At 60.8% G+C, this 57,671-nt stretch carries 46 protein-coding genes and 1 pseudogene (1 of these 47 running past the window's edge); 27 read left to right on the top strand and 20 right to left on the bottom strand.

Annotated features, from left to right (window positions below):
- Together PEP31012_RS21815 and PEP31012_RS21810 are read left to right on the top strand one after the other, a co-directional pair.
- A protein-coding gene (locus PEP31012_RS21815) for an efflux RND transporter permease subunit (RefSeq protein WP_150591361.1) crosses the window boundary here: on the top strand, positions 1–935 show its final stretch. It extends 2,197 nt beyond the left edge of the window; 935 of the gene's 3,132 nt are visible here — the last part of the coding sequence; its start codon lies beyond the left edge, outside the window; the stop codon is at positions 933–935.
- A 35-nt stretch (positions 936–970) separates the two neighbouring features.
- On the top strand, positions 971–1,777 hold the full coding sequence (locus PEP31012_RS21810; RefSeq protein ID WP_150591360.1) for an oxidoreductase: 807 nt from the start codon (positions 971–973) through the stop codon (positions 1,775–1,777).
- A 303-nt stretch (positions 1,778–2,080) separates the two neighbouring features.
- On the opposite strand, the gene PEP31012_RS21805 is transcribed toward PEP31012_RS21810, so the two are convergent.
- Positions 2,081–2,932, bottom strand: a complete 852-nt coding sequence (locus PEP31012_RS21805) for a LysR substrate-binding domain-containing protein (protein WP_174978356.1) — start codon at positions 2,930–2,932, stop codon at positions 2,081–2,083.
- A 122-nt stretch (positions 2,933–3,054) separates the two neighbouring features.
- Here PEP31012_RS21805 and PEP31012_RS21800 point away from each other — a divergent pair, with 122 nt between their 5' ends.
- The 3 genes from PEP31012_RS21800 (at position 3,055) to PEP31012_RS21790 (ending at position 7,077) form a co-directional block, all read left to right on the top strand.
- Positions 3,055–3,918, top strand: a complete 864-nt coding sequence (locus PEP31012_RS21800; RefSeq protein ID WP_150591358.1) for an alpha/beta fold hydrolase — start codon at positions 3,055–3,057, stop codon at positions 3,916–3,918.
- Positions 3,919–4,556: 638 nt separating this feature from the next.
- The gene (locus PEP31012_RS21795) at positions 4,557–5,888 is read left to right on the top strand and encodes a Rieske 2Fe-2S domain-containing protein (RefSeq protein WP_150591357.1); all 1,332 of its coding nucleotides are present in this window, start codon (positions 4,557–4,559) and stop codon (positions 5,886–5,888) included.
- A 16-nt stretch (positions 5,889–5,904) separates the two neighbouring features.
- Positions 5,905–7,077 carry a Gfo/Idh/MocA family protein gene (locus tag PEP31012_RS21790; protein ID WP_150591356.1) on the top strand — a complete coding sequence of 391 codons (1,173 nt, stop codon included), beginning with the start codon at positions 5,905–5,907 and terminating at the stop codon, positions 7,075–7,077.
- Between the two features lie 168 nt (positions 7,078–7,245).
- Here PEP31012_RS21790 and nadC read toward each other — a convergent pair whose 3' ends face one another.
- The 4 genes from nadC to PEP31012_RS21770 all read right to left on the bottom strand — a co-directional run bounded on the left by nadC (position 7,246) and on the right by PEP31012_RS21770 (position 11,422).
- Entirely contained in the window at positions 7,246–8,091 is an 846-nt protein-coding gene (nadC, locus tag PEP31012_RS21785; RefSeq protein WP_150591355.1) for a carboxylating nicotinate-nucleotide diphosphorylase, read from the bottom strand.
- Between the two features lie 131 nt (positions 8,092–8,222).
- Positions 8,223–8,813 (bottom strand): MarR family winged helix-turn-helix transcriptional regulator, encoded by a 591-nt coding sequence (locus PEP31012_RS21780; RefSeq protein WP_150591354.1) that lies wholly within the window; start codon positions 8,811–8,813, stop codon positions 8,223–8,225.
- 228 nt (positions 8,814–9,041) lie between these two features.
- Entirely contained in the window at positions 9,042–10,034 is a 993-nt protein-coding gene (locus tag PEP31012_RS21775; protein WP_150591353.1) for a PhnD/SsuA/transferrin family substrate-binding protein, read from the bottom strand.
- Positions 10,035–10,087: 53 nt separating this feature from the next.
- Entirely contained in the window at positions 10,088–11,422 is a 1,335-nt protein-coding gene (locus PEP31012_RS21770) for an MFS transporter (protein WP_150591352.1), read from the bottom strand.
- Between the two features lie 238 nt (positions 11,423–11,660).
- On the opposite strand from PEP31012_RS21770, the gene PEP31012_RS21765 reads away from it, so the two are divergent.
- Positions 11,661–12,626, top strand: a complete 966-nt coding sequence (locus PEP31012_RS21765) for a PDR/VanB family oxidoreductase (protein ID WP_150591351.1) — start codon at positions 11,661–11,663, stop codon at positions 12,624–12,626.
- Between the two features lie 134 nt (positions 12,627–12,760).
- On the opposite strand, the gene PEP31012_RS21760 is transcribed toward PEP31012_RS21765, so the two are convergent.
- Positions 12,761–13,678 (bottom strand): LysR family transcriptional regulator, encoded by a 918-nt coding sequence (locus PEP31012_RS21760; RefSeq protein ID WP_150591350.1) that lies wholly within the window; start codon positions 13,676–13,678, stop codon positions 12,761–12,763.
- A gap of 159 nt (positions 13,679–13,837) precedes the next feature.
- Between PEP31012_RS21760 and PEP31012_RS21755 the strand changes: the two genes are divergently transcribed.
- Together PEP31012_RS21755 and PEP31012_RS21750 are read left to right on the top strand one after the other, a co-directional pair.
- Complete coding sequence (locus PEP31012_RS21755) at positions 13,838–14,602, top strand: SDR family NAD(P)-dependent oxidoreductase (protein ID WP_150591349.1); 765 nt, start codon at positions 13,838–13,840, stop codon at positions 14,600–14,602.
- A 35-nt stretch (positions 14,603–14,637) separates the two neighbouring features.
- A complete protein-coding gene (locus tag PEP31012_RS21750) occupies positions 14,638–15,378 on the top strand; it encodes a pirin family protein (protein WP_343039915.1) in 741 nt (246 codons plus the stop codon).
- Between the two features lie 269 nt (positions 15,379–15,647).
- Here the strand turns inward: PEP31012_RS21750 and PEP31012_RS21745 are convergent, their stop codons facing one another.
- The 8 genes from PEP31012_RS21745 to PEP31012_RS21710 all read right to left on the bottom strand — a co-directional run bounded on the left by PEP31012_RS21745 (position 15,648) and on the right by PEP31012_RS21710 (position 29,621).
- Entirely contained in the window at positions 15,648–17,258 is a 1,611-nt protein-coding gene (locus PEP31012_RS21745) for a type I restriction-modification system subunit M (protein WP_150591347.1), read from the bottom strand.
- A complete protein-coding gene (locus PEP31012_RS21740; protein WP_150591346.1) occupies positions 17,255–18,355 on the bottom strand; it encodes an AAA family ATPase in 1,101 nt (366 codons plus the stop codon). Before PEP31012_RS21740 ends, PEP31012_RS21745 begins: the two co-directional genes overlap by 4 nt.
- The gene (locus PEP31012_RS21735; RefSeq protein ID WP_150591345.1) at positions 18,352–19,692 is read right to left on the bottom strand and encodes a restriction endonuclease subunit S domain-containing protein; all 1,341 of its coding nucleotides are present in this window, start codon (positions 19,690–19,692) and stop codon (positions 18,352–18,354) included. Before PEP31012_RS21735 ends, PEP31012_RS21740 begins: the two co-directional genes overlap by 4 nt.
- Positions 19,682–22,654: a type I restriction endonuclease subunit R gene (locus PEP31012_RS21730; protein WP_150591344.1), complete on the bottom strand. Its 2,973-nt coding sequence runs from the start codon at positions 22,652–22,654 to the stop codon at positions 19,682–19,684. The genes PEP31012_RS21735 and PEP31012_RS21730 overlap by 11 nt, the downstream gene beginning before the upstream one ends.
- 909 nt (positions 22,655–23,563) lie before the next feature.
- Entirely contained in the window at positions 23,564–26,041 is a 2,478-nt protein-coding gene (gyrB, locus tag PEP31012_RS21725; RefSeq protein ID WP_150591343.1) for a DNA topoisomerase (ATP-hydrolyzing) subunit B, read from the bottom strand.
- A 178-nt stretch (positions 26,042–26,219) separates the two neighbouring features.
- Positions 26,220–27,326 carry a DNA polymerase III subunit beta gene (gene dnaN / locus PEP31012_RS21720; protein WP_150591342.1) on the bottom strand — a complete coding sequence of 369 codons (1,107 nt, stop codon included), beginning with the start codon at positions 27,324–27,326 and terminating at the stop codon, positions 26,220–26,222.
- A 240-nt stretch (positions 27,327–27,566) separates the two neighbouring features.
- Positions 27,567–29,093, bottom strand: a complete 1,527-nt coding sequence (gene dnaA, locus PEP31012_RS21715) for a chromosomal replication initiator protein DnaA (protein ID WP_150591341.1) — start codon at positions 29,091–29,093, stop codon at positions 27,567–27,569.
- Between the two features lie 162 nt (positions 29,094–29,255).
- Entirely contained in the window at positions 29,256–29,621 is a 366-nt protein-coding gene (locus PEP31012_RS21710) for a hypothetical protein (RefSeq protein ID WP_150591340.1), read from the bottom strand.
- Positions 29,622–29,911: 290 nt separating this feature from the next.
- Between PEP31012_RS21710 and rpmH the strand changes: the two genes are divergently transcribed.
- The 5 genes from rpmH (at position 29,912) to mnmE (ending at position 34,181) form a co-directional block, all read left to right on the top strand.
- Positions 29,912–30,046: a 50S ribosomal protein L34 gene (gene rpmH, locus PEP31012_RS21705; RefSeq protein WP_010806664.1), complete on the top strand. Its 135-nt coding sequence runs from the start codon at positions 29,912–29,914 to the stop codon at positions 30,044–30,046.
- Positions 30,047–30,107: 61 nt separating this feature from the next.
- Entirely contained in the window at positions 30,108–30,614 is a 507-nt protein-coding gene (gene rnpA, locus PEP31012_RS21700; RefSeq protein WP_150591339.1) for a ribonuclease P protein component, read from the top strand.
- 14 nt (positions 30,615–30,628) lie between these two features.
- A complete protein-coding gene (gene yidD / locus PEP31012_RS21695) occupies positions 30,629–30,988 on the top strand; it encodes a membrane protein insertion efficiency factor YidD (RefSeq protein ID WP_150591338.1) in 360 nt (119 codons plus the stop codon).
- Positions 30,989–31,012: 24 nt separating this feature from the next.
- Entirely contained in the window at positions 31,013–32,677 is a 1,665-nt protein-coding gene (gene yidC / locus PEP31012_RS21690; protein WP_150591337.1) for a membrane protein insertase YidC, read from the top strand.
- Between the two features lie 109 nt (positions 32,678–32,786).
- Positions 32,787–34,181 carry a tRNA uridine-5-carboxymethylaminomethyl(34) synthesis GTPase MnmE gene (gene mnmE / locus PEP31012_RS21685; RefSeq protein WP_150591336.1) on the top strand — a complete coding sequence of 465 codons (1,395 nt, stop codon included), beginning with the start codon at positions 32,787–32,789 and terminating at the stop codon, positions 34,179–34,181.
- Positions 34,182–34,467: 286 nt separating this feature from the next.
- Here mnmE and PEP31012_RS21680 read toward each other — a convergent pair whose 3' ends face one another.
- On the bottom strand, positions 34,468–35,724 hold the full coding sequence (locus tag PEP31012_RS21680; protein WP_150591335.1) for an MFS transporter: 1,257 nt from the start codon (positions 35,722–35,724) through the stop codon (positions 34,468–34,470).
- Between the two features lie 301 nt (positions 35,725–36,025).
- Between PEP31012_RS21680 and PEP31012_RS21675 the strand changes: the two genes are divergently transcribed.
- The gene (locus PEP31012_RS21675) at positions 36,026–37,474 is read left to right on the top strand and encodes a M81 family metallopeptidase (protein ID WP_150591334.1); all 1,449 of its coding nucleotides are present in this window, start codon (positions 36,026–36,028) and stop codon (positions 37,472–37,474) included.
- 186 nt (positions 37,475–37,660) lie between these two features.
- Positions 37,661–38,551, top strand: coding sequence for a LysR family transcriptional regulator (locus PEP31012_RS21670; protein WP_150591333.1), 891 nt, complete (start codon positions 37,661–37,663; stop codon positions 38,549–38,551).
- A 110-nt stretch (positions 38,552–38,661) separates the two neighbouring features.
- Here the strand turns inward: PEP31012_RS21670 and PEP31012_RS21665 are convergent, their stop codons facing one another.
- Entirely contained in the window at positions 38,662–39,951 is a 1,290-nt protein-coding gene (locus tag PEP31012_RS21665) for a D-amino acid dehydrogenase (protein ID WP_150591332.1), read from the bottom strand.
- Positions 39,952–40,222: 271 nt separating this feature from the next.
- Between PEP31012_RS21665 and PEP31012_RS21660 the strand changes: the two genes are divergently transcribed.
- From PEP31012_RS21660 to PEP31012_RS21630, 6 genes are all read left to right on the top strand, one after another.
- The gene (locus PEP31012_RS21660) at positions 40,223–41,149 is read left to right on the top strand and encodes an ornithine cyclodeaminase family protein (protein ID WP_150591331.1); all 927 of its coding nucleotides are present in this window, start codon (positions 40,223–40,225) and stop codon (positions 41,147–41,149) included.
- Between the two features lie 455 nt (positions 41,150–41,604).
- Positions 41,605–41,961 (top strand): hypothetical protein, encoded by a 357-nt coding sequence (locus tag PEP31012_RS21650; RefSeq protein ID WP_150591330.1) that lies wholly within the window; start codon positions 41,605–41,607, stop codon positions 41,959–41,961.
- Positions 41,962–42,082: 121 nt separating this feature from the next.
- Positions 42,083–42,610, top strand: coding sequence for a YMGG-like glycine zipper-containing protein (locus tag PEP31012_RS21645; RefSeq protein ID WP_246171424.1), 528 nt, complete (start codon positions 42,083–42,085; stop codon positions 42,608–42,610).
- A gap of 82 nt (positions 42,611–42,692) precedes the next feature.
- Entirely contained in the window at positions 42,693–43,076 is a 384-nt protein-coding gene (locus tag PEP31012_RS21640) for a hypothetical protein (RefSeq protein WP_150591328.1), read from the top strand.
- A gap of 166 nt (positions 43,077–43,242) precedes the next feature.
- On the top strand, positions 43,243–43,827 hold the full coding sequence (thpR, locus tag PEP31012_RS21635) for an RNA 2',3'-cyclic phosphodiesterase (protein ID WP_150591327.1): 585 nt from the start codon (positions 43,243–43,245) through the stop codon (positions 43,825–43,827).
- A gap of 57 nt (positions 43,828–43,884) precedes the next feature.
- Complete coding sequence (locus tag PEP31012_RS21630; RefSeq protein WP_150591326.1) at positions 43,885–44,100, top strand: hypothetical protein; 216 nt, start codon at positions 43,885–43,887, stop codon at positions 44,098–44,100.
- 96 nt (positions 44,101–44,196) lie between these two features.
- Here the strand turns inward: PEP31012_RS21630 and PEP31012_RS21625 are convergent, their stop codons facing one another.
- Positions 44,197–44,991, bottom strand: a complete 795-nt coding sequence (locus PEP31012_RS21625; RefSeq protein ID WP_150591325.1) for an MHYT domain-containing protein — start codon at positions 44,989–44,991, stop codon at positions 44,197–44,199.
- Positions 44,992–45,415: 424 nt separating this feature from the next.
- On the opposite strand from PEP31012_RS21625, the gene PEP31012_RS21620 reads away from it, so the two are divergent.
- Complete coding sequence (locus tag PEP31012_RS21620) at positions 45,416–46,981, top strand: DHA2 family efflux MFS transporter permease subunit (RefSeq protein WP_150591324.1); 1,566 nt, start codon at positions 45,416–45,418, stop codon at positions 46,979–46,981.
- Between the two features lie 157 nt (positions 46,982–47,138).
- The gene (locus PEP31012_RS21615) at positions 47,139–48,086 is read left to right on the top strand and encodes a DedA family protein/thiosulfate sulfurtransferase GlpE (protein ID WP_150591323.1); all 948 of its coding nucleotides are present in this window, start codon (positions 47,139–47,141) and stop codon (positions 48,084–48,086) included.
- A gap of 81 nt (positions 48,087–48,167) precedes the next feature.
- On the opposite strand, the gene PEP31012_RS21610 is transcribed toward PEP31012_RS21615, so the two are convergent.
- Positions 48,168–48,623: a MarR family winged helix-turn-helix transcriptional regulator gene (locus PEP31012_RS21610; protein ID WP_150591322.1), complete on the bottom strand. Its 456-nt coding sequence runs from the start codon at positions 48,621–48,623 to the stop codon at positions 48,168–48,170.
- A complete protein-coding gene (locus PEP31012_RS21605) occupies positions 48,624–49,016 on the bottom strand; it encodes a hypothetical protein (protein ID WP_150591321.1) in 393 nt (130 codons plus the stop codon).
- 137 nt (positions 49,017–49,153) lie between these two features.
- Here PEP31012_RS21605 and PEP31012_RS21600 point away from each other — a divergent pair, with 137 nt between their 5' ends.
- The 4 genes from PEP31012_RS21600 (at position 49,154) to PEP31012_RS21585 (ending at position 55,674) form a co-directional block, all read left to right on the top strand.
- Positions 49,154–50,929, top strand: coding sequence for a ClcB-like voltage-gated chloride channel protein (locus PEP31012_RS21600; protein ID WP_425494985.1), 1,776 nt, complete (start codon positions 49,154–49,156; stop codon positions 50,927–50,929).
- Positions 50,926–52,941 (top strand): bifunctional tRNA (5-methylaminomethyl-2-thiouridine)(34)-methyltransferase MnmC2/FAD-dependent 5-carboxymethylaminomethyl-2-thiouridine(34) oxidoreductase MnmC1, encoded by a 2,016-nt coding sequence (mnmC, locus tag PEP31012_RS21595; RefSeq protein WP_150591320.1) that lies wholly within the window; start codon positions 50,926–50,928, stop codon positions 52,939–52,941. Before PEP31012_RS21600 ends, mnmC begins: the two co-directional genes overlap by 4 nt.
- A 408-nt stretch (positions 52,942–53,349) precedes the next feature.
- Positions 53,350–54,555, top strand: a complete 1,206-nt coding sequence (locus PEP31012_RS21590) for a cation:proton antiporter (protein ID WP_150591388.1) — start codon at positions 53,350–53,352, stop codon at positions 54,553–54,555.
- Between the two features lie 3 nt (positions 54,556–54,558).
- Positions 54,559–55,674 carry a YbdK family carboxylate-amine ligase gene (locus PEP31012_RS21585; RefSeq protein WP_150591319.1) on the top strand — a complete coding sequence of 372 codons (1,116 nt, stop codon included), beginning with the start codon at positions 54,559–54,561 and terminating at the stop codon, positions 55,672–55,674.
- Positions 55,675–55,882: 208 nt separating this feature from the next.
- On the opposite strand, the pseudogene PEP31012_RS21580 reads toward PEP31012_RS21585, so the two are convergent.
- Positions 55,883–57,671 (bottom strand): annotated as a pseudogene (locus tag PEP31012_RS21580) (Tn3-like element IS1071 family transposase); the annotation flags it as partial.

Raw genomic sequence — 57,671 nt, 5'->3', positions numbered from 1 at the left:
AACAGTTGCAGTTTCTGCTTACCGGGGTGCCCGTCACTGCTGTGCGCGAGGATATCCGGACTGTGCCGGTCATCGCACGCTCGGTCGGTGACGTCCGGCTCGACCCCGCGCGCCTCGGCGACTTCACGCTGGCAGGAGCGAACGGGCAGCGCATCCCGCTGTCGCAGGTCGGCAAGGTCGAGGTGCGCTTGGAAGAACCGATCATGCGCTGGCGCGATCGCGTACCGACGATCACGGTGCGCGGCGATATCGCCGATGGCCTGCAGCCGCCGGACGTCTCGGCCGCTATCACGAAGCAGCTTCAACCCATCATGGCGAGGCTCCCCAGCGGCTATCGAATCGAGGAAGCGGGCTCCATCGAGGAGTCGGGAAAGGCGACGGCCGCAATGCTGCCGCTGTTCCCGATCATGCTGGCGATCACGCTGATCATCATCATCTTCCAGGTACGTTCGATCTCCGCGATGGTGATGGTGTTCTTGACTAGTCCACTGGGTCTGATCGGTGTGGTGCCGACGTTGATCCTGTTCCGGCAGCCATTCGGCATCAACGCGCTGGTCGGCCTCATTGCACTGTCCGGCATTCTGATGCGTAACACACTGATCCTGATCGGGCAGATCCACCAGAACGAGCAGGCGGGACTTGACCCGTTTCGTGCGGTCGTCGAAGCCACGGTGCAGCGCGCGCGTCCGGTGGTCCTGACTGCGATGGCGGCGATCCTCGCGTTCATCCCGCTAACTCACTCGGTGTTCTGGGGCACGCTCGCCTACACGCTGATCGGTGGAACGTTCGCAGGAACGGTGCTGACGCTAGCGTTCCTCCCAGCGATGTATTCGATCTGGTTCAGGATTCGGCCCGGCAACCCGGCAGCCGCCCGCAAGGGTCACCACGAGCACGCCTCTCCTCCCGAACCGACGTTGCAAGACGCGCGCAGCTAAAACGCAATCAGTCTACTGTATGGAAGGAAATTGCTATGCCTAATTCCGAAGTGGTCGTTGTCACCGGCGTGTCGTCTGGTATCGGACGCGCGACCGCCGAGAAGTTCGCAAAGCGCGGGTGCCGCGTATTCGGCACCGTGCGCAGCATCGCAAAAGCGGCGCCATTGGGCGGCGTTGAGTTGGTGGAGATGGATGTGCGCGACGACGCTTCCGTTCGAACTGGGATTCATGCAATTGTCGATCGTGCCGGGCGCATCGACGTGCTCGTCAACAATGCCGGCACCACGCTGATCGGAGCGGTGGAGGAAACGTCGGTTACAGAAGCCGCGACGCTATTCGATACCAACGTATTCAGCATTCTGCGTACGACCCAGGCAGTGCTTCCACACATGCGGGCGCAACGACGCGGACGGATCGTCAATATCAGTTCGGTACTCGGCTTTTTGCCGGCACCTTACATGGGACTCTATGCGGCGTCCAAGCACGCCGTCGAGGGGTTGACCGAGACACTGGATCACGAGGTGCGCCAGTTCGGCATCCGCGCAACGCTGATCGAGCCGTCCTTTACCCGAACCAATCTCGATGTCAATGCGCCTCAAGCGGGTTCGAAAATCGCCGCCTATGACCGCGAGCGTGCGCTTGCATCGGGCGCCGTCGTCGACAGCGTCAAAGGTGCCTCCGCACCTGATGGCGTGGCAAGCACAATCGTTGAAGCCGCGATAGGCAGCTGGCGTATGCGCCGCACGCCGGCGGGTGAGGCATCGCTCCTGAGAAAATTGCGGCGCTTCATGCCCGCCGGGCCGGTCGATGCTAGCCTGAGGAAAACTTTCGGGCTCGCGTAAATCGTGCCCGCGGAGAAAGGACCCGTCGGCTCCGTCGCCCAATCTTCACGGGCATTAAAGATTTACTGCCGCTTTTCTGTCTTCGCGCCTCAGCGGTAGCGGTCGGGCGCGAAGGCCGAGCTTCCTTGCCACGAACATCTGACGCTAATCAATCTGCCGCTTGGCGGAGAGCAGGAGGCCGCGATGGCGTCGGATTGCGGGGCGCTCGAGAAATGCAGGGCTCCGAAACGCACAGCGAAAAATCGCCTTTGTTTCAAAGGAGCCTCGTGCATGAGCCGTAAGGCGAGGCCCATCTCAGCGAACTCATGCACTCAGCTCAGCGATGATGCGCTCCGCGAGAAAATCGCAGGGCTGGCGGTTAGACGTCACACTTCGCGCAAGGACGATCTCGAGCGTGCCAATCTCCGGCAGACCATGCGCCGCCCCGAGCAACGTGAAATCAGACGGCACGGCACATCGCGCCAGCGGGGTAATGGCGAGGCCGGCTCGGGCCATGGTCAGCAGGCCCAGCAGGCTCGGACTCTCATACGACGTTCGATACGCGATCTTCGCGCGCTCCAGGCTCCGAATCGCCTTCTCGCGCGCGACGCTTCCTGGCAAGAACACCGCGATGGGCAGTGGCCGCTCTAGCCAGATGTCCGTCGCGCCGGGGGCGGTGGCCCACACCATCGGCTCGTGCCGCAAGAAATCACCGGTCAGTCCTTTAACCCGTGTCGCGCAGACGAGGTCCACCGTGCCATCGCGCAGCATCGGCGCCAGCGCAACGCTGGGCAGGCCAATCACCTGGATTTCGACCTTGGGGAAGCTCGCCGAGAATTTCTTGAGAATCGGCGGGAAGAGCGACGACGCGTAATCGTCCGGCACACCGATCACCACGCGGCCCGTCACGTCCGGCCGCACGACCGCGGCCCAGGCCTCATCGCGCAGCGCAATGATCCGCCGCGCGTATGCCAGCAGCACCTCGCCGTCTTGCGTCGGCACCACGCTGCGCGGCCTACGCACGAAGAGCGCTTTGCCAAGCGCCGACTCCAGCGCCTTGATCTGCATGCTCACCGCCGATTGCGAGCGGTGCACAAGATCGGCGGCTCGACTGATCGTGCCCGTATCGGCAACGGCAACGATCATGGTGAGAACGCCAACGTCGAGGGCTTTCATCTCGGTACTCATGGGCACTGGCTCGCGTAGATGCATCAGAAAAACTGAAAGATTGCATCAATATTATGCGATTTTCTTTTCCATCGCATTGGCGCAAAGTTTGGGAAAACGGAGTCTTGACTATGAATGCCCACACGCCCCTGACGACGCTGGCCCTTGCCGGTGTGCAGCCGCAACCCAATTTTGCGGCCATTGCGTCAGGCGCCTCGGTGCCCTACGTGGAAGCCGGCAGCGGCGAGCCGATGGTCTTTGTGCACGGGTCGTTGTGCGATTACCGTTATTGGGATTCGCAGCTTGCCGGGTTGTCGGCGCACTTCCGCTGTTTCGCGCCGAGCCTGGGTCACTATTGGCCGGAAACGCACGCGTTCGGGCACGGTGACTTCAGTTGGGAAGCGCACGTGGCGGAGATGGCGGAGTTCATCGAGGCGCTGGGCCGTGGCGCGGTGCATCTCGTCGGCCACTCGCGTGGCGGCTGCGTGGCCTTTCACCTGGCGCGTCAATACCCGCACCTGGTGAAGACGCTCACGCTGGCCGACCCCGGCGGTCCGTTGCAGGCCACGCCGCAAGCGGAGACCGGTAAATTGCCGCCTGCCACGCAATTGTTGAGAGCCACGGCCGCCGGGTTGATCGAGCAAGGCAAATTCGACGCCGGCCTGAACCTGTTTGTGGACTCGGTCACGATGCCTGGCTTCTGGAGCAAGAGCACGCAGAGCTTCCGCAGGATGGCACTGGACAATGCGGTAACGCTGCCCAAGCAGTTGCGCGATCCGCTGCCCGCCTATACCCCTGAAGCCGCCCGCGAAATCCAATGCCGGACACTGTTGATCGATGGGCAGAAGAGCCCGCGCATGTTCCGGAACACCGTCGAGCGACTTCAACAGTGGATCGGACACGCTGAACGTCAAACCATCGCTGGCGCCTCGCATGGCATGAACATCGCCAACCCTGGCGCGTTTAATCGGGCGCTTGTGCAATTGGCTGGGTAGTGGTTTTGTACGGGTTGATGTCAGTGGCACGGTGAACTGGCTGGCCCGAGGGCGGACGTGCATCGTTGCAGAAGTAGGGCGCGCTCGACGATCGCATGTTGCATTGGAGCGGTATTGGATGCCCGCGCGATGGCACGGGCGTTGCAGCCGCTTGTTCTCGGATTCCGACGCTCCCATCCGGTTGGCATCGGGCAATCGCCCCCGCCCACGCCAGCCTGAAACTCGAAACGCTTTCGAACAGCTTTCTGGTCTGATCTCGCACCGCTTCAGTCGCCGCAGCGGATTCCTCAACGAGGGCTGTGCTGGGTGACGGCACCGATCTACGACAACGCGCGTGACAGCGCATTCAGGCCGTTGCGTTGCTCCTCAGACGCGGACGCGATCTCTCGCAGCACGTCATCAACTTGTCGAACGGTATTGAGTGTTTCTGCGCCCCGCTCGCCTGCCACGCCCGCCGGCTTTGCTCCCTACTAAACGTATCCATCCGATACGCCAACCAGCGTTTCGATGTCCAGCGACACTTCCCGCCATGCGTACTTTCCCGGATGCGCCAGCAAGCCTCTTGCCAATTTAACTAGATATCTAATATAGTTAGCAAAACCTGCTGATGAAGGCGACCTGTCGCCGGGAGACATGACATGCTGACCCACCAAGAGAATGAATTGCTGTGCCGCGTCGAAGGCGATGCCCCGATGGGCCAACTGATGCGCCGACACTGGACGCCGGTTTGCCTGATCGAAGAAGTCGCCGAGCCGGATGGCGCGCCGGTAAAGGCGCGCGTATTTGGCGAGGACCTCGTCGTGTTCCGTGATTCGGAAGGCCGCGTTGGGGTGCTGGACGAGTACTGCCCGCACCGCCGTGCCTCGCTCGTCTACGGCCGCAATGAAGACGCCGGCCTGCGCTGCCTGTATCACGGCTGGAAGTTCGACGTCGCAGGTAATGTGCTTGAAATGGTGTCCGAGCCGGCGGCGAGCTGCATGACCGACAAGGTCAAGCACAAAGCTTATCCGGTGCAGGAATGGGGGGGCATGGTGTGGGCGTATATGGGCCCGCAAGACGCCATCCCCGAATTCGTGCCGCCGGCCTGGGCGCCGACCGCTGATACCCGCGTGAGCATTGCCAAGGCGCTGCTGCCGTGCAACTGGGCGCAGATCCTCGAAGGCGCGATCGACTCCGCACACAGCTCCAGCCTGCATTCGTCCGACTTCGTGCCGGCACGCGTCGGCGGCGCCGAAGCGACCGACAAGAACTGGCTGCGCCCCTCCACCGACAAGGCCCCGCGCCTGCAGGTCGAGCGTACCGACTATGGCTTCCGTTATGCCGCGCTGCGCCGCCCGATCTTCAACGCCGGCACGCACGACTACGTGCGCTCGACGGTGTTCGTGGCGCCGGGCACGGTGCTGATTCCCCCGAACAATCTCTACAACGTCGCGAACATCAACGTGCCGATGGACGACACGAACACGGCGTTCTACTTCATCGCCTGGGGCGATCCAGAGACGACACCGGAAACTGAAACTTGGCGCAAGTTCCTGCGTCAGCAGGTCGGCATCGATCTCGACCGGTACTATCGGCCGCTTCGCAATCACGACAACCGCTTCTGGCAGGACCGCCAGGCGATGAAGGCCGGCAATTTCACGGGCATTTCGGGCTTCCCCAACCAGGACATCGCCATGTGGGTCACGATGGGTCCGATCGCTGACCGCTCTGACGAGCGTCTCGGGGCAAGCGATCTCGCGATCGTCGAATTCCGGCGCCGCATGCTCGACGCACTCGCGGAACTCGACAAGGACGGCAACGCCATTGGCACCGGTGCGAAGGCGATTCCCCAGAACACATGCTCCTACCAGGCCGTCGTGCCGAAGGAAATCGACTGGCGCATGTATGCCGCGCGTTATGTCAGCAAGCGGAACCCGGAACTCACCGACCAGCCGGCCGCGCTCGCAACGGACTATCAGGTCAAGCAATAACGGGAGGCACACGGTTATGGATCAGCGCCGTTTGCGCATCGGGGTCGCAGGACTGGGACGGGCATTCTCGCTGATGCTGCCGACCTTCCTGCGCGACCCCAGAGTCCAACTCGTCGCTGCGTGCGATCCCCGTGCGGATGCGCGGCGGCAGTTCGCCGCCGACTTCGCGGCGCCCACCTATGCGGACGTGGCGGCGTTGGCGGATGACGATAACGTCGAGATCATCTACATTGCGAGCCCGCACCAGTTCCACGCGCAGCACACGGAAATTGCCGCGGCAAAAGGCAAACACGTACTGGTCGAGAAACCCATGGCGCTCGGCGCCGCCGATTGCGACCGCATGATCGCCGCATGCCGTGCCGCGGGCGTGCATCTGATGGTCGGCCATTGCCACAGCTTCGATACACCGTACCTGCGCACGCGAGAATTGATCCGTCTCGGCGAATTCGGCGCGGTGAAGATGATCCAGGCCATCAACTACACCGACTACCTGTACCGACCGCGCCGGCCCGAGGAGCTGGCGACGGCTGAAGGCGGCGGCGCCGTCTTCAGCCAGGCGGCGCACCAGGTTGACATCGTGCGCATGCTGGCCGGCTCACGCGCAATCCGGCTGCGTGCGAGCGTCGGCCGGTGGGATCCGTCGCGCCCGACCGAGGGGGCCTATTCGGCGCTGATCTGGTTCGAAAACGGCGCCTATGCCTCGCTCTCATACAACGGGTACGGCCACTTCAATACCGACGAGTGGAGCGGCTGGATCGGCGAAATGGGCGATCGTACGAGCCCCGACACGTACGGCAGCGCCCGCCGCCGTCTGAAGACGCTTGCGTCCTCGAATGACGAGGCCGACCTCAAGGCGGCTGGCACCTACGGCGGATCGGCATACAAACCGCCCGCCGCCGCGGACGAGCCACAACGATTCCATCAGCATTTCGGCCCGATCATCGTGTCGTGCAAGCATGCGGACCTGCGCCCGCTGCCCGATTCGATCGTCATCTACGGCGACGAGCAGCGCCAAACGCTGCCGCTGCCTGTGCCCGTCGTGCCGCGCGCTGAAGTCATCGACGAGTTGTATGGCGCAGTCGTCGACGGACGCAGACCGCTGCACGATGGCGAATGGGCGAAAGGCACACTGGAAATCTGTATCGCGATTCTGAAGTCGAGCGAAACGGGCGCAGATGTAACCCTTTGATCGCTCCAGGAAAGGCAATATCCCTTGTTACCCTCGTTTTGAACTGAGCCAAGTACAGTTAAAACGAGGGATTTTTTATCGGCGCTTCCGGCAAGCCGGACAGTTGGAAAACTGGATCGCTGGCAACGGCCCCGACTTCTGCGGGGCGCGTATGTGCGCTCGACTGCGCTATCCGGCGAACGCCGCAAAGCGCAATGAAAAATCGGTCGCCGTGACGTTCTTCGTCAGCTTGCCTAACGAAATACGGTCCACGCCGGTCTCCGCAATGGCGCGCAGGGTGTCCTCCGTAACGCCACCCGACACTTCCAGCTCAGCGCGCCCTGCGGTGACATCCACGGCCTCACGCATCGCGTCGAGCGAGAAATTGTCGAGCAGAATCGCCGTGGCGCCCTCGGCCAACGCTTCGTTTAACTCAGCGAGCGTTTCCACTTCGACCTGCACCGGTACGCCCGCCCCCAGAGCCTGCGCCGCCCGAATAGTGGAGGCAATGCCGCCCCCGGCCGCGATATGGTTTTCCTTGATCAGGATGCCGTCGTACAGTCCACGACGATGGTTTTCGCCACCGCCGATACGCACCGCGTATTTTTGCGCGAGGCGCAAGCCCGGAAGCGTTTTTCTCGTGTCGAGGATGCGCGCCGCCGTGCCCTCGACGATGCGCACCATCGCACTCGTCTCGGTGGCGACACCCGAAAGCAACTGAAGGAAGTTGAGCGCCGTGCGCTCGGCCACGAGCATGCCGCGGGCTGGACCGGTGATCCGGCAAACGATCTGCCCTTCGTGCATTCCTTCGCCTTCGCCGACAAACCACTCAATCGCAATACGCGGGTCCACCTGCCGGAGTGTTTCGTCAAACCACGGCCTGCCACACAGCCGTGCGGGCTCCCGCACGGTCAGGACGGCCTCGGCTGAGGCGTCGGGGTTGATCAGCAGCGACGTCCAGTCGGCGTTGCCGACATCTTCCGCAAGCGCATCGCGGACGTTGCGCAACATCGCCGCGCGGGTCATTTCATCCATTCCAGTATCCGTATTTTGAGCGGGAAAGCAGCATGCAGTGGCCTGCCAGCGTGCGTGGGCACGGCCACAAATATTATTAGATCTATAATAATATAGCCAGCTGGGAATGGTCTGAAGTGTCGCGCTGCGCGTCAATCGTGTTCGGACGCTTCGGCGCGTGCCGCGATGAGATTACCCACCTCGCGCGTCGACGGAATGCGACGCGACGGATCGTTAGACTCGGATTCGTCGCGTGCCATGTTCTCGATGATCGTCAGCAGAACCTTGCGCGCGACGTTAATCTCGGTCGCCTTTAAACCGTCAACACTGATCTCATTGACTTCTTCTGCAAGCGGAACGAGCTTTTTTTTGAGGTTCCGGCCGCGTGGCGTGAGGAAAACGTGGGTGTTCTTGCGGTTGCCGGGGGCATAACGGCGCTCGACATAACCGAGCTTTTCCATCGCCTGCACCGCGCTGAAGGTGGTGGGCGTCGTGGTTCCGGTTTCGTCGCTGAGCTCCTTTTGCGTGAGCCCGTCGTTGACCCAGAGCACGCGCAGGAAAGCCCAGTGGCCAAATGACACCTCATGTTGCGCGAGGCGCATTTGCAGTCCGCGCACCATCGCGCGGGCTGCATCCTTGATCAGGTGGGCGAGACGATCGTCGGGCACCGCCTCGCGCCAGTGCCGGAGAATGGGATCTGTGCTTTGTGCCCCGGATTTGCCAAGGGAGCGTGCTGTTGCCATACCTTCCTCATCCCGTAATAACCAAACATACGGCAATCATATCGCCGAATCCGGCGCATGAGTCACAGCAGACGGGTACGGCGGGAGTTCGCGCGCGGCCGCTTGCGCGTATACATCGGCGGGGTCGGGAAACACTGCGTCCATGGTCGGACCACCGCTCGGGTTTTCCCCCGCGCCCCTGGCATTTGGCCAGACACACGGCGGCGACCGAACTTGCGGGGCGGGACGTCAGATCTTGAAGCTCTCCAGACTTGCCGGGTGAAACAGTTCAGCGGGCTGCACGCGGCGGCTCGACAACCCTTCCGCATGGTGCTGGGCGAGGAAGCGGTCGATCACTTTCTCGTTCTCCGCGAAGCCGTACGACCAGAAATCGTGGCCCATCAGCCGTCGCGCGTTGCGCAACTGGTCCTCGATGAATGGCAGTGTCACCTTGGTTGCCGAGGTATCGCTCAGGCGTGCGAGCGCGATCTCCTTCGACTTCTCAAATGCCTTGACGATGGCGCCTGGAAGCCACGGATGCTGCTCCGTGAGCGACTTGCGAATGCCGAGCGTATGCATGATCGGGAACAGCTTGCGCCGCTCATACCATTCCGCGGCGGCCTTCTGCGGATCTTCGAACAGGTATTTCACTTGCGGATGTCCCCGGTCGAAGCACGACGGTGCGCGCGGTCCGATCACGCCGTCGATTTCCCCCTCGGCCAGCAAGTTCGAAATCGTCCGACCCTCTGGCGCGTTCTCCAGCACAACGCCCTCGGGAAGCTTGAGTGCGATTTTCTCCACGCGCGTGGGATCTTCGTAGCCGCCTCGAACCCAGCGAATGTCCGAGGCTTTCACGCCGTACTCTTCCTCGAGGAACATTCGGACCCACACGTTGGCCGTGAGCTGATACTCCGGCACACCGATGCGCTTGCCCTTGAGATCCTCGGGCCGGTTGATGCCGCGATCGGCGCGCACGTAGATCGAGCTGTGACGGAACGCGCGCGACGGAAAGACCGGCACGGCGATGTACGGCGACGTGCCCGCCGCCGTCTTCACCGAGTAGCTGCTGAGCGATAGCTCGCAAATGTCATAGTCGGCATGGCGGAACGCACGGAAGAAAATCTCCTCCGGATCCTGCAACATAAACACCGGGTCCACGCCGTCGATCTGGACGTCGCCGTCGATCAGCGGTCGCATCCGGTCGTAGTTGCCCACGGCGATGGAAAGTTGAAGCTTGCTCATTCCTGTTCCCTTCTCACAATGAAAATTCATGGTTTCGCACCCAGCGTCGCGCGTTACGGTGCTCGCCGCTCGCGCGGAACCCCCAGAAGCACGGCGATGCCGCCTACAAACGTAAATAATGCGACCAGCAGGATGCCCGCTGAAAAGCTGCCGCTCACGCTCTTCACCCAGCCGAGGACGATAGGCGCGAAGAAGGCGCCGACTTGCCCGAGGCTACTGATCACACCAATACCGCCGGCGGCGGCCGTGCCTTTGAGGTACGTCGGCGGGATAGTCCAAATAATCGCTGCGGCCGCGAAATAACTGATCGAGACGAGACTCAGGCATCCGATCGCAGCGAGCCAGTTATGCGTGACCAGGGTGAGGAGCACAGCGCCTGCCGCGCCTGCTGTCGTCACGCTGACGAAGTGCCAGCGGCGCTCGAGGCGCAGGTCCGAGCTGCGCGCGATGAACAGCATGGCAATGGCGCCGACGATGTAGGGCAAGGCCGACATGAAGCCGATTTGCAACAGGTTGGAAACGCCCGCCTGTTTGATGATCGTCGGCGTCCAGTAATTAAGGATGGTCCCGCAAATGGGCACCGTGGCCCAGCCTGCAGCAATCACGTACACGCGCGGGTCGCGCAGTGCGGCGAGCAGATTGCTCGGCGCGTCATGCGGCTTGCTGCGGCTTTCTTCCTCCAGTGCGCCAATGACGAGACGCTTTTGCTCATCGGTCAGCCACGCGGCCTCCTGCGGCCTGTCGATCAGATAGAAATACGCAACGACACCCGCAATTACAGCGGGCAATCCTTCAAGGAAGAACAGCCACTGCCAGTTGCGGAAACCCCAGACGTCCATGAAGTTTTGGAGGATGTAGCCGGAGAGCGGGCCGCCGACGATCCCCGCAACCGCAATCGCCAGCAAGAATCGCGACGTGATGCGAGCACGGCGTTTGGCCGGATACCAGTACGAGAGATAGAGAATGATCCCGGGCCAGAAGCCCGCTTCCGCCGCGCCGAGAAGCGTTCGGGCGAGGTAGAACTGCCACGGAGCGGTCATGAACGCCATCGCAGTGGAGATGCCCCCCCACAGCAGCATGATCCGCGTGACGGTCTTGCGGGCGCCGATGCGACGGAGCAAGAGCGTGCTCGGCACTTCGAGCAGGATGTAGCCAATGAAGAACAGACTCACCCCAAGGCCGTAAGCAGCGTCGCTCATACCGAGATCGTGCTTCAGCTGCAGTTGCGCGAAGCTGACGTTGACGCGGTCGAGATAGTTAAGGACCCAACAAAGGAAAAGGAAGGTCATCAACCTCAGCGTGATCTTGCGGTAAGTCGCCTCCTCGGCCGCCGAGTCGGCTACGGCAGGCAGGGGTACGTCTCCAGAGTGCAACGTTGAATGTGCCATGTCTCAATATCTCCGAATTTCATTTGTGATGCCGGCTGGAACAGACGTTCCCCCATCACATAATTAGATTTCTAATTTAAAGGTTACGGCGGCTTTTTGTTGCTGGCAAGCACGGGTTTATACCGAGAGTAAGGTCGCGAAGCGTCGCGCGTCTTGACTTGTTAAATTAGAGATCTAGTAATAATATACGATCCATGTTGAAGCAACGCAGCGCCGGATCGGCCAGAAGGAGACAGACATGACGACACCCCAAGAAGACGGCTTTCTTCGTCTGAAGATTGCGGGCAAGGAGAAGATCGCCCGTGACATCTGGCGCTTTGACCTGACCGACCCGCAGGGCGCGCCGTTGCCGCCGTTCGAGGCGGGCGCGAACTTGACCGTTGTGGTGCCCAACGGTTTGCGACGCAGCTATTCGCTGTGCAATGACTCGCAGGAGCGCAATCGTTACGTCATCGCGGTGAAGCGTGACAGCAACGGACGCGGCGGCTCGATGAGCTTCGTCGACGACACGGCAGAGGGCGACGCCGTAGATGTATCTCTGCCCCGCAATGAATTTCCGCTCGACGAGCGGGCAAAGTCGTTCATTCTCGTCGCGGGCGGCATCGGGATTACGCCGATGCTGTCGATGGCGCGACAGTTGCGGGCGGAGGGCCTGCGCTCGTTCAAGCTGTACTACCTCGCCCGCGATCCGGAAGGCACGGCGTTCGTCGATGAACTCAGCAGTGACGAGTGGCGCTCGGACGTGACGATTCACCACGATCACGGCGATCCGTCGAACGCGTTCGACTTCTGGCCTGTGTTCGAGCGGCCAAAGGCAGCGCATGTGTACTGCTGCGGCCCGCAGGCGCTGATGGACACCGTGCGGGACATGACGGGTCACTGGCCGTCGGGCACCGTTCACTTCGAGAGCTTCGGTGCGAGCAACGCGAATACGCGCGAGAACACGCCGTTCACCGTGCGGCTTGCCCGCACCGGTACGTCGTTCGACATTCCCGCCAACCGCTCGATCCTCGACGTGTTGCGCGACGCGAACGTTCGCGTGCCGAGTTCGTGCGAAAGCGGCACCTGTGGTTCGTGCAGGACGGGGCTGTGTTCAGGCGAGGCGGATCATCGGGATCTCGTGTTGCGCGAGGACGAGGAGGAGACGCAGATCATGGTCTGTGTATCGCGCGCGAAATCGGCGGAGTTGGTGCTCGATCTCTGAGCCGCAAGCGAAACCCATCTCTTGCGCCTCACCAGGGCCGAGGCGATCTGCTCGGCTATAACTGGGCCAGAACAGAAGTGTTCGAAACTTATCGTCGCATTATCGCAATGACGTGGCTGGCTGATGAGCGGTGATTACTTCGGCCAGCGCCAGGTCGGTTCGCTCAGGTGCTCAGCAAGGTAGTCTGACAACGCGCTCACCTTCGCCGGCCGCGCCCTCGCCGAGGGCGTGACGAAGTACAGGCCGCCCTTCGTCAAGGACCAGTCGGTGAGGATCGCCTCAAGCCGTCCGTCGCTCAGATATTCGCTCGCGATGAATTCCGGCAGCTCGGCGATCGCGAGCCCTTCCAGCAGCATCGGCAGAAGCGCATCGGAATTGGTCACGCGCAGCGGGCCGGTCGGCATCACCGGTTCCTCGTCGCCGGCGTCGTTGGTGAAGCGCCAGACATCGCTGCGCGCTCGATACGCATAGGACATGCAGGGCCGGTCCAAAAGGTCACGCGGATGCGCGGGCCGTCCCTCGCGCGCCAGATAGGCGGGCGAGGCGACCACATATTGCGTAACCGCACACAGACGGCGCGCGACCAGCGCCGAATCGGGCAGCGCGGCGATTCGCAGTGCCGCGTCGAACCCCTCGGCGACCAGTTCGACAGTCGAATCGGCCAGATGCAGATCGACTTGCACGTCTGGATAGCGGCGGAAGAATTCCGGCATCAGCGGCGCAACCCACCTCAGCCCGAACGACATCGGCACCGCCAGTCGCACAAGCCCGCGCGGCTGCACCGACAACTCGCGGGCGGCGCCTTCTGCCGCCTCGGCCTGCCGATAGATCTCGCCAGCCGTCTCGCACAGCGTCCTGCCGAACTCAGTCAGCGCGAGCTGGCGCGACGTGCGATTGAGCAGCCGTGCGCCCAACCGGTCCTCCAGACGGGCGACGCCGCGCGACACGGTGGCGACCGATACCCCCAGCTCGCGCGCTGCGGCCGCGAACGAGCCTTCCTCGGCGACCTTGGCAAACATCGCGAGTCCTTCGAAATCAGGCAGCTTCGACATGATTCCCCATCATTTCAAATTTGCAACGGTGGTTTGCAATTCATTCTATTTCGAAAACATCGCGCCATCGATATTCTCCTTACATCGCAGCAAGCAATCCGCCGCGAACGCCGCATACCGGCGCCACCGATCGACCCAACAGAACGAAGGAGCAACACCATGACACGCAAGCTCGACAACAAGATCGCACTCGTCACCGGCGCCACCAGCGGCATTGGTCTGGCCACCGCGCAACGCTTTGCCGCCGAAGGCGCGCACGTCTATCTGACCGGCCGCCGTCAGGCCGAACTCGATGCGGCCGTCGCATCGATTCGTGAAGCCGGCGGCACGGCCACCGGCCTGCGCGTCGACTCGACGAAGCTGGACGAGCTGGATTCGCTTTACGCGCAGATCAGCGAGGCGCACGGCCGTCTGGATGTGCTGTTCGCGAACGCCGGCGGCGGCTCGATGCTCGCGCTCGGCGACATTACCGAGGCGCACTATGACGAAACATTCGATCGCAACGTGAAGGCCGTGCTGTTCACGGTGCAGAAGGCGCTGCCGCTGCTGGCCGACGGTGCGTCGGTGATCCTGACCGGCTCGACGGCTGGCAGCTCGGGTACTGCGGCATTCAGCGTGTACTCGGCGTCGAAAGCGGCGGTGCGCGCGTTTGCCCGCAGCTGGATTCTTGACCTGAAGCCGCGCCGGATCCGCGTGAATACGATCAGCCCGGGCGCGACCCGCACGCCCGGTCTTCTCGATCTGGCTGGCGACGACGCCGCGCAACGGCAAGGTCTGGCCGATTACCTTGCCGCGCAGATTCCGCTGGCACGCCTCGGCGAGCCGGAAGAAATCGCAAGCGCTGCGCTGTTCCTCGCATCCGACGATGCAAGCTTCGTGAATGGGGCCGAGCTGTTCGTCGACGGCGGTCAACAGCAGATCTGAACGAAACAGGCGTCGAGGCCGGCGGCCCACATCGCGTGGTGCTGCCGGCCTCCTTTGGAGGCTGCATCGTGACTGAACATCGGCCCTTTACTTCGTTGGGCACACTCTCGCGTAAGTGGCTGAGCGCTCGGTTGCATTTTCGCATCGGCAATCTTGGACAACTCGCGCATCGACCACTGGGGCCGTTGGTCGTCTGGAACGACGACGAAGTTGCACCGCATTCGGGCTTCGGGCTGCATCCGCATCGCGACATTGAAATTGTCACGTGGGTACGCTCGGGCGCAATCACGCATGAGGACGATGCGGGCAATCGCGCGCGTCTCGTCGTAGACACCGTGCAAGCCATGCATGCCGGTACGGGCATTCATCACGCCGAGCGCAACGACGAAGATGCACCGGCGCGGATGTTTCAAATCTGGCTGCAGCCGCGTGCCCCAGGTGGCACGCCGCGCTGGACGATGGGAAGTTGCTCGAAGACGCAACGCGACGGGCAGTTCGTGACCCTCGCGAGCGGTGATCCGGCGGACGTGCGAGCAGGTGCATTGCCGATCGATACCAATGCGCGCGTAAGGATCGCGATGCTGCGTGAAGGGCTATCGATGCGCGTTGCATTGGATTCACCGCAAGCGGCTTATTTCGTAACCGACCACGGTCGGATCGACATTGCGGGCGTACGGCTCGAACCGCGTGATGGCGCGCTAGTGACGGACGAGTCCAACGTTTTGATTGACGCGATCAGCGACACTGACGTCGCGATGGTGGAGCTTCTGGGCTGAAGTGAGTGACCTGCGTTTGCTCAAGCGATTGAATGCTTTCTCGGGTCAGTATCGCCACTGAGCTGCGCTCCCGCGAATAGGCAGGTGTCGAGAGCGGACCTCGACGGGCTGGAGATGAACGTCGGCTAGCGCGATCTTCTTACTACGTGATTGGACTCTAAATCTGCGCGCTACTCAAATCGGGGGAGACGTCGGGCGCTCGTTGGCCCCGATTCATTCAACGAACCACAACTCCCCCTATAAGCAGAACGGCTTTCGCGGGATATTAATCACGGCAGCAAAGGCATTCCCAGCTCCGCGAGGAATTCGTTGTGCCGCTTGTTGGCTACCTTGATCATCTTATCCAGTGAAATCAGGTCGGTATGCACTGCCCCAAGGTCGATCTCCTCTTCGACCACCGCTGTACTCACATAGCGCGAGATATTCAGATTGAAATCGTTCTTCTTCTCGATTTCCTCCATACTCACCCGCCGGGAGTAGCGTGCCTCTTCCTTCCGGAACTGGTAGGTATCGATAATCTTCTCGATGTACTCGGGTAGCAGCCGGTTTTGCCGCTTGCCCTTCTCGAAGTGTTCGGCAGCGTTGATGAACAGTACGTCGTCCGGCTTCTTGCACTTCTTCAGCACCAAGATGCAGACCGGAATACCGGTGGAAAAGAACAAGTTTGCCGGGAGCCCGATCACCGTGTCGATGTGGCCGTCCTTAAGCAGCTTGGTACGGATGCGAGCCTCTGCCCCGCCACGGAACAACACGCCGTGCGGCAGGATTATGGCCATCACGCCGTCCTGCTTCAAGAAGTGAAAGCCGTGCAGCAGAAACGCAAAGTCCGCAGCCGACTTAGGGGCCAGGCCATGGTTCTTGAAGCGCACGTCCTCACCCAGCGCCTCGGCCGGCTCCCAGCGATAGCTGAACGGCGGATTAGCGACCACGGCGTCGAACTTCGGCATCTTGGCTGGGTTGGTCTCGCGCATCATGTCCCACTCGTTGAGCAGAGTATCGCCGTGGAAGATGTCGAACTCGGAATCCTTCACCCCATGCAGCAGCATGTTCATGCGCGCGAGGTTGTAGGTGGTGATGTTCTTCTCCTGCCCGTAAATCTTGCCGATACCATGCGGCCCCATGCGGTGGCGCACATTGAGCAACAACGACCCCGAACCGCAGGCAAAGTCCAGCACGCTGTCCATATGTTTGCGCTGGCCTGTGGCCGGCTCCTGCCCATCCAGTGTGACGATGGCCGAGAGGATGCTGGAAATGGGCTGCGGCGTATAGAACTCGCCGGCCTTTTTACCGGAGCCGGCCGCAAACTGGCCGATCAAGTATTCGTAGGCATCGCCCAGCGTGTCACTGTCGGTGGAAAACTGCGTCAGGCCCTTGGCAATTTCGCTGATGATCTTGCACAGGCGCGCATTGCGCTCGTCGTAACTCTTTCCGAGTTTGTCTGAGGCTAAATTGATCTCGGAAAACAGTCCTCGGAATGTGCTGGCGAAGGATTCTGTTTCGATGTATTCAAAACCCTTTTGAAGTATGTCCAGCAGGTACTTGCTCTGTTCGCGCGCCATCTTCGCGATGTTGCCCCACAGATATTGCGGCTCGATCACATAGTGCACTTTGCGGCGCATCTGTTTTTCGAATTCGGGCACATCTTTTAGATTTCCCTCATACCAAAGCTGCAATGGCGTGGAAATCGAGCTGTCGAGCTGGGTGGGGTAGTCTGACCCCAGCTCTTTCTTTGCGGCGGCCTCGAAATTATCAGACAGGTAGCGTAAGAATAGGAACGCCAGCATGTAATCGCGAAAGTCGTCCGCGTTCATCGCGCCGCGCAGTTGATCGGCGATGGCCCAGAGGGTCTTGCCCAGTTTCTGTTTTTCGAATTCGGTCATGGTGTGTCTGCTGCCTCAGCGGGCTGAGGGAATAATTCTGGATTGAATGGGTAGCGGTTCAGAAAGTCATGCAGGATCTTCCTGAAGTAGGCTTTGTTCTCGTCCAGCATCTGCTGAGGCTCGTAGAGCGAATAATTGCCGTGGCTTAGGATGTTGATCAGACGTGCATGCAAGATGCCATCCGGATCGTCGTCTTCCCGCTTGATGCATGCCGAGAAGTTTTTGTGTCCGTGAAAGCTCGCAGTCTTCTCCAAGATCGTGCGCAGCATATTGAAATGGTGGGTGAACAGCCGGTCTTCCTGCGCGGCCTGATACAGCTCGGCCAAGGCAGCGACGTGGTGAAAGAACGGCGTATCCCCCGTTTCCTCCCGTAACACGTAGCCGCTACCGGTTGAGTTCTTGTTGATGAAAAATCGCTTGGCGTTTTTCAACTCATTGCACAGCACATTGAAGAACAGCGTGTGGTGCGTCGAAAGAACGGTCTTGAGCTTACTGTCGGACCGTTTGAGCAGTTGAGCCAGGTGGTTAGCCACGGCAATGGCGTTGTGCTCATCCAGCGACGAAATCGGATCATCGATATAGATATTGCTCACCCACTGATAGGCTTCCGCACCGTCCAGCACCAACTGCACAATGGCGAGAAAGAAACACCAGACAAAGATATTTTCCTCGCCGCGCGACACCTTGATGTTGTCGATGACCTGCCCATCCACCGTGCGCGAGAAGCGCACCACCCACCGCTGCGTGTCGATGCGAAAATCGAAGTCCGCAAAACGTTGCAGCAGCGGTCGAATACGGTTGTCCATCTCCAGTTCGGCAAGGCCAGCGAAGAAGCGCGAGGCCGCATTAAGCGTCAGCCTGCGGTCACTGTCCCCGTCCAGGTCGTTGTCCCAATGGAACAGATCTTCGGTAAAGGCGTTGAAGTAGAGCGTATCGCGGGCATCACCTCGCTTGCCTATGTCTTTGAACGCCATGGACAGCCGCGTTTTGCCGGTGCCATTGTAGGCATAGAGCAAGATGGTCTTCTTGTTTTCCAGTTCCTGCCGCAAACGGGCAGCCAGCACCGGCAGATCAGCAAAGAGCTGACCCGGCTTCATTTCTGCACCTCGTCTGGCACCGGAAAGAGTTGCCGCATCAAACCATTCTTATGTATTTTAAGAGTTTCGATATTTTGATCATTGGCAGCAATCAATTCATCGAGCGAAGACAGGCAGCCGGCAATTTTCTTCTGTTCCTGAAGCCCAGGAAAGAGGAATGTCTTTTTGAGCCACTGTTCCGGCTTAAACAACATTTTCTCAATAACAATGCCATCGCTGCATTCCAGAAAAGACCTACTGACAATGGGCTGCTGGGAAAAATAACTAAAGAAACCGATGTCGCAATTCTTTCTCGATTTTAGAATCGTGTACTCGTTCGAAACAATTGCACCATCATAATCCTCAGGAACGAGACCGCATGCACAGTGAACGATCTGCCTCTTGGATATTAAAAAATCATTTTTTCTAATGCGAAACTGAGACTTTACGAGAATGTTTCGCCCCCTTAGAAACTCTCTAAGGACAATTCCGCCATATCGGCGTTTTACGGTGACAAGGGTGTAATCTTCGTCATCGTCCATTTTGACGGGACGCAGCACCTCCTCAAGCATCGCTGACACAGGATACTCTTTCCACCCTTCATCCCCCTGAAACTCAGGAAAGCGCAGGCGGGGAACGGTTTCGCCTTCGCGAGGAAAAAGCTGCTGCATCAGGCCCTTCCTGTGGGCCTTGAGGGTGTCCAGCCTTTTGATTTCCGCCGCTATCAGTTCGTCGAGAGAAGACAGGCAGTCGGCAATTTTTTGTTGTTCGTCAGTTTCACTCGGGTAGTGCAATAGCACATTGCCTAGTCGATTCGCTGACAAACCAAGCACCTTTGCTCCTTGGGCTTCACGCTGAATCTGCGTTCTGACACTATCGGATGAAAATAGATAGGCCCCAAAGCCCAGAGCAAAAGAAACTCCGTTGGGCTTTGCAAGAATGGTGTGCAAGCCAGAAACAAGTGGGACGTCACCCGTGTCAATAATCTCGATGGCCTTGCCAATGTCAGCCACGTCCTCGGAGGCGTCCGCGAAAACGATATCTCCGGGTGCGCAGTAGTTCTCTGGCCTGATCGCCGAATGTGACTCCCCGTCATTAATGAACGGAACGGATTCAGAGTCCACACGGAAGTGCTGAGCAAACTTGGTGTGAATATCGCCGTAGTGAATATTCCTAAGCGAACCGACCTCGTAGTTCAGCTTGTCCCGCGACAGCGAGTTGTTGCCTTTGAAAAAATACACCTTTGACATGGGCGAGGACGCCCATTCACGTCGAAATTCGGGAAACCTCAGCCGTGGCGCCAATGCACGTTTTTCGTTGTCCTTTTGACTCATGGCTCTTGTGCTCTTATTGCTCATATGCACTCAGCCCAGAAATCTCGCGTCCCTGGGCGAGCTTGTGCAGCAGTGGCGTCAGTTCTTCCACCAGTGCCAGTTCTCTTTGTGTGCGAGCCTTCCAGCCTAGGCCCAGCGGAACCATCAACTCGCTCAATGCTTCGCCGTCAAAGATGCGGCGGCGAAGTACTTCGTCCACAAAAGCTTGCAGCGCATCTGCGGCCAGCCCATGCTTGACGGCGATGTCGGTGAGTTCGCGGGCCTTCTTCTCGGCCTTGAAACGCTCGTAACCGGTGCGGATCTGCTTTTCGTCCAACGCCTCGCCCACCGGCAAACCACGGATGTATTCGGCAATGTCCTCGCGTTCATCGATGAACTTGGCGTCGGACTGGATCAGGCCGATGAGCTGCTCGCGGCTAAGGGCGAGCTTGCCGGGCTTCTCCTGCGTCATGCGGGCGATCAGCCCCATAATGTAGTCGTAGTCGATGACGGCGGAAGCAAAGAGCACAAATTCGAAATCAAGCTGCTGCACCTCGGGCATTGCCTGATCGCCTACTCTGTCCTGCTGCTCCTTGAGCCGTTTGGCAGTCTCCAGATACACGCCTTTAAAACCTTGCAACTGGTCGGGTGACGCGATCTGGCTGATCTGTGTTTTCTGCTCCTCGCTGAGGTCTGTGTACTGATCAAGTTGAGTCTTTAGGCGCTGCACTTCCTTGAACAGATTGACGAACTGGCTTCGCGCGGCGTCGCCTTTGAGGTGGGCCACGTCTTCCGGCGCATTGGCTAGGCCCTGCGATTGCATGAAGTCAGCCAGCTTTTGTGTAGCCGTCTGAAGACTGCCGATGACCTTGGGTGCAGGATCCACCAGCCAAATCTCGCGCGGATTGTCGATCTTCTCACCGGAGAAGAGTGTAATAGCTTCTTCCACGGGCTTTTGCTGCTGACGGAAGTCCAGGATGTTGCCGTAGGGCTTGCTGTCGTTGAGCACGCGATTGGTACGGGAGAAGGCCTGAATCAGCCCATGGTGCTTGAGGTTCTTGTCCACGTACAGGGCATTGAGGTACTTGGAGTCGAATCCAGTAAGCAGCATGTCCACCACGATGGTGATGTCGATCTTCTGGGCGTGCGGCAGATCGGCATTCGGGTACTGCTGATCCTTAATGCGTTTTTGCACGTCCTGATAGTACAGATCGAACTCGCCGACACGGTGATTGGTGCCGAAGCGAGCGTTGTAGTCGGCAATGATGCGGGTGAGTGCGGCCTTCTTGCCCTCCGGGTCTTCTTGGTTGTCTTCTTTTTCCTGCGGCAGGTCTTCCTGAATCTGCTGCACGTCCCTGTTTCCCTCGGCGGGCGGGGAAAATACGCAAGCCAAGTTCAGCGGCTGAAAGGTGTCGTCTTCTTCCAGCTTCTTGGACTGAAGCGCTTTGAAAGCCTCGAAATACTCTATGGCGTCGTTGATGCGGGCGGTGGCCAGTACAGCATTGAACTTGCGCCCATTGGTGGCGGCATCGTGCTTGGCGAGAATAGTCTCGATGACCTTGGCCTTGGCCAAGCCTTCTCCAGGCTTGGGCGGGTTCTTGCCCTCGGGCTTGAAGTAGTCCACGTGGAAGCGCAGGACGTTGCGGTCTTCGATGGCGTGGGTGATGGTGTACTGGTGCAAGCACCGCTGGAAGAGGTCGTCCGTGGTGCGATAGCTGGCATGTTGCCCCTCGACCTGCTGATAGCTGGCGTTCTGCTCGAAGATGGGAGTGCCAGTGAAGCCGAACAACTGGGCGTTGGGAAAGAATTCCTTGATGGCTTTGTGGTTCTCCCCGAACTGCGAGCGGTGGCACTCGTCAAAGATGAACACCATGCGTTGGTTGCGCAGTGGCTCAAGGCGTTCCTTGTAGTTGCGCTTGTTGGTGCCGTCGAGCGCCAAGCCCAGCTTCTGGATCGTAGTGGCGATGACCTTGTCTGAATAGTCGTCGGACAGCAGGCGGCGCACCAGCGTTTCGGTGTTGGTATTCTCTTCGACGCAGCCCTCCTGGAAGCGGTTGAATTCCTCTCGGGTCTGGCGATCTAGGTCTTTGCGGTCCACCACGAACAGACATTTGTCGATATCCGGGTTGTCCTTGAGCAGGGTAGAGGCCTTGAACGAGGTGAGCGTCTTGCCGCTGCCGGTGGTGTGCCAGATGTAGCCATTGCCGCAGTTCTGGTGGATGCAGTCCACGATGGCCTTGACGGCATAGATTTGATAAGGCCGCATCATGAGCAGCTTTTGCTCACTGGCCACCAACACCATGTAGCGGCTGATCATCTGCCCCAAGGTGCACTTAGCCAGAAATTTCTCGGCAAACCTATCCAGTTGCGTGACCTTCTTGTTGTCCTCGCTTGCAAACTGGTAAACAGGCAAGAAGCGTTCTTCAGCATTGAAGCTGAAGTGGCGCGCGTTGTTGTTGGCGAAGTACCAGGTATCGGTGCGGTTGCTGACGATGAAGAGCTGGACGAAGCACAGCAGCGTCCGGCCGTACCCGTTGCCAGGTGCGCTTTTGTAGTCGACGATCTGCTGCATGGCACGGCGCGGGCTGACGTCCAGGGTTTTCAGCTCGATTTGCACCACCGGCACGCCGTTAATCAGCAGCATCACGTCGTATCGGTGATGGCTGTTGTCGGTGTTGATACGCAACTGATTGACCACCTCGAAGTCGTTCTTGCACCAGTCACGGATATTGACGAGGGTGTAGTTCAGCGGCGTTCCGTCGTCGCGCTCGAAACTATTGACGTTGCGCAGCGTCTGGGCGGCGTTGTAAACGTCGGGCGTGGTGATGCTGTCGATCAAACGCTGAAACTCGCTGTCGGTCAGCCGTACCCGATTTAGCGCCTCGAACTTCGCGCGGAAGTTGGCCTCGAGAGCGGCGCGATCGCGGATATCGGGCCGATAGCTGTACTTGAGGTCGCAAAGCTTGGTGATCAGGTCCTGTTCGATCTGATTTTCTGTCGAGGTCATGAATCAATTCCTGCCGTAGATGGACCGTTGGTTTGGCGGGCAGTCTGCCCCTGGTAGTTCATCGAAACCACGTCAGGCACTCCTTATGACTGCGTCATTCACGCTCTCCTCGACGCCATGGAAGGACTTACTTCTGGATCAACGAACCGCGGCATTTTGACTTCCCCGTGTCGCGGAGTTTGGATTATATCGGTAGAGCGCAGTGGAATCGGGGTAGTCAGCGCACTTTGGCTGTCGCTAAACGGCTAGCCATTTTTCCCTAGTCCGCATGAGCAGACCGTCATACCGAAACTACAAACAAGTGCAGACGAGCGCCCCCAACCCGCCCTTCATCCGGGTTGGTAGGGGCATGGGTTGGGGCCAGATGGCGATGCTGAGGAGCGACATGCGATGCAGGCGCGGTGTCGCGGAGAGGCGCTTAACGCGACCTGAAAATCCCTTCGGTGGGCAGCGGGTGACGTCGCCGCAATCACCAAACGGAAGGACGGCATTGGCCAACAGTTCATTGAGCAGTTCCTCGTCCGAAACAAGGGCCGAAGCGCTCTGAATGGCTCTGCGGCAGCTCGGATGAGTCGCTCCACGATCAGGACAAGGATGCGCGCGTACCGCTGCCATAACTCACCGACAGCAGTCCTGCTGGACCGCACCGAACCGGTGCGCGGCAAGCCATTCCAGCAAACTCCGAAGTTCCTGTCCAGCAAACTGGTTTGTAGTCCCAGCAAATCCCGGCTTCCTACAGCTGCATCAAGCCGACGCCTAAGCAAAAAGCCACGCCCGTGAGGGACGCGGCCTTTTTGCAGTCGTGCGAAATGTTAAGGAAATCGATCTGACAAACCTACAGCAACGCACCAGCCCAGATCGCTTCACATATTTGTGAAAAACATCAACTTTTCTGAGATCCTACACCCATCAAACATCAATATTCCCAGCCCGCAACGCATTCGACTCAATAAACGCGCGACGCGGTTCAACATCATCACCCATCAACGTCGTGAAGATCCCATCCGCGGCGATCGCGTCTTCGATCTGCACGCGCAGCAGGCGGCGGACGGTCGGGTCCATCGTGGTGTCCCACAGTTGTTCCGCGTTCATCTCGCCCAGCCCCTTGTAGCGCTGCTTCGAGACGTTGCGCTCCGCATCCGCCATCAGCCACTTCATCGCCGCCTTGAAGTTCGACACCGACTGTGACTTCTCGCCACGTCGAATCGTCGCCCCTTCACCGATCAAGCCCTTGAACGTCTCCGCCGTCTTCTGCAACTGCGCATAGTCCGCCGATTGCAGGAAGTCCTGGTCGATCACGCTCAGCTTCACGTTGCCGTGATGACGACGCTCCACACGCAGTGCCGCCACCGGCTCCGCATTCTCGACGTCTTCCATCACCGCCGTAATCGTGATCTCCGGCGCCAACGGATCGTCGCTCAGCGCCGCCTGCAACGCCGCAGCCGTGCGCTTCGCCGCTTCCTCGCTGTCCAGCTGGATCTCCACGCCCTCGGTCACCGCCGTCAGCACCGACGCCTCGTAAATCCGGCTCAGACGCTCGATCACGCCATCGGCCAACTGGTAGCTGCGCGTCAACTCGCCCAGCGCATCACCGGCAATCGGCGCGGCTCCCGTCGACGGCGTCAGCTCGGCATTGTTCATCGCCAACTTCAGCATGTACTGCGCCAGCTCGCCTTCGTCCTTGATGTAACGCTCGTCCTTGTTGTGCTTGACCTTGTACAGCGGCGGCTGCGCGATATACACGTAACCACGCTCGATCAGCTCCGGCACCTGGCGGTAGAAGAACGTCAGCAACAGCGTGCGGATGTGCGCGCCGTCCACGTCAGCATCGGTCATGATGATGATGCGGTGATAACGCAGCTTGTCGATGTTGTAGTCGTCCTTGCCGATGCCGCAACCCAACGCGGTAATCAGCGTCACAATCTGCTCGCTCGAAATCAGCTTGTCGAAACGCGCCTTCTCAACGTTCAGCACCTTGCCGCGCAACGGCAAAATCGCCTGGAATTTGCGGTCGCGCCCCTGCTTCGCCGATCCGCCTGCCGAGTCGCCCTCGACCACGTAGATCTCGCACAGCGCCGGATCCTTCTCCTGGCAGTCCGCCAGCTTGCCCGGCAGACCCACGCCGTCAAGCACGCCCTTGCGACGCGTCATCTCGCGCGCCTTGCGCGCCGCATCGCGCGCACGCGCCGCTTCCACGATCTTCGAGCAAATGATCTTCGCGTCGTTCGGCGTCTCTTGCAGGAACTCTTCAAGCGCCTTTGCCACGTACTCTTCCACCGGCGCACGCACTTCCGACGACACCAGCTTGTCCTTCGTCTGCGACGAGAACTTCGGCTCCGGCACCTTCACCGACAACACGCACGTCAAACCCTCGCGCATGTCGTCGCCAGTCGTCTCGACCTTGGCCTTCTTCGCCAGCTCGTTCTCGTCGATGTACTTGTTGATGACGCGCGTCATCGCCGCACGCAAACCCGTCAGGTGGGAGCCGCCATCACGCTGCGGAATGTTGTTCGTGAAGCACAGCACCGTCTCGTTGTAGCTGTCGTTCCACTGCATGGCGACTTCCACGCCAATACCATCGCGCTCGCCCATCACGTGGAAAACCGTCGGGTGCAGCACCGACTTCGACTTGTTGATGTACTCGACAAAGCCCTTCACGCCACCGCCAAACGCGAAATCGTCTTCCTTGCCCGTGCGCAGATCCGTCAAACGAATACGCACACCATTGTTCAGGAAGGACAGCTCGCGCATACGCTTGGCGAGAATGTCGTAGTGAAATTCGACGTTGCCGAAGATCGTTTCGTCCGCGAGGAAGTGCACCTCCGTGCCACGCTTGTCAGTGTCGCCCAGCAACTTCAGCGGCGACGTCTCCACACCGTCGACCACCTCGATCTCGCGGTTCTGCGGCACACCCCGGTGGAACTCCATGAAGTGCTTCTTGCCGTCGCGACGCACGGTGAGCTTCAGGTACGTGGACAAGGCGTTCACGCACGACACGCCCACACCGTGCAAACCACCCGATACCTTGTAGCTGTTCTGGTCGAACTTGCCACCCGCGTGCAGTTCCGTCATCACGATTTCCGCCGCGCTGCGCTTCGGCTCGTGCTTGTCGTCAAACTTGATCCCCGTGGGAATGCCGCGACCGTTGTCCGTCACGGAAATCGAATTGTCCGCATGGATGATCACGTGAATGTCATCGCAGTAACCGGCAAGCGCCTCGTCGATCGAGTTGTCCAACACCTCGAATACCAGGTGATGCAGGCCCGTGCCGTCCGACGTGTCGCCAATGTACATGCCGGGACGCTTGCGTACAGCCTCCAGACCTTCAAGGATCTGGATGGAGGCTGCACCATAGCCGCTATCGGCCTGCTTTTGCTGTTCGCTCATGACAATCTTCCGGTTACTGCGTCATTAACTGACGAATTACTGCTTCATGACCTGCCCCCTGCGCGCGCCATTGGCGCCGCGAAGGCGGCTTATCCCGCAAAAGGATAATTCTCTAGAAACGCCAAAGGGGCGCTCGGCCCCTTCGCGCAAGTGACGGCGCGTATCGCGGAATCCCCGCTCAAATACGCATCGGCATCACGACATACTTGAATTCGTCGTTGTCCGGCAAGGTGATCAACGCGCTCGAATTGGCGTCGCCCAGACTCACCTTCACCTGTTCGACCTTGAGGTTCGACAACACGTCGAGCAGGTACGTCACGTTAAAACCGATATCCACCGACTCGCCCGTGAAATCGATCTCGATTTCTTCCTGCGCTTCTTCGTTTTCCGTGTTGTTCGCGCTGATCTTCAACAGGTTGTCGCTGACCAGGAAACGCACACCCTTGAACTTGTCCGACGTGACGATCGCCGCACGCTGCAACGAACGATGCAACTCTTCACGACTGATGACGAAGCTCTTGTTATACCCCTTCGGGATCACACGATTGAAGTCGGGGAACTTGCCCTCGACCAGCTTCGAAACCAATTCGACGTTCGCGAAGCAGAACTTGACCTGGCTCGGCGCCACGTCGATCTTCACCGGATCGTCAATGTCCTCGAGCAGACGCTGCAACTCGAGAATCGTCTTGCGCGGGATGATGACTTCCTGACGCGCAAACTTTTCGCCCGCAATCGTCGTGTTGCAGTACGCCAGACGGTGACCGTCCGTCGCGACCGCTTCGATCTTCTCACCCTCGACCACGAGCAGCATGCCGTTCAGGTAGTAACGGATGTCCTGCTGCGCCATCGCAAAGTGCACCATGCCCAACAATTGGCGGAACGCACGCTGCGGCAGCGAAAAGCTCGCGGCGTAGTCCTTGGCCTCGGCCACCGTCGGGAAGTCTTCCGCCGCCAGCGTCTGCAACTGGAAACGGCTCTTGCCCGCCTGCACCGTCAGACGCTTGTCCGACAGCGACAGCGCCACTTCGGCGTCAGGCATGTTGCGCAGAATGTCGAGCAACTTGCGCGCCGCCACGGTCGTCGCCACATCCTCGGCGCCGGCACCGCAGTCGGCGGTGGTCGTGATCTGCAACTCAAGGTCGGTCGACAGGAAGGAAATGTCCTGTCCGTGCTTGCGAATGAGCAAATTGGCCAGGATCGGCAACGTGTGGCGACGCTCGACGATGCCACTCACAATTTGCAGCGGCCGCAGCAGATTGTCTCGTTGAGTTTTGACCAATTGCATATTTATCCTTCGTAGTAACTGTTAACGGGTGCCAGTTTCTGCTGAAAACCCGACGATTCCCTTATCGATCAAGTGCTTGCGGAAGGGATAACAGGGCGGAAAACGCTGTGGACGAACCGGGGACGCTTTGTGCGCCGACCCGCTATTGTGCCCGAAAACGCCAGTTCCCCCCAAACCGCCCACCGCTTATCCACAGGGATGCCGGCTACCCCGCCCGCCGCCCCGCGCATCCGCCCGGCTTTACCCCTTGAGCGTCTGCTCCAGCACGTGCAACTCATGATTGAGCTGCGCATCCTTGCTGCGCTCTTCCGCAATCTTGCGTACCGCGTGCAGCACCGTCGTATGGTCGCGTCCGCCAAACAGTTCGCCGATTTCCGGCAGACTTTTCTGTGTCAGCTCCTTCGCCAGATACATCGCGATCTGTCGCGGTCGCGCAATATTGGCCGGACGCTTTTTCGAATACATGTCCGCGACCTTGATATTGTAAAAATCGGCCACGGTCTTTTGAATGTTTTCGACAGAAATCTGACGATTCTGAACCGTCAGCAGATCTTTCAGCGCTTCCTTCGTCAGTTCAATGGTGATCTCGCGACCATGGAACTTCGAATAGGCGAGAATCTTGCGCAGCGCGCCTTCGAGCTCACGCACGTTCGAGCGCAGATGCTTACCCACGAAGAACGCCACGTCCTCCGACAGCCCCACGCCCTCGGCCTGCGCCTTCTTGATGAGAATGGCCACACGCATTTCCAGCTCGGGCGGCTCAATGGCCACCGTCAACCCGGAATCGAAGCGCGAAATCAGCCGGTCGTCGATGCCGGTGATCTCCTTCGGATACGTGTCGCTCGTGATGATCACCTGCGCACGGTTCGCGATGAGCGCCTCGAAGGCGTAGAAGAATTCTTCCTGCGTCCGGCTCTTGCCGGAGAAGAACTGAATATCGTCGATCAGCAGCAGGTCGAGCGAGTGGTAATAACGCTTGAATTCGTCGAATGCCTTGCGCTGGTATGCCTTGACCACATCGGACACGTACTGCTCCGCGTGGATGTACCGGATGCGCGGATTCTGCTTCTCGGCCAGCAACTGGTTCCCGATGGCGTGGATCAAGTGGGTCTTACCCAGGCCGACGCCGCCATACAGGAACAGCGGGTTGTACGACGTGCCAGGATTGTTCGCGACCTGAATCGCCGCGGCGCGCGCGAGCTGGTTCGACTTACCCGTCACGAAATTGTCGAAGGTCAGCACGGGGTTGAGCTTCGAGCGCTCGTAGATCGACTCGACTTCGCCCAATTGCACCGGCTCTTGCGGCGTCACCCGCCAATTGCGACGCACCGCGTCGGCTTCGCTGGCTTCCAGATCGGGACGTTCGCCGTCGAGCGATGTCGCGTCGGCACCATGCGCGCCGTTGGCGGCAGGCGGTGTTGCAGCGGCCGGCGCATTCCCCCGAGCAACGCCAGCGGCCGCCGGAGCCGCGCTCGGCGCAGGCGCCGGGGCGGGGGTGGACGACGGCACGCGCGTACCGGCCTTCGGATCTAGCACGAACGTCACTTCGATCGGCGCATTCCAGAAGTCCGCTGCCATGCTCTGGATTCGCCCGGAGAACTGGCTCTTCACCCAATCGAGCTTGAAGCGATTGGGCGCGCCGATCTTGAGCGTGCGCGCCTGTTCATCGAAGTCGAGCGGCGCCAGCGGTTTGATCCAGGTGCGGAATTGCTGGGGCGTCAGCTCTTGTTCGAGACGTGTCGCGCAGTGTTGCCAGAAGTCGTTCATGCAGGGTGTATCCAGGTGGCGCGAGGCTCGCCCAACTCGTACGGCCGACGCTCATGCCGCCCACTCTCCGATACCTCGAAGATGGGGACAGAACGTCGCGAACCAAGCCGGCGAGCCCGCTCCCGAGCAACGCTCGGACGGGCACAACCGGCCGGGGTCGAGTCAGACCGGCGGCGCATTGCAGGCGCCCGGCAACCCACGAACCATGGCGCTGCGTTCGGGTTTTGCCTCGCGCCTTCGGCCGGTTTCGGCGCGCGCAGACGACAAAACCCGGCGCGCTGTCCACATGGCGGCGTCACCGGTACTCTGCTGGGAAAAAAAATGATGGGGGATTTTACCGCCAAAGCGTTGGCAAAGCGAGTTATCCACAGGAATGCCCACAGCACCGGCATCTCCGGGCGGGCGGGCCGCGTTAACCCGCCTGACTTCGCACGAACGCTGCGCAAATGCCTGGCAATCGCGACGATTTGCCGCGACCGTCCGAATATCTTCCTCGTCAGGCGTTTCTCCATCGGCAGAAATCAGCACTTCCGGCGATTTCCGCCATCGCCCACCGCCGGAAGGCCGCTGGCTGGCGGATCCGCGCCGACGCCGACGCCGCCCACGCGCCGACGTCGGCGCGGGTAATGGCTAACCTATTGACACACAACGGAAAAGCCGATTAAATAGCGGGTTCGTTAGAAAGATAACCGGATTCCTATCCAACTCCCGACGGCTGGGCCGCGCGTGAAAGTCCTTGAATTTGCAGGTTTTCACGGTGTCCATGTGGCGTTTCACGATGCTGCTGCGCGGGAATTTTTTCACACAGTGAGTGCATCATGAAACGTACTTTTCAGCCTTCCGTGACGCGCCGCAAGCGCACCCATGGCTTCCTGGTTCGCATGAAGACCCGTGGCGGCCGCAAGGTCATCGCCGCTCGTCGCGCCAAGGGCCGCAAGCGCCTGGCCGTCTAATCGCGGTTCTCGGTCGTACCGCGGTTTGCGCGTCAAATCCGCAAGGCGCGAAGTCCCGGCAATGGGGTTTCCCAAAGCTGCGCGACTTCTCAAAACGGATGAGTTTTCATCCGTTTTTAGTTTGCGTCCGTTGCGGCGCAGCGCGCATTTCGTCTTGTACATGCGCTGGCGCGAAACCGCGCCGGACGCCCCTGTCGATACCGATGCCACGCCTCATGAGGGCCGCATCGGCATTGTCGTCGGTAAGAAGCACGCGCCCCGCGCGGTCACGCGCAACCTGATCAAGCGTCAGGCGCGCGAGATGTTCCGTCAGCGCCGTGCCGCGCTGGCCGGCTGGGACTTCGTGCTCCGACTGACGCGTCGCTTCGACAAGGGCACGTACACGGCGGCGGCCGCGCCAGTGTTGAACACACTGTGCCAGGCGGAATTCGCGCAGCTCTTCGACGCGGCAGAAAAGGCCGCCCGCAAGCGCCGCACGGCCGACGCCAAGACGGAAGGTAGTGAGTCCTACACGGTAGCGCCCGACCCCGGGCATGCGCCGCCCACCCGGCCACCTCGGCCGGACTGACAGGCGGAATCGAGATGCGAAGCGTGCTGTTGTTGCTCCTGCGCGGTTACAAGCTGGTGATCAGTCCCTGGCTGGGGGACCGTTGCCGCTTCTATCCGAGCTGCTCCGACTACGCGCGCGAGGCCATCGTCGAACACGGTGCCGGTTACGGCACTTATCTCGCGGCCCGGCGTCTATGTCGCTGTCATCCGTTTCACCCCGGCGGTGTCGATCCCGTACCGCCGGCTCGACACGTCTGTCACGCTCCCGATAACACCGACCAAAGCGCCGCCGATACGGCCGCCGGAAGCGGCACGTCGCGAGCCAGGCAGACGGTCTCGTCCGGGCCTGCGGCCGCATCGGCAGTCACGCGCCGCGCGCCGGGCCATTCCTGAGTTTCGTCCACCACGAGTTACCGCATGGACATCAAACGCACCGTACTCTGGGTTATTTTCGCGCTGTCTGTCGTGATGCTTTTCGACAACTGGCAACGCGCCAATGGCCATTCGTCGCTGTTCTTCCCGACGCCCGAGGTCTCCACCCCGGCAGCCAAGGGCGGAAGTCCGACGCCGGCCAACGACCTGCCGCAAGGTGCCAACGCGGCCGCCGCGGGTAGCGCTCCGGGCAACGCCCCTGGAACCACGCCGGCCGCCGCGGCTGCACAGCAGGTTCACATCACGACCGACGTCTACGACGCCAGCATCAGCACCCAGGGCGGCACCGTGTCGTTCCTGGCGCTCAAGCAATGGCCCGACGCCACGGAAGCCGACAAGCACGTGGTGCTGTTCGACAACACGCCGAGCCAGCAGTACTACGCTCGCTCGGGTCTGATCGGCGGCGACTTCCCGAACCACAACGACATCTTCACGCAGGTGCCGGGCCCGACCACGATGACGGGCGACACGCTGACCGTGAAGTTCGAATCGCCGGTCAAGGGCGGCCTGCAGTTGGTGCGTGCTTACACGTTCCATCGCGGCAGCTACGTAATCGACGTGTCGAACACGATCGTCAACAAGTCCGACGCTGCCATCCAGCCCACGCTTTACATGGAACTGGTGCGCGACGGCCGTGAGATCAGCGGCGCGAAGTTCTCGCACACGTTCACGGGCCCGACGGTCTACAGCAGCGACGAGAAGTTCCAGAAGATCACGTTCAGCGACATCGACAAGGACAAGGCGAAGTACGTCAAGCAGTCGAGCGATGGCTGGATCGGCATGGTGCAGCATTACTTCGCCACGGCCTGGATTCCGAAGGAAGGCGCCAAGCGCGACAACTACATCGGCAAGCTCGACAACGGCCTGTATCGTGTCGGCGTGAAGGAAGCGCTCGCAAGCATTCCGGCCGGTGGCAGCGAGACGGTCGATGCGCGTTTGTTCGCCGGTCCGCAGGAAGAACACATGCTCGAGCAGATTGCGCCGGGCCTGGAGCTGACGAAGGACTACGGTTACTTCACGATCCTCGCCAAGCCGCTGTTCTGGCTGCTCTCGAAGCTGCATGCGCTGATCGGCAACTGGGGTTGGGCGATCATTGCCGTGACCGTGATCATCAAGCTGGTGTTCTTCCCGTTGTCGGCCGCGAGCTACAAGTCGATGGCGCGCATGAAGGAGATCACGCCGCGGATGCAGGCACTGCGCGAGCGATACAAGAGCGATCCGCAGAAGATGAACGCGGCGCTCATGGAGCTGTACAAGACCGAGAAGGTCAATCCGTTCGGCGGCTGTATTCCGATCGTGATCCAGATTCCGGTGTTCATTTCCTTGTACTGGGTGCTGCTCTCGTCGGTGGAAATGCGCGGTGCGCCGTGGTTGGGCTGGATTCATGACCTCTCGACGCAGGATCCGTATTACATCCTGCCGGTGCTGATGGCCGTGTCGATGTTCATCCAGACGCGTTTGAACCCGACGCCGCCGGACCCGATGCAGGCCAAGATGATGATGTTCATGCCGCTCATCTTCTCGTTCATGTTCCTCTTCCTGCCCTCGGGCCTGGTGCTGTACTACGTGGTCAACAACTCGTTGTCGATTGCGCAGCAATGGTCGATCAACCGAATGCTCGGCGCCAAGAAGGAAAAGAAGGCGGCCTGACGTTTTCCGGTCTGACCGTCTGAATGACACAGCCGCCCGCGAGTCTCTCGCGGGCGGTTTTGTTTGGTGCATGTCAAAATAAGCCTCTGCTTTTTCAAAGAACCGTGTCATGAGCGCCACCGTCTCCGCCGTCCCGATCGCCGCCATTGCCACCGCCCCCGGACGCGGCGGCATCGGCGTGGTGCGGGTGTCCTTCGGCAAGCATCGCGGCGACGCCGTGCAGCGCGTGATCGCGCGTCTGGTCGGGCAGCCGCTCAAGCCCCGTCATGCGTCGTATCTGCCGTTTCTCGATGCCAGCGGCGAAGCGCTCGATCGCGGCATCGCGCTGTACTTCCCCGGCCCGAATTCATACACGGGCGAGGACGTGCTGGAGTTGCAGGGCCATGGCGGACCGATCGTGCTGCAATTGCTGTTGCAGCGGTGTCTCGACGAAGGGGCGGAACTGGGTGTGCGCCTGGCGACGCCTGGAGAATTTACGCATCGCGCGTTTCTGAACGACAAGCTCGATCTTGCGCAAGCGGAGGCCGTGGCCGATCTGATCGAAGCGAGCACCGAGGCGGCGGCGCGCTCGGCAAGCCGGTCGCTCGACGGGGCGTTCTCGCGTGAAATTCATTCGCTGGTGGATCTGGTGATTCATCTGCGCATGCTGGTCGAGGCGACGCTCGACTTCCCGGAAGAGGAGATCGATTTTCTGGAGGCGGCGGACGCCTTCGGTCAACTCGAGCGGATTCGCTCGCAACTGGCGCGGGTGCTGTCGCAAGCGAGGCAGGGGGCGTTGCTGCGCGAGGGGATCAATGTGGTGTTGGCGGGGCAGCCGAACGTGGGCAAGTCGTCGTTGCTCAACGCGCTGGCCGGCGCGGAGCTGGCCATCGTCACGCCGATTGCCGGAACCACGCGAGACAAGGTGCAGCAGACGATTCAGATCGACGGCATTCCGCTGCACATCATCGACACGGCGGGCTTGCGCGAAACGGAGGATGAAGTGGAGCGCATCGGCATTGCGCGTAGCTGGAACGAGATTGCGAAGGCGGACGCGGTGCTGCATCTGCTCGATACGCGCACCGGTATGACACCGGAAGACGAGGTCATCGCGAAGCAGTTGCCGAAGCATGTGCCGATCGTGCGTGTGTACAACAAGACGGATCTGGCGGGTGAGCCGGCGACGGTGTTGCCGAAAGAGGGCGCGGCGCCGCTCGGCGTGCGGTTATCGGCGAAGGGAGGGCAGGGGATCGATCTGCTGCGCGCGGAGCTGCTCAAGATTGCCGGTTGGCAGGCGGGCAACGAAGGGGTGTTTCTGGCCCGTGAACGACATCTCTCGGCACTGCGCGCGGCGCGCGACCATATCGAGATGGCGGACGCACATGCTCGCCGCAATGCGAGCGCGCTCGATCTCTTCGCCGAGGAATTGCGCCTCGCGCAGGAGCAGCTCAGCACGATCACCGGCGAGTTCACATCGGACGATCTGCTCGGGGTGATTTTCAGCCGGTTTTGTATTGGGAAATAAGGTCACGTCTCGAGTAATCTCAAAACGTCTCCCCCCTCGCCGAACATCCTATAAACAGAAGCTTTAACGTCTCAAAGAGACTTGAGACGTCTCCAGAGCCCCCAACGTTTTTAGTACACAGCGTAGTGACCTGACTGGTTTTTTTCGTACCACAGGCGCCGGAAAATGTCGCTCCATACCTTCTCGGATGAGATGTATTTATTTTTTATTTCGCATCACTAATAATTTTTTAATTCTGCGACAGCATTTTTCTGGCGGCACTAAAAGTCAGGCGCCGCCATCTTCCTTACGAATTGCTCTGCGGATAGGCCTTGGTCGGAAATTCATCTGCCACGGAGAGTGACCCGTTATCGTTGGGAACCTTGTAGAAGAACGCAGCGACCACAGAGAGGACCCCGACCCCAACCAAAAGATAGAAAGCTGAGAAGAACGCCCCGCCGGATGCGGTAATCAGTGCGCCCATTGTCGCCGGGAAAATCGAGTTGGCCATCTGCCCACCGAAATTCATCAAGCCCGACGTGCTACCGATCAGGTGCTCCGGAACACGACGCAGCGGTGCGGCAAATACCGTCGCATACACGAGGTTGAAGGACAGCGAAAAGAGCGTCCAAAAGGTGATGAGGAGCCACACTTGGGTGGTCGTAATCATCATCACGAGGAACAGCGTGCTGAGCGCAGAGCCGAAAACCAAACACCCCTTCTCAAAACGTTTTCCCAACTTGTCGAGCGAGAAGCCAACTAGGTTCGCGCCAATGAAGGCGAGCAAGTTCGGAATGACAAGCGCGAGACCCGCCCCTTTGATGCTGATGTGATAGTTCGTCATCAGATAGGCAGGCATCCATGACTGCACACCAACATGCAAAGCGCTCGTGAAGAACCATACTGAGGTCAGCTTCCAGGCGAGCGGCGAACGAAGAACCAACCGCCAAATGATGCGCGGACGGTCGGCATTCGCTTGTCGTTGAGCACTCATGCCGCCTCGCAGGCTCAACCAAAGCACGAACGCCACGACGATACCGACAATGGCGAGAATATCGAATCCCCCCCGCCAACCCAGTTTGTTGACGGACGAAGCAATAATGGCGGAGCCAACAGCGCTGCCGAGGAACGTCGTCGAAACGAGGAACGATTTGGCCCGTGCGCGTTGCTTCTTCGGGAAGACTTCAGCGATGGTCACCGAGCTTGCCGGAGAGAAGCTTCCCTCGCCGATGCCGAACAGGAATCGAATAACCAGCAGCGACGCAAACGACCAGGCGAGACTCGTCGCGCCCGTGAAGATAGACCACATCGCCACACAAGCCACCGCGACGATCCGTGATCCAAGCCGATCTGAGAGCCACCCGCCTGCCAGTTGCATGATGGCGTAGCTGAAATAGAATGCACTGAGCAACATCCCGGCCTCTCGAGCCGTGAGTGCAAACTCATGCGATATAGGGACTAGCGCAACGCTCATGAGAATGCGGTCCGCATACCCGACAGCCCACGCGAGGAACAAGCTCACGATGACGGCGGTCTTCTGCGACCGGCTAAATCCTTCTCTCATTTGTCTTCTCCGGTGTTCCAACAACTTATCTGCGGCGCAACGTCGCACCGTCCTCCGGCACAATATGAATCTGACGTATATCGACGTCTAATGAAAATAAATTGGGCGATATAGACGTTGGTTATGCCAAACCGTCACAGTTGCGACAGAATCAATACATAACCGTAAGTTATGCCGGCAGCTATTTTTTCATTTGCCGCAATTTTCCCGCCGGCCCAAACTCGATGAATGCTGGCGCCTGAGCGCCTACCGAATGGACGTGGCAGCAACCGCTCGCCGCATGTGAGATGGGAGTTCAGAGATGCGCGTGTTTTGTGCCGGAATCGGAACGGAGACTAATACGTTCTCCCCATTGCCTACAGGCCTCGATGCTTTCCGTGCTGGCGGCTACTATCCTGCCGGCCAGCACCCGCGTGAAATGTCTCGCTACGGTGCACCACTGATCCTTGCGCGCGAGCGAGCAAAGGAGGAAGGTTGGACTGTTCTCGAAGGTACATTTGCCGGCGCCCAGCCGGGTGGAATGGCAACCCGAGCCGCATACGAAGCGCTTCGGGATCAAGTTCTGTCCGACCTGCGCGCCTCGTTGCCCGTTGATGTTGTGCTTCTCGGTCTTCACGGCGCCATGGTTGCAGACGGCTACGACGACTGCGAGGGAGACCTTCTGACTCGCATCCGCGAAATCGCTGGACCGAAGGCTGTCATCGGTGCTGAGCTCGACCCGCATGCGCACCTCAGCGAAGCGATGGTGGAAAGCGCAACATTGCTGATTGCGTACAAGGAATACCCTCACACGGACATTAAGGAGCGTGCCTTTGAGCTCGTGGACCTTTGTGCGCGAACGTTTGCTGGCGAATTTCGCCCTGTGCCCGCTGTCGTGGACACTGGCATGATTATTCCTATTCACACTTCCCGTGATCCGGGACGCGCGTTCGTCGATAAGCTCTCCGCCCTTGAGGGCCGCAACAATATCCTGTCTATCTCGGCCATCCAGGGGTTCGCCACTGGGGATGTCCCTGCCATGGGCACCAAGGTGCTCGTCTATTCGGATGGTGATGAAAATAGCGCCCAGGCTTTGGCCCGAAGCCTCGCCAAGGAACTGATATCGTTGCGAGACAAGTTTCGGGTCAACTACTTGTCGGTCGATGAGGCGCTTGACAGCGCCCTCACGCCAGGCGCCGGCCCAGCGATTTTCGCTGATCGATCGGACAACCCCGGTAGCGGCGCGGCGGGGGACTCCACGTTCATTCTGCGACGGCTCATTGAAAGAAAAATCAGCGATGTCGCGCTTGGACCGCTCTGGGATCCCATCGCCGTGCAAATTGCATTTGAAGCAGGCGTCGGAGCGCGACTCCCGTTACGGGTAGGCGGCAAGATCAGCCCGCTGTCGGGCGACCCAGTCGATGCGGTTTGGACAGTGAAGGCCTTGCAGAGAAATCACGTGCAAACTGGCCAGGCGGGAGAACCGCTCCCGGTCGGTGACGCAGCACTGATAGAAGCAGACGGTATCGAATGCGTCCTGATTTCGAACCGCACTCAGGCCATCAACGTCGACCTCTTCGCTCAGCTCGGTTGTGATCTCGCTGATAAGCGAATTGTTGTAGTTAAATCGGCTCAGCACTTTTACGCGTCGTTTTCGAAACTTTCGACGCGCATACTGTACGTTGGGGCTCCAGGATCAGCGACTCCTAGGCACGAGACCCTAACGTACTGCAAGGCGGTGATGCCGAAGTGGCCCATCTCGCACAGTTGACCGGCCGTTCTGGACGGCCGCGCGGTGTCGAGCTGCTGATAACGGCAATCGCGTGAGTCGCTCTTCTGCCGCATCCACATCTGAGTTAGACTGAGCCGAGACGGGGCCGTCTATCGGCCGCGTCTACAGACGTTCTCGTTGCCAAACACAGCCGAAGTAGTTTCAGTTCATTACCCACCTTCTGGCATGCGGCTCCGTCATATTGAAGTTTTCCACGCGGTCATGCAGGCTGGCTCGCTATCGAGCGCTGCCGAGCTGCTAAATATTTCGCAACCGGCTGCGAGCAAGATGCTCGCTCAGGCGGAGCAGAGTCTCGGAATCGCCCTTTTTAAGCGACTACCGGGAGGCCTCAAGCCGACACCGGAAGCAGAACTCCTATTCCAAGAGACAAAGCAGCTTCATTCGAGTTTGGAGCGCGTTCGGCAGTTGTCCCGCAACTTGGCCGCCCATCCTGGGGGACTGCTCCGGATTGGCTGCATCCCGAGTTTGGGTCTGAGTCTCATTCCCCAAGTTGTGGCGTCCTTCGTTAAACAATGCCCTGACGTTTCAATCAACATCCGGACCGAGAATAATGAAGTGCTCTCGGCATTGCTCTTAGCGCGAGAAATTGATATCGGCATCGCGTTCGAACCGAAGGCGCCTGCCGGCATTTTCGTAAAGGAGCTGGGGCGAGCACGAGCGGTCTATTTCGGGCCAGACATCCCGCCTATTGGCCGATCGAAGGTCCATTTAAATGAGCTCGATCTTGCGCGCTGGATTCGTCTCGATACGGCAGACCCACTTGGCTCTCGCGTCGAGGATGCCCTGAATGCCGACGGCGATATTGAGCGTAATGCGTCAGTGGAAGTAAAGACGTATTACTTGGCACGCGCGCTCGTCGAAAGCGACGTGGGATTTGCGATCATTGACGAATACACCGCGCAATCCAGTGGAGCGAAAAGTCAACTTACCTTGATCGAGCCACCACTTTCGGTCGGCGTCTGCATCATGACGCCGGCTAGTGACGCCGGCACTCAGGCGCTGAAGGTGCTCGTTAATTTGCTCTCCCGACGATTGAGCATAGCCTCGCAGGAGTAGCGGGTACTTCTCACGCCCCTCGTCTAGAGTCGGTTGCACACTGGCGTGAAGCGGCGCTTGCCTTATCCGCACAGCAAAGGCTTGCACCGCGTGCCAACAAACAGGGGCAGTCAGTTCGCCGCGTCCAACGGATATCGCCTCCCAACATTTCTGTCCTTGAGCGCATATGGCTCAAGATCGAGAGCAGGCTTTCTACCTGAAATCGCGTCCACAACTAATTGGGCACTCGCCGGCGCAAGGGTGAACCCCAACGAACCTTGCCCAGTGTTCAACCACAGGTTGGTGAATCCCGTCGAGCCAAGTATTGGCTTGCTGTCAGGGGTCGTGGGGCGAGCTCCTGTCCAAATTTGCGTTGCACTGTAATCACCCGCTTCGGGCATGGTCGCCTGTGCTTGGGACTGCAACAATCTGATGCGCGCGGCATCTTCCCGCGATCCCGCTGGTGTCATGTCGACCATGCCGGCAATTCGAACGCAATCTCCCAGCTTGGCATAAACGATCTTGTGGTGCAGATCCGTCACGCTGATGTGCGGTGTGGCATGTTGTTTCCCGGTGGGAACGGTCAGGCTGTATCCCTTCAGCGGATACATAGGCAAGCGAATCCCCAACGGCTTCAGCAAACTCGGACTGGAATTTCCCAACGCGACGACATACGCGTCGGCGACCACATCCCCTCGCGAGGTTGTCGCAGCGACGATCTGTTCCCCCTCACGTCGGAGTCCCTTTAGCTCGACGCCGTACAGAAACTGAACACCGAACTTCTGTGCAGCAACTCGGGCAAGCCCCTGCGTAAACTGGTAGCAGTCCCCCGTCTCCTCTGAGGCGGTGAAGATACCGCCGACAAGACTGCTTCGCACAGCATGCAAAGCTGGCTCAGTGTCAACGCACGCTGCTGCATCGAGGGCGATTTGCTGCGTACCAAACTGCGCTTGAAAGTCCATCAAACGCTTGGCACCCGCAAACGCCTGCCGGTCTCGATACACCACAAGCTTTCCACTCCGAGAGAATGCGAAGTCGAGCGACTCTTCCCGCATAAGATTCTGCATGACCGCTTTGCTGTACGCGCCGAGTCTAAGCAGCTCTACGGTGGTCTGCTGGCTGCGGCTTGCCGTGCAATTACGCAGAAACTCAATGCACCACGCCCATTGCGCGGGATCCAAGCTCGGCTTGAAGCGCAATGGCGCTTGCTTGCTCAGAAGCCAGCCCGGAAGGTGCGAAATGACAGAAGGTCCCGCCAGCGGTGCGACATAGCTGTAGCTAAGCTGTCCGCCATTGGCGTAGCTCGTCTCAGCCCCCGCCTCAGAGTGCTGTTCGATGACGGTAACGCTGTGCCCATCACAGGCCAAGAGGTAGGCGGTAGTAACTCCGACGACACCGCCGCCGAGCACGCACACATGCATTGTTTCTTTGTCCGAGAAGTATCCAGATATCGCCCTGGAGCATGACGCGAACCGTTGTCCACGGTACACCTTCAAGTATGTGAAAGCATGCCCGCGTCCGCAAATGAGAAAACAATGGGAGACATAACCGACAGTTAATTGGGTGCGACAGGTTAACCAGAGGTTATGTGCGGCAAAAAAAACCCATTAGACGGGGCGCGACGAACGGGAAACAATCGACACCTCTGAACCACTATAGGTCGAGGGTGCATTGGGCCCCGAAGATAACGACATGCAACTGATCACAGACGAACAGGTACGCCGAGCCCTTTCCGTACGCGAAAGCAGCGCAGTTGTGCGTCAGGCATTCATAGCAACGGCGCATGGCAAGGCCGTCACGCTACCGCGTAGCCGCACGTATCTCGATCACGTGACGCTTAGCGTCATGGGCGGAATCGTTCCCACGTCTAAAATGTGTGGTGTCAAGATTTATTCCACGATCGCCGGCAAGTTCGATTTCGTCGTCACACTTTTCGATGGTACCGATGGCCGCTACCTTGGTACAGTCCAAGGCAATGCCCTAACCGAGTTCCGAACTGCCGCGACAACGCGCGTGGCAGTCGAATCTCAAATGCCGCCTTCGTCTCATACGCTCACCATCTTCGGCGCCGGTGTCCAAGCCAAAGCTCACCTCGCCTCGTTGTTGGACCTTGCTGTTTTCCGCCGCGTTTTCGTCATCAGCAAAGGTGATGCCGCCGCCCTCGTTGCCGAACTCAGCGCAGCACATCCCGACGTACAGTTTTTGACATGTGATACGGACAAAGCCGTGTCTGAAGCAGACGTTATCGTCACCTGCACGCGAGCGTCGGAGCCGCTGTTCGACGGCCGACTGCTCAAAGCTAACGTGTTCGTTGCAGCGATTGGCTCAAGCAAACCGCAAACCCGCGAGATTGATGACGTAACTCTCGAACGGGCGAGTCGCATCATCGTGGAGCATCGCGAGCAAGCGCGCAAGGAAGCGGGAGACCTGCTGTTGGCCAAGCCCGGCATTGTCGATTGGGATCAGGTTCGGGAGCTCGGTGATGTCGTAGCAGAAGCTGACAGCATCGGCGGTGGCGTTCAAGGAATCACGGTCTACAAATCCGTCGGTATCGGCTTGGTGGATGTCGCGCTCTCTGCCCTCGTGTATCAGCGTGTCAATACCGCAAGCGCGAGCTAAATCAACGGCAACGGCTCGGGCGGATGTTGTTTCCACCCCATGCTCGAGCCTGGAGCCCGGCATCAAGCCTTCTAACCATCCTGTCCTTAGCAATAACGACCTGCACAGACGATGAAATTATGCGTTCCCGAAGCAGCCAGCGGGCTATTCGGATCGGTGCCGGTGCTGGATACTCAGGCGATCGAATCGAACCCGGCGTTGAACTCGCGGCACGTTTCTTGCTGAAGCGCCCTCCGCGAAGCCCCGGCTTCCTCGTCATTTCCAGAAAAAACGTAATGCTTTGAAACACTTCTCACAGGCGTCGTAATTGCTCCGTCGGGGCGACGGGCCTAGACTGGAAATCATCAACTCCCGGGCAGCGTTGCGTCTCGTCGGGTCACATTCCCCTCGTTGACGACACGCGTACGCGAGGCGGAATCCACCGCGTCCGGCGTTCGTATTTCGAGGTCAGTGTCGTGAAACGTCTTCCTGTTGTCCTCGGCTTTGGCGTCGTCGCCGTGGCCGCCGCCATGGCCAGCAGCAGCGCGCTCGCCTGGCATGGCGGTGGTGTTCGTGTCTGGGTCGGCCCCGGCTACTACCCCTACGGCTATCCCTACTATCCACCTGCGCCGTATTACGCCCCCCCCGTTGTCGTCGTGCCCAGCCAACCTCAGCAATACATCGAACAACCGCAACCCGGCGCCCAAGGCGATCAGCCCGGCGCCAACAGCGACACCTGGTACTACTGCGACAAGGCCGGGGCCTACTATCCCTACGTGAAAACGTGTCCTGCCGGATGGCGCGAAGTGCCCGCGCAACCGGCATCGAATTGATCGGGAGAGACGCACCATGTCATTCGAATCATCCGTCTCCCGAGCGCATCATCCGTCGGTTGCCGCGCCTCACTCGTCCCAGGCGGCGCCTGCCACGCCCGCCACCGCTCCCCCCCGTCGTATGCACCGTCTCACCGCACCGCTGGCCATCGTCATTGCCGCCGCAACGCTCGCGGGATGCGCCGTGGTTCCCACCGGCCCGAGCCTCATGGCCCTGCCCGGCACAGGCAAATCGTTCGATCAGTTCCGTCGCGATGATTTCAACTGCCGCCAATACGCCTCCGGCCAAAACGGCGGACTCGATACCGCCACCGCCGCCAACAACAGCGCGATCGGCAGCGCGGTCCTGGGCACGGCCATCGGCGCGGCCGCCGGGGCAGCCTTCGGCGGAAGCTCGGGAGCCGCCATCGGCGCCGGCGCGGGCCTGCTCACCGGCAGCGCCGTCGGCATGGGCAATGCGCAATCGTCTGCATACGTCACGCAAAGCCGCTATGATCAGGCCTACGTTCAGTGCATGTATGCGTCAGGCAATCGTGTCCCCGTTCGCGGCGACATGATGATGCCGACCCAATCGGTGCCGCCGGTGCAGCGCTATGCCCCACCGCCGCCACCGCCCCCGGGCTGGAAGCCGCCGCCCGGCAGCTACTGATTCCACAACAATATGACGTGCCACCGACGTCGCCCCAAAATGCGGCGTCGGCGACACTGCGTCGCTTCGCCCGAGACACCTGATGACCCAAGATTCCACCGGCCAACGTACGCTCAACACGCCCTTGCTGCACCCCTCCCTCGGGACAAAACTGCCCGCCATCCTCGCCACCCTCTGTGCCACCTTCATGCTGACGACACTTGCTCACGCACAGGGCACCCCCGCTGCTCCCAATCCGGGCAATGCAACGACAGCGGCCGGCGGCAATGGCGCCACGGGATCGGGCGTCTTCAATCCGAGCGCCGACATCTCGCGCGCCATCGCTCACGACACCGCCGACACCGCCATCCAGAACAACTGGAACACCATCATGCATCCGCCCGTGCAGGCCAAACCCCAAGAGAAACCGGCGGAGACGCCGCGCCGCGGCCGTCGCGGCATCACCCCCGCCATCTCGACCAACTGACACCACGGCCACCGCGCCCACCGCGCCCACCGCATCGTGCGCTTGCCAGCGATCGCCCCTCGCCATCGCGTCGGGTGACGCTCGGGAGCGCCCGGCCAAACTGGTATTCGCCGGATAGCGCGTCTACTATGAGAATCATCAGCAGGATTCAACCTGTGGTGTTCTCATGCGACTCTTCCTTGCCCTGTGGCCCGGGCCGGGTGTACGCGCGCAGCTTCATGAGTGGGCCGTTTCAGCTCACGCGGAATGCGGCGGACGTGTGCTGCGCGCCCAAACGCTGCACCTGACGCTGGCCTTTCTCGACGAAGTCGATCCCGCCCGTCTGCCCGTACTGCTCGCGCTCATGCATCGCACGCCGCTCACGCCGTTCACGCTCACTTTCGATCATCTGGGCTACTGGGCCGATCGCAAGATCGTCTGGGCCGGTGCGCCCACAGTGCCCGAGAGCCTCATCGCCACGCGCGACGCCTTGCTCTCGCAATGGCGTGCGACCGGTGTCCCGGTCGTGACGCAATCGTTCCGCCCGCATGTAACGCTGCTGCGTCATGCGCGCCGCGCACCGTCCGACCCGCATCCCCGTTCGCTCGTCTGGCATTGCGACGGGTACGTCCTCGTCCACTCGGTGCGCACGCCGCGGGGCCCACACTATCGCGTGCTCGCGGAACACCATGGCGGAACGTCCGACGGCTTTTCCACGACGCCGCCCGAGAAATCGGCGAAGCCTGCAACGCAATACGGTATAGTCGGATGACGATGTGCCGGCCGACCGGTTGGTGCATCGGTTTTTCGTCATTCGCAGGAGGCTCAAGTGCAAGTCGGATCGATCGTCAAATCCAATCACATCGCAGTGCCACAGGGTGCCATGGGCATCGTTACCCGCGTGCTTGGCGACATGGCGATGGTGTGCTGGTATTCCGGCCAGCCCGGTGCGTCGAAACAGCTCAACACCGAACCGTTCTTCATCGTCGACCTGATCGAGACGGGCGACGTCATGCCTGTCGGAGGCAGCCCCATCCTGCACTGAATCGTGCGCTGCGCCGAAGGGCGCTCAGAGATATAAACGCCGGCCCGTCGTTCGATGGGCCGGCGTTTCGCATTTCAGCCGCGAGCAACCGTAGTGTCAGACCGGCCCCGCGTGCTGGCGCATGAGCGCATCGAGCCGCGCCGCCATGCGCTCGCGCCGTCGACGCGACGTGCGATAGAGCAACACCGCCATCGCCAGCAAGACCACGCATGCGATCAGGAAGACGCCATACGGCAGCATGTCGCCATGCAACCGCATGCTGATCTGCGCGCGGGTGGACGCCGTACAGACGATCGTGCCGGCGCGCATGCCCGTGTAGTGCATTCCGCAAACCGCCACGGCCATCACCAGCGCCGCCAGCGTGCGCTGCAAACTCGTCTCGAGATGGAACGCCAGCCAGAGCGCCACACTCGCCGCCACGATGGCAATGACCACCGACAGGGCGACAATGGTCATGTTCCATTCGAAATACGCCTGCGTGCGCATGGCGTTCATGCCGAGGTAGTGCATGCCGGCCACGCCCAGTCCGCCCGCCACGCCACCGATCACGCATCGCACCGCATTGCGATAGGGCGCACGCGCAACGTACCAGAGCGCCGCGCCCGAGACCACCACGGCCAGCACCAGGCTGCCGAGCGTCGGCCACAGGGAATACGACACGGGGAACGGCATGCGCTGCGCGGCCATGCCGATGAAATGCATGCCCCAGATGCCAATGCCTCCCAACGCCAGGGCCGACACCACGAGGTAACCGACGCTGATGCGACCGTCGTCGTCACGAATGCGCGACGCGGCCACCAACGCGACATAGGCCCCCAGCGCCGAGATCACGAACGAGAGCAGAACAAGGAACTCACTGTACTGAAGGGGAACGACGCTACCTGGCTGCATGGGCGGATCCTGTGATTTCGCTGTCGCCGGGGTGCCGCAAGCGCTGACGAGCGAACGGTATTTGAGCCTGCACGACTACGCCCAGGGGACTGCGACGTGGCATCGAACACGTCGGGCGTCAGCGGCGATTCAATCTCGACGGCACGGCGACGTCAAGGGGTAAAAGCGTCTTGGGTTCGCCAAACGAAGATCATTTGCCGCACGTCGGCGAGGCATGGCGACACAGAGCCGTCTGAAACCCTTGTGGGACGCGTGATTCGCGCAACCTCGTCCGGTTTGATCGAGTGCCCCAAGCACCTCCTCACGATTTAGAGCCACTGTTCCAAACCCACGTCGCACACGATCGCCGTTCTTTGGCACCATCCGGGGATGACATTGACCCGGGTCGCTGCGGCCCGCTCATCCATCCAGGGAGACGCTTCACATGGCAGATGCCGCCACCGCAAACGCCGCCGCTGCGCCGCAAGGTGCGCCGTTGACCGGTGCGCGACTGGCGATCCTCACGATAGGTCTCGCACTGGGCACGTTCATGGAGGTGCTCGACACGTCCATCGCCAATGTTGCCGTGCCCACCATCGCGGGGAGCGTGGGGGTATCGAACAGTCAGGGCACGTGGGTCATCAGCTCGTACGCCGTGGCGGCGGCCATCGCGGTGCCGCTCACCGGATGGCTGGCCCGCCGCGTTGGCGAGGCGAAGCTCTTCGTGTCGTCGGTCGCGGCCTTTACGGTGGCGTCGATGCTGTGCGGCCTGGCGCCCAACATGGAGGCCCTTGTCTTCTTCCGGTTGCTGCAGGGTCTGGTGTCCGGCCCGATGGTGCCGCTCTCGCAAACCATTCTGCTGCGCAGCTTCCCCGAGAAGAAGCGCGGCCTCGCGCTCGGGCTGTGGGCCATGACCGTGATCGTCGCGCCCATCTTCGGCCCTGTCGTGGGCGGATGGATCACCGACAACTACACCTGGCCGTGGATCTTCTATATCAATGTGCCCGTCGGGATCTTTTCGGCCGCATCCTGCTTCGTCCTGCTGCGCGGGCATGAGACGAAGACCCAGCAGCTGCCCATCGACCTCATTGGACTGGCGCTGCTCGCCATCGGCGTGGGCTCGTTGCAGATGATGCTCGACCTCGGCAAGGACCACGACTGGTTCAACAGCAGCCTGATCGTCACGCTCGCGCTCGCCGCCGCGGTCTGCCTGTCGTTTCTCATCGTCTGGGAGCTGACGTCCGACAAACCCATCGTCGACCTCACGCTCTTCAAGGATCGCAACTTCGCGTTGGGCGTCGTGGTGATTGCCTTCGGCTTCATGACGTTCTTCGCCTCGGTGGTCATCTTCCCGCTGTGGCTGCAAACGGTGATGGACTACACGGCGGGCAAAGCCGGGTTGGCGACAGCCCCCGTGGGTCTGCTCGCGTTGCTGCTCTCGCCGATCATCGGCCAGAACCTGCACCGGTTGAACCTGCGCGCGGTGGCCTCGTTCGCGTTCTTCGTGTTCGCCGGGGTGTCGTTCTGGAATTCGTACTTCGCGTTGAATCTGTCGTTCGCGAAGGTCATCGAACCGCGGCTCGTCCAGGGCATCGGCATTGCATGCTTCTTCGTGCCGATGACGACCATCACGCTCTCGAGCATGTCCGATGAGCGCCTTGCGGCGGCCGCCGGCCTGTCGAACTTCTTCCGCACGCTCTCGGGGGCCATCGGCACCGCCGTGAGCACCACGATGTGGGAGGACCGGGCGATCTACCATCACGCGCGGCTCGTCGAACACATCACGCCCTACTCAGACAACACGACGCACTACCTGGACCAGTTGCGCCAGGGGCTGGGACTCGCGAACGGTACCGACTTCGGCATGCTCAACGACCTCGTCACGCGCCAATCCTTCATGCTGGCCACGAACGACATCTTCCATCTGTCGGGATACGTGTTCCTCGCCATGGCGGCGCTCGTCTGGCTGACCCGGCCCAAACGGGGCGCCCAAGCGGCGGTGGGGCACTGACGCCAGCCGCCTCCCCGACACGCGAACCGGCCCCAACCCACCCAAGGCGGCGATCGTTCCAGAAAAGCAACACTTCATCTCCGCTTCTCGGCTTCTGGCTGTCACTGCCGGACGTTAACATGCGGTATTGCGAACATTTGCCGACAGGGACTCCCGCATGCTGTTCGATCTGATCGCCCGCTACGGGCTCTGGCTGGTCTTTCTGAACATCTTCGGACAGGCTTTGGGGCTGCCGTTGCCGGCTTACCCCACGCTCATCGTCACGGCGTCGACGTCGCTCTTCCCGGCGCTGCTGATCGTCGCCCTCGCGGTCTTCTCGGCGCTGCTGGGCGATGCGCTGTGGTTTCTCGCGGGACGCCGCTACGGCCACCACATTCTGCGGCTGATGTGCCGCCTGTCGATTTCCCCCGATACATGCGTGAACCGCACGGAGGGTGCGATGAGCCGTCACGGGGTGCGCGTGCTGATGTTTGCCCGCTTCGTGCCGGGACTTTCGGCGCTGTCGGTGCCGATGGCCGGCGCGCTCGGGGTGTCGTGGCGCACATTCCTGATGTACGACGCGATCGGCGCGGTGCTCTGGTCCGGTCTCGCCGTGGCGCTCGGCGTGGGCTTCGCCTCGCACATCGTGGCCGTCCTCGATACCTTCGATACGCTCGGCCGCGGTGTGCTTTGGCTGATCGTGCTCGTCTTCGCGCTCTATCTGCTCAACCGGTGGCTCAACCGCTACCGTCTGTTGCGCTCGCTGCGCATGGCGCGCATCGGCGTTCAGACACTGGAGCGCTGGATGAAGGACGACGTCACGCCCGTCGTGATCGATGTGCGCTCGGCGGCGCTGCGGGCGGTCGATCCGTTCACGATTCCTGGTGCCATCGCCGTCGCCCCGAACGAAATCGCGGAAAAATTGCGAGACGTGCCGCGCGATCGCCGTATTGTGGTGTTTTGCGCGTGTCCGAACGAGGTGACGGCCGCGCGACTGGCCCAGCAACTGCGTCAACAGGGCTTCGCAGAAGTTCGTCCGCTGCTGGGTGGGCTCGACGCCTGGCGTGATGCCGGTTACACCGTCGACAAGATCGATGGCATGGAAATACTCTCTCCGGCGCATTGATCTTCAGCCGATTTCGCAATCCATTGCGCACCATTGAATGACGCGCACTTACCCGCAGGGAAGCGCGCGTTTACCGTTGGATCAAGCGTCGCTGAGGGTGTCCCGGAGCTGCAGAAGCAGCGTGCGCAAGGTCTTTTGTGCGGCATCTGACTGACCGGTGACCGCCTGGATCTGTGCGGGCACCTGACGCGCCTCGCGACGCAGATTCACCCCTCGCGGCGTGAGATCGATGAACACCTGACGCTCATCCACCTCGCCACGCCGACGCGTCAAAAGCCCCATGGATTCCAGTCGTTTCAGCAACGGCGTGAGGGTGCCGGAGTCGAGTCCGAGACGCGCGCCAAGCTGATTGACGGCGATGTCGTCCTGCTCCCAGAGCACGACCATCGTCAGGTATTGCGAATACGTCAGGCCCAGTCTGTCGAGCATCGGCTTATGGGCCTTTGTCATGGCAAGCGATGCCGAGTACAACGCGAAACCCAACTGATCTTCCAGACGCACGGGCGATTTTTGTGCGGCCTTTTTGTTCACTGCCATTCAGGGACGACTTTTCAATTCCGATTCAATTGCGCGCCATTCTATTTCACCGCGTGGAATGTGACCAGTCGCAATGACGGAGGGCTTCACGAGCGGCACATGACGTTTCGGCGGAGGGGTGCCCGCGCGGACGCAGCGAATGAAGCGACGACGATGGGATGAGCCGTTCGAGGGCAAGGCACTGGGCGGACGGTGCGTCACGCGTCGCCATCCATCGGCATCGCCGCCGGTAGCCGACTGCATTGGGGAAACCATCACGGCGATCCGTTCCAATGCGATTGCGACCTCAAAATTTACGTTTATCTGAGTAGCGCTCAGTAACTCACCGGGTCGGGCGCCGTCTCCGCCGTCTGCTGCTGCGAGAATGAGGGCATCGAAAAAATCGATGTCCACGCGACCGGCGTTCGATTCATGTGTTGAACCGACCGTCAACGACGCCAAAAATCATGTTATCTGAGCATCACTCAGTTTTTGTTGCGTAACTCCCCCGTCCAGCGGCGCGCTTTCAAAAATGAGCGTCGCTCGATACCATGAGACCCAATTCCGATCTCGACTGTCTTTTATCCGTGTCAGCAGTGTCTGCCTGGGCGAAATCGCCCGTCGTTGTGTGGGTGCGGCGTCAGTTCGCCCCGAACACCCTGCAAATCACGTTGCTGCTGGCTGGCATCGTCGGTTTGCTGGGGGCGTTGGCCACCGTGGCGTTTCGCGAAGCGCTCTCGGGACTGCAATTTCTCCTCGCCGGACACCGCAGCGGCATGGTCGAGCTGGCGCAGGGCCTGAACTGGTGGCAGCGCCTGCTGCTGCCGACCACTGGCGGCCTGATCGCCGGGCTGATCCTGCAATTCGCCACGTTGTGGGTGCCCAAGAAGGGCTCCGACGACTACATGGAAGCCATTGCCATCGGCACCGGCGTGCTGAGCCTTCGCCAGACGCTCGTCAAGAGCTTGTCGTCGCTGTGCTCGGTGGCTTCGGGCGCGTCGATCGGCCGGGAAGGGCCGATGGTGCAACTCGCCGCGATGTTCGCGTCGCTCGTCGGGCGCATGCTGGCATTCCCGCCCGAGCGCTTGCGCCTGCTCGTCGCGTGCGGGGCGACCGCCGGTATCACGTCGGCGTATAACGCACCGATCGCCGGCGCGCTGTTCATCTCCGAAATCGTCTACGGCTCGATTTCAACGGCAACGCTCGGCCCGCTGGTCGTCGCCTCGGTTATCGCCAACATCGTCATCCGTCAGTTCCTCGGCTACGAAGCGGTCTACCGGATGCCGCGCTTCGATTTCGTTTCCGGCTGGGAAGTCTTTTTCTACGTGGGCCTCGGCATTCTCGCCGGCGTGCTCGCGCCCCTGTTCCTGCGCCTGCTCGACACCGCCAAACATCGCTTCAGTGTGTTGCCCGCCCCCCTGTTCCTGCGCATGACGCTTGGCGGGTTCATCGTGGGCATCCTGTCGCTGAAAGTGCCGCACGTCTGGGGCAACGGCTACAGCGTGGTCAACTCGATCCTGCACACGCACTGGGCATGGCAAGCGCTCGCGATGGTGCTGGTGTTCAAGGTGCTGGCGACCGCATCCTCGGCAGGCTCCGGCGCCGTGGGTGGCGTGTTCACGCCGACGCTGTTCGTCGGGGCAGCCCTCGGCAGCCTTTATGGCATTGCGATGAATGCGCTCGCACCGGCCGCCGCCTCGGTGGCGAGCAGCTACGCCGTGGTCGGCATGGGGGCGTTCCTTGCGGCAACGACCTATGCGCCGCTGATGTCGATTCTGATGATTTTCGAGATGACGCTGAGTTATCAGGTCGTGCTGCCGCTGATGCTGGCGTGCGTGACGGCGTACATCACGGCGCACACGTTACGCGCGGATTCCGTCTACGCCAAATCGCTACGACGCAACCAGGCGGCGGGCCGGTGGCTGTCGATGACCGGCGAGGGCAGCGAGATGCGCCTGTCGTCGCTGGCAACGGACAACGACGCGCTCATCAGCGACGCCATGACCTCCGAAGCCATCGGCGAGCGCTTCATCGCCACCGGCTATCGCAATCTCGTGGTTCGCGCCGAGGATGGCCGTCTGCTGGGAACGCTCGACGCCGCGCGCTGGTGGCGTCGGCAGGCCACCGGCGAACCCGCTGTCTGGACGGAGGTGATCGTGCCGTGCAAAGCGCTCGACGGCGAGATGACGCTGGTCGGCGCGCTGCGCGCCGTCGGCAAGTTGCACATCGACTGGGTGCCCGTGGCGAACGAGGCAGGGGAATGGTTGGGCGTGGTCTCGCTGCCGGGCCTCATCGAGATCGTCACCGAAGAGCGGGGCGGCGAATGAAACGCCGCGCAGGCGCCAGTCCCGTCAAGCCGGCCGAACCGGCGACCGGCGCGAACGGCACGCCCTATTCGGCAGCCTTCGACGATGCCTATCACAGCACCAACGACGCGCTCGGTCGCGCGCGGCACGTCTTTCTGGGCGGCAACGATCTACCCACGCGCTGGCGAGGTCGCGACGCGTTCGTGATCGTCGAGACCGGCTTCGGCCTGGGCTTGAATTTCCTCGCAACATGGGCCGCCTGGCGCGACGATCCGCAACGGCCTGCTCGGCTGCACTTCGTGTCGGTCGAAAAGTCGCCGTTCCGGGCCCAGGACCTGAGGCAGATGCTCGAACCGATGCTCGTGCAGCCCGGCATGACTGAACTCGCGCCCCTGGTGCAGAAGCTGTGCGATGTCTGGCCGCCCCCGGTGGCGGGCTGGCACCGGCTGGAGCCGGCGTCCGGCGTGATCCTGAGTGTCGGTTTCGGCGACTTCTTCGATCTGATGCCGGCGCTGCGCGCGGGTGCGGACGCGTGCTATCTCGACGGCTTCACGCCCGCAAAAAACCCCGACCTGTGGACGCCCGCCGTCTTCAAAACCCTTGGTCGCCTGGCGCGCGACGGGGCGACGTTGGCAACCCCCGTCGCCACCGAGCCGGTGCAGCGCGATCTCATCGCCGCGGGTTTCCAGGTAACGCAGCGTGACGGATACGGCTGCGGGCAAGGCATGCTTGCGGGCGTTTATGCGCCGCCATACCGGATGCGGCGCTACGATCCGGCTGCCATGCCCGCGCCATGCTCGCGCGAGGCAATCGTCGTCGGCGCCGGAATGGCGGGGGCGGCGATGGTGCGCCGGCTTGTCGCGCGCGGCTGGCGTGTGCGCCTCTTCGAACGTGCGCAGGCGCCGGGGACAGCCGCGTCCGGCAACCCGGCGGGTGTCTTCCACCCGCAGCTCTCCGTCGACGACAACGTGCTGTCGCGGCTGACGCGCGCGGGTTTCCTGTATGCGCTCTCGCAATGGCGAACGCTGCCGGGCGGACTGCCCGGGCACACGGACGGATTGCTTCAGGTCGCCATGGACGACAACGAAGCGCGCGCCCTGCGGCAACTCCTGGCCGCGCACGCCTACCCGCAGACGTATGCAAAATGGGTCGACGTGGCACAGGCGTCTACGCTTGCGGGTGAAACACTCGCGCATGGCGGCATCTGGTATCCGGAGGGCGGCTGGCTGGCGCCTGCGATGTTGTGCCGGGCCGAATTGGTCGCCGCCGGGCCGTTGCTGGATGCGCGCTACGGCGTGAGCGTGGAACGGCTCGAACGCTGCGATGGCCATGATGGCCGCTGGGCGGCGCTCGATGAGACGGGCCGGGTGCTGGCCGAGGCCGATGCGGTCATCGTGACGGCCGCGGATCTCTCCCAGAAGCTGCTCGCACCGTACCTCGCCCCCGAATTCTTGCCCGTCAAACGGGTACGCGGACAGTTGACGTTCCTGCCGCCCGGCACATTGACCAACCTGCGCATACCGGTCTGCGGCGATGGCTACGTTGCCCCGTCACCGCCGGGAGGCACGGGGCCGATCACCGGCGCGACGTACGGCTTTGACGACCCGGTCGAGGCCGTGCGTGCCACCGATCACCAGGCCAACCTGCGCCGCCTGGCCGCGCTCCTGCCGGCCCATGCGGACATGCTTGGCGATGCGGGCCTGGCGAGCGAGCACGCCGCCGCCGAGCTGGGCGGTCGCACGGCGTTTCGCTCGATGGTGCCTGACCGTCTACCGATGGCGGGGCAACTGCCCGATATGGCTGCGCTCAACGCGCATCGGCAACGATTGGCCGGCGGCCACCTGCGAGATCTGCCGCGTCTGGACGGCCTGTACGCGAGTTTCGCGTTCGGCTCCCGAGGTCTGGTGTTCGCGTCGTTGTGCGCGGAACTGATCGCCAGTCAGATCGAGGGCGAGCCGTGGCCGATCGGCAGCGACCTCGCCGACGCCATCGACCCGGCGCGATACCTGATGCACTGGCTGCGCAAAGGCTGACGAGGCGCGTGCTCCACTGGGCACGCCGGCTTCGCGCGCCTGCCCACCGTCGTTCTCCGAAAGCACACGGGCACTCAATAAATCGAATCTGACCCTATAGCGATCGTCACCCCACCCCATGCGGGGGCGGCGCCCCTTTGGGGCTTGCCCCCGGACTTCCCGGCTGAACGCTCATACCTCCAAAAGTGGGCTCCCCCCATCGTTCGGCAGGGGGGTGAAATCGGTTTGTGCCAAGTCAATCCTTCTGCCATCGAGACGCCCGTTTGGAAGCGTCGGAAACCGAGTGTGGCAAAATGGGCCCAACCCTTCGGGTTCGTCGTGCATTTGTTCTTAATCTGCAACCCCGCGCACGACCTTCTTTCCTTTCCACCACTTGATGCGCCGTCAAGCGGCGCAAAGCGAGCATTAATGACGTCGGAACTGTCCCTCTTTCCGGGCTGGCCGCCGACGCCCGATCCCGTTTTCTTCGCCGGGCTGGCATTGGTTTTTGCCGGACTGGCGGGGGAAATCTGTTTCCGGAGACTGCGCCTGCCGCGCATCACCGGTTACGCCGTGGTCGGGCTGGTTGGCGGCACCCTGGGTCTTTCCTCAATGCTGGACGCGCAGACCAGCGCGGCCATCCGGCTGCTGATCGATCTGGCGCTGGGCCTGTTGCTGTTCGAACTGGGCAGCCGCCTGAACCTGAAATGGATGCGGGCCAACCCCTGGATCATCGTTACCAGTGGCCTGGAAGCCTCGCTCACGTTTGTCGCGGTCTATGCCGTGTTGTGGGTTTTCGGCGTGGCACCGCTGAGCGCGGTGCTGATCGCCTCCATCAGCATGGCAACTTCGCCGGCCGTCGTGATCCAGCTCAAGAACGAGCTGCGCGCCGAAGGTCAGGTGACGGAACGGTTGCTGGCCCTGGCGGCGCTCAACAGCGTGTATGCGGTCGTCGCGGTAAAGCTTGTCTACGGATGGATGCACCAGGCGTACCACTCGAGCGTCTGGGTCGTGCTGTTTCATCCGTTGTACCTGCTCATTGGCTCGATCGTGCTGGCGTTCGTGCTGGCCAAAGCCTGCAATCTGATCTTCCGCAAGTTCGGCAGCCAGGACCAGCACGCCTTCGTGATTCTCATTGGTTTGATCATGCTCATGGTTGCGTTGGTGCATATGCTCAAGCTACCCAACTCACTCACGCTCCTGCTCGCCGGGATCATTTTCCGGAATTTGGATGAGCGCCCGCAGCTCTGGCCCGCGTACTTCGGTACGGCCGGCTGGCTGCTCGCGGTGGTGCTGTTTGTGTTGACCTCGCTGGCATTCCGGTGGGAATACGTCGTGATTGGCGGTCTTGCCGCTGCGGCAATCATCGTGGTGCGCAGCATCGCCAAGGTGGTCGGCACGGTCGCCGTCGCCCATCAGGCGGGGATCAGTTACAAGCAGGCCGTTGCGCTCGGGTTGTCGTTGTGCCCGATGGCCAGTCTCGCGTTGGTACTCGTTGCCGACACGTATGACATCTACCCGCAGTTCGATCCGATGCTCAAGGCTGTGGTGATGTCCACGATTGTCGTGCTGCAACTGGTCGCGCCGCTCGTGGTCTATTGGGCATTGGCCCTTGTCGGTGAACGGAAAAATTAAGCCATGTCATTAGAAGCATTCATTCCCTCGAAGCCATGCACGTTCGGTGTGGAGCTGGAGATGCAGATCGTCAATCGCCACGATTACGACCTGACGAAGGCCGCCGCCGATCTGATGCGGCTCGTGGCCAAGGAGACACACCCCGGCGAGATCAAGCCGGAAATGACGGAAAGCATGATCGAGCTGTCGACCGACATCTGCCACCGCCATAGCGATGCGGTCACGCAACTGACCCGGGTTCGCGACGTGTTGGTGGCGGCGAGCGAGCAGCTCAACGTCGGCCTGTGCGGCGGCGGCACCCACGCCTTCCAGCGCTGGAGCGAGCGCACGATCTACGATTCCCCGCGCTTTCATTTTCTGTCCGAGCTGTACGGCTACCTTGCCAAGCAATTCACGGTCTTCGGCCAGCACGTGCATATCGGTTGTCCGGACCCGGACAGTGCGTTGTATCTGCTGCACGCGATGTCGCGCTATATCCCGCATTTCATTGCGCTGTCCGCGTCGTCGCCGTATGTGCAGGGCGTCGACACGGGCTTCCATTCTGCGCGTCTGAACTCGGTATTCGCCTTCCCGCTCTCGGGACGGGCGCCGTTCGTGCTCAAGTGGGAAGACTTCGAGACGTACTTCGACAAGATGGTGAAAACCGGAGTCGTCGAGAGCATGAAGGATTTCTACTGGGATATTCGCCCCAAACCGGGTTTTGGGACGATCGAAGTACGAGTGATGGATACCCCCCTATCGGTCGGTCGCGCGGCGGCTATCGCCTGTTACATCCAGTCTCTGGCCCGTTATCTGCTCGAGGAGCGTCCGTTTGCGCTGAGCGAGGACGATTACCTCGTCTACACGTTCAACCGCTTCGAGGCCTGCCGTTTCGGTCTGGAGGGGGCTTACGTCAATCCTCAGACAGGTGAGCGCACCACATTGGGGCAACATATCGCCCAGACGTTGGACGTCATCAAGCCGCACGCCGCAGCGCTGGAGGCCGAAGCCGCCTGCCACGAAATTCGCCAGCTTGTCGCTTCCGGCAAGAACGATGCCGTCTGGTTGCGCGATGTTCACGCGGACGCCAAGTCGCTCAACGAGATGGTTCGGCAGCAATGTTTGCGATGGGCCGCATGACCTGAGGCCTGTGCCAACGGCCCGAGATCGGCGCCGTTGGTTGCTCGACACGACCATCGTTATGCGGGGTCTCCTCGTTTTCAGTGCAATAAGTGACGGTACGAAAAGCTAGCACTGGCGCGGAGGTGGTGTTGGTAGATCGTTGATTTCATTGACTTTCCTGTTCACTTTCAAATCTGCGATTCGTGGCGTCAAACCGTGGTCGGTTTCATCCATTGGTGCCAGTTATCGATGCATTTGGCCGCGAAGGCAGGATTTGGTCAGCATAGCGGTCAACCGGGAAGCGAAACACACCCCGCAAGTTGATGCTCTCCAGCCTGGTGGGCGCAATCTTCCCGATCAGTTCCGGTGGAATGACCTGGCGGCGGTTCGACCAGCGATCCAGGACCGCCTGCATCTGTGAGGTATTCCACGCCATCACGATGTTGGCCATCAGGCTCAACGCATCGGCCACAGCCTGCATTTCATCGACACGTTTGGCCTGCGCCGGGCTGATCCGGCCGGTATAAATGGCGCGCTTGAGGGCGTTAACAGCCTCGCCCCGATTGAGCACCCGGCGCAACTCGTTCCTGAAAGCGTCCTTGACAAAGTAGTCAGCCAAAAACGCCGTACGCAGCAACCGCCCCAATTGCACGCCAGCCTCATAGATTGGATCGCCCTGGGCGGCAGAACCGAACCGCGCAAGAGCTGCCACCGCACTGGCATGTCCGCTCATGACCGAGGCTGCCAGGTGCACCAGACTATCCCAATGCTTTTCGATCAAAGCGACGTCGACATTGGCTTCGCACACCGCAGCGATTTCTGCGGGCACTTTGGTGCCGCGTGGCACAAAGAGGTGGCGCTGTTTGAGTTCCTTCAACCGCGGGCAAAGATCAAAACCAAGCAAACGGGCATGTGACATGGCAAAGTCGGTGTAGCCATGGGTATCCACAGCAAGCTGGCTGGTCTCCAGCTTTTCTTGGCGGATGACACCTTCAATGGCCACGCCCGCCTGGCGCTCATTGAGCACAAAGGGCTGCGCATGGAAGATGCCCCACCGGTCTTTTACATGGGAGTAGATTCCAATGGAAGGTGTGTTGCGCCGAGGATCAAGCCGGGCTTGCCACACCCGTTTGGTGGTCTCCATGGTCATCATGTCAGAAGATGCCAAATCGGACCGCCCCCAGGTGGCGGCAATCGGGTGTCGCTGCATGAATTCCAGCACAGCCTGGCAGGCCTGGCTCAGACGCCGTTCGTCCCGCGCCCAGCGCATGGCCTGGCGAATGCTGGTGGCAGACAATTGCGGAATCATGCGCGCGCATTCGACCGCAGTCAGACTGGTGCCGTGGGCCATGATGCCGGCATAGACCATCAGCAGCTCGTCGGTAGAGCGCGGCTCACGTCCGAGCATGATCCAGCTAAAGCGCACCTGGGCGTCAACGGCCAGAATCACTTCCGGCAATTGAACCTCACCGATGCGGTGATCCAAAGCCGCGCGCAGCTTGGTCACTTCTGGGTCTTCGTCCTCTGCGGGCAATGGCGACAAATGGAGTTCATCATCCACGCGCAGTACGCCACTGCGGGCTGCAGCGGCCACCGCATCGACACCGGCAGTTACTCTGGCCAGCAAAGGCTTCAAGAAAGTGGCAGCCTTGCTGGGTAACGATAGACGGGCATAGTGTTTCTTGGACTCTGCCTGCCAACGCTCGTCCGTGAAGAACAAGCGCGCACGACCCCGAAAGCTCAGGCTGTGCTCAATCCAGACCGAGCCATTGCGCACCGCGCGGCGCAGGGCAAACAGGGTGGCCACCTCCAACGCCTGAAACGCCCGTTCCCGGTCTGGGCTGGAGATCGAAACCTGCCAGATCATTCCCAGACTTGGTGCCACCACTTCAACTGGCAGCTTTCTGGATCCTTTGAGATATAAAGCTTGCAGCTTGGCAAGGTACTCGATGGCAGGATGCTCGCCGGTGGCCTGCCAGGGCAGCTTTGCAATGGCGACGAGCAACGACCGCACG

Origin of the sequence: Pandoraea eparura, from assembly GCF_902459725.1 — a bacterium.
Lineage (GTDB): Bacteria > Pseudomonadota > Gammaproteobacteria > Burkholderiales > Burkholderiaceae > Pandoraea > Pandoraea eparura.
Note: the sequence above shows the minus strand (reverse complement) of the source record. Positions and strands in the feature narration are given on the sequence as shown.

Excerpts from the sequence above, each read along its gene's own strand:
- PEP31012_RS21810 (WP_150591360.1), top strand. The coding sequence starts at position 971 with ATGCCTAATTCCGAAGTGGTCGTTGTCACCGGCGTGTCGTCTGGTATC.
- PEP31012_RS21805 (WP_174978356.1), bottom strand. The coding sequence starts at position 2,932 with ATGAAAGCCCTCGACGTTGGCGTTCTCACCATGATCGTTGCCGTTGCC.
- PEP31012_RS21800 (WP_150591358.1), top strand. The coding sequence starts at position 3,055 with ATGAATGCCCACACGCCCCTGACGACGCTGGCCCTTGCCGGTGTGCAG.
- PEP31012_RS21795 (WP_150591357.1), top strand. The coding sequence starts at position 4,557 with ATGCTGACCCACCAAGAGAATGAATTGCTGTGCCGCGTCGAAGGCGAT.
- PEP31012_RS21790 (WP_150591356.1), top strand. The coding sequence starts at position 5,905 with ATGGATCAGCGCCGTTTGCGCATCGGGGTCGCAGGACTGGGACGGGCA.
- nadC (WP_150591355.1), bottom strand. The coding sequence starts at position 8,091 with ATGGATGAAATGACCCGCGCGGCGATGTTGCGCAACGTCCGCGATGCG.
- PEP31012_RS21780 (WP_150591354.1), bottom strand. The coding sequence starts at position 8,813 with ATGGCAACAGCACGCTCCCTTGGCAAATCCGGGGCACAAAGCACAGAT.
- PEP31012_RS21775 (WP_150591353.1), bottom strand. The coding sequence starts at position 10,034 with ATGAGCAAGCTTCAACTTTCCATCGCCGTGGGCAACTACGACCGGATG.
- PEP31012_RS21770 (WP_150591352.1), bottom strand. The coding sequence starts at position 11,422 with ATGGCACATTCAACGTTGCACTCTGGAGACGTACCCCTGCCTGCCGTA.
- PEP31012_RS21765 (WP_150591351.1), top strand. The coding sequence starts at position 11,661 with ATGACGACACCCCAAGAAGACGGCTTTCTTCGTCTGAAGATTGCGGGC.
- PEP31012_RS21760 (WP_150591350.1), bottom strand. The coding sequence starts at position 13,678 with ATGTCGAAGCTGCCTGATTTCGAAGGACTCGCGATGTTTGCCAAGGTC.
- PEP31012_RS21755 (WP_150591349.1), top strand. The coding sequence starts at position 13,838 with ATGACACGCAAGCTCGACAACAAGATCGCACTCGTCACCGGCGCCACC.
- PEP31012_RS21745 (WP_150591347.1), bottom strand. The coding sequence starts at position 17,258 with ATGACCGAATTCGAAAAACAGAAACTGGGCAAGACCCTCTGGGCCATC.
- PEP31012_RS21740 (WP_150591346.1), bottom strand. The coding sequence starts at position 18,355 with ATGAAGCCGGGTCAGCTCTTTGCTGATCTGCCGGTGCTGGCTGCCCGT.
- PEP31012_RS21735 (WP_150591345.1), bottom strand. The coding sequence starts at position 19,692 with ATGAGCAATAAGAGCACAAGAGCCATGAGTCAAAAGGACAACGAAAAA.
- PEP31012_RS21730 (WP_150591344.1), bottom strand. The coding sequence starts at position 22,654 with ATGACCTCGACAGAAAATCAGATCGAACAGGACCTGATCACCAAGCTT.
- gyrB (WP_150591343.1), bottom strand. The coding sequence starts at position 26,041 with ATGAGCGAACAGCAAAAGCAGGCCGATAGCGGCTATGGTGCAGCCTCC.
- dnaN (WP_150591342.1), bottom strand. The coding sequence starts at position 27,326 with ATGCAATTGGTCAAAACTCAACGAGACAATCTGCTGCGGCCGCTGCAA.
- dnaA (WP_150591341.1), bottom strand. The coding sequence starts at position 29,093 with ATGAACGACTTCTGGCAACACTGCGCGACACGTCTCGAACAAGAGCTG.
- rpmH (WP_010806664.1), top strand. The coding sequence starts at position 29,912 with ATGAAACGTACTTTTCAGCCTTCCGTGACGCGCCGCAAGCGCACCCAT.
- rnpA (WP_150591339.1), top strand. The coding sequence starts at position 30,108 with ATGGGGTTTCCCAAAGCTGCGCGACTTCTCAAAACGGATGAGTTTTCA.
- yidD (WP_150591338.1), top strand. The coding sequence starts at position 30,629 with ATGCGAAGCGTGCTGTTGTTGCTCCTGCGCGGTTACAAGCTGGTGATC.
- yidC (WP_150591337.1), top strand. The coding sequence starts at position 31,013 with ATGGACATCAAACGCACCGTACTCTGGGTTATTTTCGCGCTGTCTGTC.
- mnmE (WP_150591336.1), top strand. The coding sequence starts at position 32,787 with ATGAGCGCCACCGTCTCCGCCGTCCCGATCGCCGCCATTGCCACCGCC.
- PEP31012_RS21680 (WP_150591335.1), bottom strand. The coding sequence starts at position 35,724 with ATGAGAGAAGGATTTAGCCGGTCGCAGAAGACCGCCGTCATCGTGAGC.
- PEP31012_RS21675 (WP_150591334.1), top strand. The coding sequence starts at position 36,026 with ATGCGCGTGTTTTGTGCCGGAATCGGAACGGAGACTAATACGTTCTCC.
- PEP31012_RS21670 (WP_150591333.1), top strand. The coding sequence starts at position 37,661 with ATGCGGCTCCGTCATATTGAAGTTTTCCACGCGGTCATGCAGGCTGGC.
- PEP31012_RS21665 (WP_150591332.1), bottom strand. The coding sequence starts at position 39,951 with ATGCATGTGTGCGTGCTCGGCGGCGGTGTCGTCGGAGTTACTACCGCC.
- PEP31012_RS21660 (WP_150591331.1), top strand. The coding sequence starts at position 40,223 with ATGCAACTGATCACAGACGAACAGGTACGCCGAGCCCTTTCCGTACGC.
- PEP31012_RS21645 (WP_246171424.1), top strand. The coding sequence starts at position 42,083 with ATGCACCGTCTCACCGCACCGCTGGCCATCGTCATTGCCGCCGCAACG.
- PEP31012_RS21640 (WP_150591328.1), top strand. The coding sequence starts at position 42,693 with ATGACCCAAGATTCCACCGGCCAACGTACGCTCAACACGCCCTTGCTG.
- thpR (WP_150591327.1), top strand. The coding sequence starts at position 43,243 with ATGCGACTCTTCCTTGCCCTGTGGCCCGGGCCGGGTGTACGCGCGCAG.
- PEP31012_RS21625 (WP_150591325.1), bottom strand. The coding sequence starts at position 44,991 with ATGCAGCCAGGTAGCGTCGTTCCCCTTCAGTACAGTGAGTTCCTTGTT.
- PEP31012_RS21620 (WP_150591324.1), top strand. The coding sequence starts at position 45,416 with ATGGCAGATGCCGCCACCGCAAACGCCGCCGCTGCGCCGCAAGGTGCG.
- PEP31012_RS21615 (WP_150591323.1), top strand. The coding sequence starts at position 47,139 with ATGCTGTTCGATCTGATCGCCCGCTACGGGCTCTGGCTGGTCTTTCTG.
- PEP31012_RS21610 (WP_150591322.1), bottom strand. The coding sequence starts at position 48,623 with ATGGCAGTGAACAAAAAGGCCGCACAAAAATCGCCCGTGCGTCTGGAA.
- PEP31012_RS21600 (WP_425494985.1), top strand. The coding sequence starts at position 49,154 with ATGAGACCCAATTCCGATCTCGACTGTCTTTTATCCGTGTCAGCAGTG.
- mnmC (WP_150591320.1), top strand. The coding sequence starts at position 50,926 with ATGAAACGCCGCGCAGGCGCCAGTCCCGTCAAGCCGGCCGAACCGGCG.
- PEP31012_RS21590 (WP_150591388.1), top strand. The coding sequence starts at position 53,350 with ATGACGTCGGAACTGTCCCTCTTTCCGGGCTGGCCGCCGACGCCCGAT.
- PEP31012_RS21585 (WP_150591319.1), top strand. The coding sequence starts at position 54,559 with ATGTCATTAGAAGCATTCATTCCCTCGAAGCCATGCACGTTCGGTGTG.